Source organism: Paenibacillus sp. VTT E-133280, assembly GCF_002264385.1.
Lineage (GTDB): Bacteria > Bacillota > Bacilli > Paenibacillales > Paenibacillaceae > Paenibacillus_AQ > Paenibacillus_AQ nitricinens.
In genome coordinates, this window is the sequence record NZ_NFUX01000058.1 from 1 (window position 1) to 50,273 (window position 50,273).

At 43.3% G+C, this 50,273-nt stretch carries 43 protein-coding genes and 1 pseudogene; 32 read left to right on the plus strand and 12 right to left on the minus strand.

Going from position 1 to position 50,273, the window contains the following annotated elements:
* The 6 genes from CA600_RS22175 to CA600_RS22200 form a co-directional block, all read left to right on the plus strand.
* Positions 1-1,200: S-layer homology domain-containing protein (locus CA600_RS22175; protein WP_143812182.1), on the plus strand; the 1,200-nt coding region annotated here is incomplete at its 5' end.
* An 87-nt stretch (positions 1,201-1,287) separates the two neighbouring features.
* Positions 1,288-2,703 (plus strand): alpha-L-fucosidase, encoded by a 1,416-nt coding sequence (locus CA600_RS22180; protein ID WP_094872989.1) that lies wholly within the window; start codon positions 1,288-1,290, stop codon positions 2,701-2,703.
* Between the two features lie 399 nt (positions 2,704-3,102).
* Entirely contained in the window at positions 3,103-3,780 is a 678-nt protein-coding gene (gene pnuC / locus CA600_RS22185; protein WP_256989966.1) for a nicotinamide riboside transporter PnuC, read from the plus strand.
* Positions 3,777-4,787, plus strand: a complete 1,011-nt coding sequence (locus tag CA600_RS22190) for an AAA family ATPase (RefSeq protein ID WP_094872992.1) — start codon at positions 3,777-3,779, stop codon at positions 4,785-4,787. The genes pnuC and CA600_RS22190 overlap by 4 nt, the downstream gene beginning before the upstream one ends.
* Before the next feature lie 27 nt (positions 4,788-4,814).
* Positions 4,815-5,708, plus strand: coding sequence for an NUDIX hydrolase (locus CA600_RS22195; RefSeq protein ID WP_094872993.1), 894 nt, complete (start codon positions 4,815-4,817; stop codon positions 5,706-5,708).
* Positions 5,705-6,256 carry an NADAR family protein gene (locus CA600_RS22200; RefSeq protein WP_094872995.1) on the plus strand — a complete coding sequence of 184 codons (552 nt, stop codon included), beginning with the start codon at positions 5,705-5,707 and terminating at the stop codon, positions 6,254-6,256. The genes CA600_RS22195 and CA600_RS22200 overlap by 4 nt, the downstream gene beginning before the upstream one ends.
* A 61-nt stretch (positions 6,257-6,317) precedes the next feature.
* On the opposite strand, the gene CA600_RS22205 is transcribed toward CA600_RS22200, so the two are convergent.
* Positions 6,318-7,193, minus strand: a complete 876-nt coding sequence (locus tag CA600_RS22205) for an AraC family transcriptional regulator (protein WP_306440408.1) — start codon at positions 7,191-7,193, stop codon at positions 6,318-6,320.
* Positions 7,194-7,379: 186 nt separating this feature from the next.
* On the opposite strand from CA600_RS22205, the gene CA600_RS22210 reads away from it, so the two are divergent.
* Positions 7,380-9,455, plus strand: coding sequence for a beta-galactosidase (locus tag CA600_RS22210; protein WP_094872998.1), 2,076 nt, complete (start codon positions 7,380-7,382; stop codon positions 9,453-9,455).
* Positions 9,456-9,499: 44 nt separating this feature from the next.
* Here CA600_RS22210 and CA600_RS22215 read toward each other — a convergent pair whose 3' ends face one another.
* Complete coding sequence (locus CA600_RS22215; RefSeq protein WP_094872999.1) at positions 9,500-10,045, minus strand: GNAT family N-acetyltransferase; 546 nt, start codon at positions 10,043-10,045, stop codon at positions 9,500-9,502.
* Positions 10,042-10,692: an NUDIX hydrolase gene (locus tag CA600_RS22220; protein WP_094873001.1), complete on the minus strand. Its 651-nt coding sequence runs from the start codon at positions 10,690-10,692 to the stop codon at positions 10,042-10,044. The genes CA600_RS22215 and CA600_RS22220 overlap by 4 nt, the downstream gene beginning before the upstream one ends.
* A gap of 141 nt (positions 10,693-10,833) precedes the next feature.
* Between CA600_RS22220 and CA600_RS22225 the strand changes: the two genes are divergently transcribed.
* Together CA600_RS22225 and CA600_RS22230 are read left to right on the plus strand one after the other, a co-directional pair.
* Positions 10,834-11,355, plus strand: a complete 522-nt coding sequence (locus CA600_RS22225) for a hypothetical protein (protein WP_094873003.1) — start codon at positions 10,834-10,836, stop codon at positions 11,353-11,355.
* Between the two features lie 5 nt (positions 11,356-11,360).
* Positions 11,361-11,795 carry a DUF5301 domain-containing protein gene (locus tag CA600_RS22230; RefSeq protein ID WP_094873004.1) on the plus strand — a complete coding sequence of 145 codons (435 nt, stop codon included), beginning with the start codon at positions 11,361-11,363 and terminating at the stop codon, positions 11,793-11,795.
* Positions 11,796-11,840: 45 nt separating this feature from the next.
* Here CA600_RS22230 and kduD read toward each other — a convergent pair whose 3' ends face one another.
* The 3 genes from kduD to kduI all read right to left on the minus strand — a co-directional run bounded on the left by kduD (position 11,841) and on the right by kduI (position 14,363).
* The gene (gene kduD / locus CA600_RS22235) at positions 11,841-12,599 is read right to left on the minus strand and encodes a 2-dehydro-3-deoxy-D-gluconate 5-dehydrogenase KduD (RefSeq protein WP_094873006.1); all 759 of its coding nucleotides are present in this window, start codon (positions 12,597-12,599) and stop codon (positions 11,841-11,843) included.
* Positions 12,600-12,642: 43 nt separating this feature from the next.
* Positions 12,643-13,398 (minus strand): DeoR/GlpR family DNA-binding transcription regulator, encoded by a 756-nt coding sequence (locus CA600_RS22240; RefSeq protein WP_094873008.1) that lies wholly within the window; start codon positions 13,396-13,398, stop codon positions 12,643-12,645.
* A gap of 131 nt (positions 13,399-13,529) precedes the next feature.
* Positions 13,530-14,363 carry a 5-dehydro-4-deoxy-D-glucuronate isomerase gene (gene kduI, locus CA600_RS22245; RefSeq protein ID WP_094873009.1) on the minus strand — a complete coding sequence of 278 codons (834 nt, stop codon included), beginning with the start codon at positions 14,361-14,363 and terminating at the stop codon, positions 13,530-13,532.
* 235 nt (positions 14,364-14,598) lie between these two features.
* Here kduI and CA600_RS22250 point away from each other — a divergent pair, with 235 nt between their 5' ends.
* Both CA600_RS22250 and aspA read left to right on the plus strand, forming a co-directional pair.
* Positions 14,599-16,275: a hypothetical protein gene (locus CA600_RS22250; RefSeq protein ID WP_094873011.1), complete on the plus strand. Its 1,677-nt coding sequence runs from the start codon at positions 14,599-14,601 to the stop codon at positions 16,273-16,275.
* 394 nt (positions 16,276-16,669) lie between these two features.
* A complete protein-coding gene (gene aspA / locus CA600_RS22255; protein WP_094873012.1) occupies positions 16,670-18,094 on the plus strand; it encodes an aspartate ammonia-lyase in 1,425 nt (474 codons plus the stop codon).
* Between the two features lie 106 nt (positions 18,095-18,200).
* Here aspA and CA600_RS22260 read toward each other — a convergent pair whose 3' ends face one another.
* On the minus strand, positions 18,201-18,740 hold the full coding sequence (locus CA600_RS22260) for a MerR family transcriptional regulator (protein ID WP_094873014.1): 540 nt from the start codon (positions 18,738-18,740) through the stop codon (positions 18,201-18,203).
* 170 nt (positions 18,741-18,910) lie between these two features.
* Between CA600_RS22260 and CA600_RS22265 the strand changes: the two genes are divergently transcribed.
* The 5 genes from CA600_RS22265 (at position 18,911) to ybaK (ending at position 21,819) form a co-directional block, all read left to right on the plus strand.
* Positions 18,911-19,573 carry a bifunctional transcriptional activator/DNA repair enzyme AdaA gene (locus CA600_RS22265; RefSeq protein ID WP_094873015.1) on the plus strand — a complete coding sequence of 221 codons (663 nt, stop codon included), beginning with the start codon at positions 18,911-18,913 and terminating at the stop codon, positions 19,571-19,573.
* Positions 19,563-20,096 carry a methylated-DNA--[protein]-cysteine S-methyltransferase gene (locus CA600_RS22270; RefSeq protein WP_094873016.1) on the plus strand — a complete coding sequence of 178 codons (534 nt, stop codon included), beginning with the start codon at positions 19,563-19,565 and terminating at the stop codon, positions 20,094-20,096. The genes CA600_RS22265 and CA600_RS22270 overlap by 11 nt, the downstream gene beginning before the upstream one ends.
* Positions 20,093-20,911: an SPL family radical SAM protein gene (locus CA600_RS22275; RefSeq protein WP_094873017.1), complete on the plus strand. Its 819-nt coding sequence runs from the start codon at positions 20,093-20,095 to the stop codon at positions 20,909-20,911. Before CA600_RS22270 ends, CA600_RS22275 begins: the two co-directional genes overlap by 4 nt.
* Before the next feature lie 86 nt (positions 20,912-20,997).
* Complete coding sequence (locus tag CA600_RS22280; RefSeq protein WP_094873018.1) at positions 20,998-21,249, plus strand: YolD-like family protein; 252 nt, start codon at positions 20,998-21,000, stop codon at positions 21,247-21,249.
* 96 nt (positions 21,250-21,345) lie between these two features.
* Positions 21,346-21,819 (plus strand): Cys-tRNA(Pro) deacylase, encoded by a 474-nt coding sequence (ybaK, locus tag CA600_RS22285; RefSeq protein WP_094873019.1) that lies wholly within the window; start codon positions 21,346-21,348, stop codon positions 21,817-21,819.
* Here ybaK and CA600_RS22290 read toward each other — a convergent pair.
* Both CA600_RS22290 and CA600_RS22295 read right to left on the minus strand, forming a co-directional pair.
* Positions 21,808-22,560, minus strand: coding sequence for a YdcF family protein (locus CA600_RS22290; RefSeq protein WP_094873020.1), 753 nt, complete (start codon positions 22,558-22,560; stop codon positions 21,808-21,810). The two genes, ybaK and CA600_RS22290, sit on opposite strands and share 12 nt — an antisense overlap.
* A 602-nt stretch (positions 22,561-23,162) precedes the next feature.
* Positions 23,163-24,227 (minus strand): GntR family transcriptional regulator, encoded by a 1,065-nt coding sequence (locus tag CA600_RS22295; RefSeq protein ID WP_094873021.1) that lies wholly within the window; start codon positions 24,225-24,227, stop codon positions 23,163-23,165.
* Between the two features lie 263 nt (positions 24,228-24,490).
* Here CA600_RS22295 and CA600_RS22300 point away from each other — a divergent pair, with 263 nt between their 5' ends.
* From CA600_RS22300 to CA600_RS22345, 10 genes and pseudogenes are all read left to right on the plus strand, one after another.
* Complete coding sequence (locus CA600_RS22300) at positions 24,491-25,828, plus strand: ABC transporter substrate-binding protein (protein ID WP_094873022.1); 1,338 nt, start codon at positions 24,491-24,493, stop codon at positions 25,826-25,828.
* 85 nt (positions 25,829-25,913) lie between these two features.
* Positions 25,914-26,810, plus strand: coding sequence for a carbohydrate ABC transporter permease (locus CA600_RS22305; protein ID WP_042185833.1), 897 nt, complete (start codon positions 25,914-25,916; stop codon positions 26,808-26,810).
* 16 nt (positions 26,811-26,826) lie between these two features.
* Positions 26,827-27,660, plus strand: coding sequence for a carbohydrate ABC transporter permease (locus tag CA600_RS22310; RefSeq protein ID WP_094873044.1), 834 nt, complete (start codon positions 26,827-26,829; stop codon positions 27,658-27,660).
* Positions 27,661-27,689: 29 nt separating this feature from the next.
* Positions 27,690-28,679, plus strand: a complete 990-nt coding sequence (locus CA600_RS22315) for a glycoside hydrolase family 43 protein (protein WP_094873023.1) — start codon at positions 27,690-27,692, stop codon at positions 28,677-28,679.
* Positions 28,680-29,088: 409 nt separating this feature from the next.
* Positions 29,089-30,654 (plus strand): histidine kinase N-terminal 7TM domain-containing diguanylate cyclase, encoded by a 1,566-nt coding sequence (locus CA600_RS22320; RefSeq protein ID WP_094873024.1) that lies wholly within the window; start codon positions 29,089-29,091, stop codon positions 30,652-30,654.
* A 304-nt stretch (positions 30,655-30,958) separates the two neighbouring features.
* Positions 30,959-31,831, plus strand: a complete 873-nt coding sequence (locus CA600_RS22325) for an AraC family transcriptional regulator (RefSeq protein WP_094873025.1) — start codon at positions 30,959-30,961, stop codon at positions 31,829-31,831.
* 262 nt (positions 31,832-32,093) lie between these two features.
* The gene (locus CA600_RS22330) at positions 32,094-35,168 is read left to right on the plus strand and encodes a BTAD domain-containing putative transcriptional regulator (RefSeq protein WP_179281702.1); all 3,075 of its coding nucleotides are present in this window, start codon (positions 32,094-32,096) and stop codon (positions 35,166-35,168) included.
* A 171-nt stretch (positions 35,169-35,339) separates the two neighbouring features.
* The gene (locus tag CA600_RS22335; RefSeq protein WP_179281703.1) at positions 35,340-40,595 is read left to right on the plus strand and encodes an InlB B-repeat-containing protein; all 5,256 of its coding nucleotides are present in this window, start codon (positions 35,340-35,342) and stop codon (positions 40,593-40,595) included.
* Between the two features lie 249 nt (positions 40,596-40,844).
* A complete protein-coding gene (locus CA600_RS22340) occupies positions 40,845-41,201 on the plus strand; it encodes an NIPSNAP family protein (RefSeq protein WP_094873028.1) in 357 nt (118 codons plus the stop codon).
* 249 nt (positions 41,202-41,450) lie between these two features.
* A pseudogene (locus tag CA600_RS22345) lies at positions 41,451-41,824 on the plus strand (peptide-methionine (S)-S-oxide reductase).
* Positions 41,825-41,909: 85 nt separating this feature from the next.
* Here the strand turns inward: CA600_RS22345 and CA600_RS22350 are convergent.
* A complete protein-coding gene (locus CA600_RS22350) occupies positions 41,910-42,233 on the minus strand; it encodes a DUF3238 domain-containing protein (RefSeq protein ID WP_094873029.1) in 324 nt (107 codons plus the stop codon).
* Positions 42,234-42,560: 327 nt separating this feature from the next.
* Between CA600_RS22350 and CA600_RS22355 the strand changes: the two genes are divergently transcribed.
* The 6 genes from CA600_RS22355 to CA600_RS22380 all read left to right on the plus strand — a co-directional run bounded on the left by CA600_RS22355 (position 42,561) and on the right by CA600_RS22380 (position 46,933).
* The gene (locus CA600_RS22355) at positions 42,561-43,058 is read left to right on the plus strand and encodes a hypothetical protein (RefSeq protein ID WP_179281704.1); all 498 of its coding nucleotides are present in this window, start codon (positions 42,561-42,563) and stop codon (positions 43,056-43,058) included.
* 238 nt (positions 43,059-43,296) lie between these two features.
* On the plus strand, positions 43,297-43,752 hold the full coding sequence (locus CA600_RS22360) for a GNAT family N-acetyltransferase (protein WP_094873032.1): 456 nt from the start codon (positions 43,297-43,299) through the stop codon (positions 43,750-43,752).
* A gap of 249 nt (positions 43,753-44,001) precedes the next feature.
* Complete coding sequence (locus tag CA600_RS22365; protein WP_094873033.1) at positions 44,002-44,451, plus strand: DUF1569 domain-containing protein; 450 nt, start codon at positions 44,002-44,004, stop codon at positions 44,449-44,451.
* A gap of 232 nt (positions 44,452-44,683) precedes the next feature.
* A complete protein-coding gene (locus tag CA600_RS22370) occupies positions 44,684-45,079 on the plus strand; it encodes a phosphotransferase-like protein (RefSeq protein ID WP_094873035.1) in 396 nt (131 codons plus the stop codon).
* Between the two features lie 124 nt (positions 45,080-45,203).
* Positions 45,204-46,061 carry a GNAT family N-acetyltransferase gene (locus tag CA600_RS22375; protein WP_094873036.1) on the plus strand — a complete coding sequence of 286 codons (858 nt, stop codon included), beginning with the start codon at positions 45,204-45,206 and terminating at the stop codon, positions 46,059-46,061.
* 71 nt (positions 46,062-46,132) lie between these two features.
* Entirely contained in the window at positions 46,133-46,933 is an 801-nt protein-coding gene (locus CA600_RS22380) for an aminoglycoside 6-adenylyltransferase (protein WP_094873038.1), read from the plus strand.
* Positions 46,934-47,612: 679 nt separating this feature from the next.
* Here CA600_RS22380 and CA600_RS22390 read toward each other — a convergent pair.
* Positions 47,613-48,629: an aminoglycoside phosphotransferase family protein gene (locus tag CA600_RS22390; protein ID WP_094873041.1), complete on the minus strand. Its 1,017-nt coding sequence runs from the start codon at positions 48,627-48,629 to the stop codon at positions 47,613-47,615.
* Complete coding sequence (gene rsgA / locus CA600_RS22395) at positions 48,626-49,699, minus strand: ribosome small subunit-dependent GTPase A (protein WP_094873043.1); 1,074 nt, start codon at positions 49,697-49,699, stop codon at positions 48,626-48,628. Before rsgA ends, CA600_RS22390 begins: the two co-directional genes overlap by 4 nt.
* Between the last annotated feature and the right edge of the window lie 574 nt (positions 49,700-50,273).

Consider the following 50,273-nt stretch of genomic DNA (forward strand, 5'->3'; position numbering starts at 1 on the left):
CAAAAGGAGACAGGTGGCGAGAACAGTAACCCACCGACGAGTGGTGGGAACAGTAGTATTCCATCTACCGGTGGTACAGTCAATGGAAATAACGATGCGCATATCCTTGTTGTGAAAACGGAAGATCTTATTTCTACAGCCTCCAATGGAGTCGTGACGATCGCAGCCAAGGATAAAGAGAAAATTGTACTTCCTGCCAATGCAGCCGAACTGCTCGGACATCATCAATTAGTCATTCAAGCGGGTCCATTTACGTTGGAAGTACCCGCTGAATTACTTAAACAGTTGACGGATAAATTGTCCGCAGAAGATAAACGAAACAGTACGATAGAGTTAATCATGACTCACTTATCTGAATCCGATGCTGATAACCTTCTAGCGATAAGGCAGTCTTCCATGCATGCAATAATTAAGATTTCCGGTAATGTGATTAATTTTAGCTTATCGATTGTCGGAAAAGATGGTAAAGTGACAAGCTTGAACAGCTTCGATAAACCGATGACGATTCGATTCAAAACGGATCCTTCTTTAAATCCTAAACGGTCTGGCATTTACTATTTGGCTGACAACGGTACGTTGGAATATGTGCGAAGCACGTTTATTAACGGAGAATGGGTGGCCGATATTCACCATTTCAGTAAATATGCAATGCTCGAATTCAAGAAATTATTTACCGATGTTAAGTCCACTCACTGGGCGGCTGATGCGATCGAACAGCTAGCGGCGAAGCAATTTATTGAAGGTACTAGTGCGGCTATGTTCGAGCCAGAGCGTTCTATCACACGGGCCGAATTTACGGCGATGCTTGTCAAAGCGTTGAACCTGACATCGGAAGGCGAATCGAAATTTACGGATGTATCGAAGGGTGCCTGGTACGAGGGAGCTGTTTCCATGGCGGTCAAAGCAGGCATTATTAAAGGAATTAGCACAACGTCTTTCAATCCCGATGCTAGAATCAAACGCGAAGAAATGGTCACTATGATGATGCGGGCGTATGTTATCTTGAAAGACGTCAAGTTGAACGGAAAAACGGCTTCTTCCTTTACTGACGAATCCGCTGTGGCAGCCTGGGCGCTTGAATCAGTAAGAGCGGCAGCGGCCCTTCATTTCATTAACGGCCGGGAAGCAAATAAATTTGTTCCGAGCGGGATCACTTCCCGTGCTGAAGCAGCGGCTTTGCTCAATAGAGCTATACAGTAGCCGGGTAAACCCCCGATTTCTAAGTTGGGGGTTTACAAGTAATGATTTTACTTTGATGTGACGCGGAGAAGCGAAGGGGGCAACCGGATGAATGATATGGATATCAAGGAACTTCAGCAAGCAGATGCGCCGGAACTGAAAGAAGGCGTCCACGGTTACAGCAGTGAGACAAATTGGGTGAAGCCGGAAAATCCAGTTACGCTGGAAAGGTTGGAATGGTTCAAGGATCAGAAATTGGCCCTAATGATGCATTGGGGACCTTATTCGCAGATCGAGGTCGAGTCCTGGATTCTCAGCGACGAAGACGGTGATTGGGCACGTAAAGATGTCGACTGGACGAGCGACTACGAAGAGATGAAGCGCGAATATTTCGGACTCAACCGCACGTTCAATCCTATCCGCTTTCAACCGGAATTATGGGCGGAAATCGCTGACGAAGGCGGGTTTAAATATTTGATTTTTACGACAAAGCATCACGACGGATATTGCATGTGGGACACACATACGACGAATTACCGAATTACTGGTTCTGAAACGCCATTTCATGCACATCGCTATGCCGACGTCTGCAAGCATGTGTTTGACGCTTTCCGCAGCAAGGGGCTTGCGATCGCCGCATATTTCTCGAAGGCGGATTGGCAATCGCCGTATTACTGGGCACCAGGAATGGAACGGGGCAGCAATACGTGGAGAGGGCCCTCGTACTCCCCCGGGGAATATCCGTGGCTTTGGGAGCAATTTGTCGATTTCACCCATGAGCAAATCATGGAGCTGATGAGCCTTTACGGCCGGATCGATATCTTGTGGCTGGATGCGGGCTGGGTTAAAGATAGCGACCAGGTAAAGCAGGACATTCGGTTGGGCGAGGTCGTCGAGCGCGCCCGTCAAAAACAGCCGTGGCTGCTATCCGCGGATCGAACAGTCGGAGGGCCCTACGAAAATTATGTGACGCCGGAGCAAACGATTCCGGAGCGTCCGCTGAACGTGCCGTGGGAAAGCTGCATAACGATCGGCACACAGTGGGCTTTCAAATACGATGACCAGTATAAATCGGGGAGAGAGCTCGTTCGCATTCTGATGGAAGTCGTATCCAAAGGCGGGAATTTGGCGCTTAACGTAGGCCCTCAGCCCGACGGACGATTGCCGGCTGGGGCGGTTAAGAGTATCAAGGAGTTGGGCGCATGGATGAAGGTTTACGGTGAAGCGGTATACGGCACACGTGTGTGCGGGCCGTATTTTACCGGTTCCTGCGCGTTCACCTCGAAAGGAACTACCGTTTACTGTACGTACTTGTATGAAAGCGCAGATGAAGCCGTAGCCAAGATCGTTCATATTCCTTATCAGGAGCCTGTTTCAGGCATCAAGCTTGTCGGAAGCGACGCTTTGCTGAAGGTTGAGCATACGCCGGAAGGAATCTCGATCACGCTCCCGGATGGCGAATTGAACGGGCAGGCTCCGATCGCCCATGTCTTCCGTATGCAGAAGGGCGAGGATGCAAAGTGAACGATAAGATTCTTGCTTTAAGTCTATTATACGATGAGGTCTGCGGGCAATAATACGAGCGCGGCGGCAGATAAAAAAAGTAGCCGGATGACAAATATATGTTTGAACGCCAACCCGCGTAAATCGCGGGTTTTTTCCTTTGTCAGCGTATATTCTTGTCAGAAATCATTGTCAAGAATATGTACCGTTAGCCGATTCACGAAATAGGCTTATGCTAGGAAGAGGATACTGACCATGGACTGGAACCAGATTTAAGTTGGAAATTATTTTCACCTTTTTATTGCATCTCCCTCACCTTTTTGCTATATTTGTTATTAACAAATTGTTATTATCAAAAAGTTACTAACAATAGACTGAATGGTGAAGATTAGGAAGTTTAATGAAAGGGAGCGGATGAAAGTGAATAAAACATGGGGTGGCTGGAATCTGTTTGAAATCGTCTGGCTAGTTTTGTTTACCTCTATTGCTGTTGCGTTTACGGTTATTTCTAAAGATTCCTTATTCGGATTTACGGTCTTTATCACCGGGGTGATGTGTGTGGTGCTCGCGGCGAAAGGAAACCTGATGAGTTATGTTTTCGGAATGTACAATACTGTCGGTTACGCGTACTTGGCTTATATAAATGGTCTATTTGGAGAGGTCATGCTGAATTTGTTATTCTTTGTTCCTATGAATATCGTTGGCTTCTATATGTGGAAAAACAATCGCCAAGACGGCAAACTATCCATGCGACAGATGGATCTTAAGGGGCTCTTCCTTGTTGGAGCGGTCTGCGTAATAGGCTGCCTGTTACTGGGAATCGGCCTATCGTTCATCCCAGGGCAGAACTCGCCTTATATAGATGCTATTACAACGGTATTATCCATTGTGGCTACCTTTTTAATGGTCAGAAGATTTAAGGAACAATGGCTGGTCTATATTGTTTTGAATATGTTTACGGTGCTGTTGTGGGTAATTCGGATGATGGAAGGCAGTGGCGAGGGGTTGCTGATGATCATCATGTGGAGTGCGTATCTGGTTAACGCGGCTTACGGCTATTACAATTGGAATAAAGGGGTTAAGGAGGTGTCGGCATGAAGAGGCTTGGATTAACGCTGGGGAAGTTTGCCCCGTTGCATAAAGGACATCAATTCATGATCGAGACGGCGTTGCAAGAGGTAGAAGAATTGATTGTGGTAATCTACGAAACGACGGTGACTCCGATTCCGCTTCATATCCGGGCGAACTGGATCCGCAAGCTCTATCCAATGGTCCGGGTAATCGAAGCTTGGGACGGCCCAGACGGATATTCGAACGATCGGGAGCATGAGATTCGAGAGGAGAAGTATATTCTGGGGCTGCTGAAGGGCGAGCAAGTGACGCATTTTTATTCTAGTGAGTTTTACGGTGAGCATATGAGTGTCGCATTAGGCGCGGTGGATCGGCGGGTGGATGAAGCCCGTGAGCAGGTGCCGATTTCGGCCACGATGGTACGTGCCGACCCTTATAAATACCGCAGATTTATAAGTGATGTAGTGTATAGGGGGTTAATCACGAAAGTGGTTTTTGTGGGAGCGATGTCCACTGGCAAATCTACAATCACTGAAGCGCTGGCGCGGCGGTATCGCACAACCTTTGCGAGTGAATATGGGCGTGATTACTGGACCGAGCATCAAGAAGATCGTAGAATCAGCCTAGAAGCGTTCGATGAGATCGCTTTAGGCCATATCGAACGTGAGGAGCAGGCGCTGCTGGAAGCTAACCGATATCTCTTTGTCGATACCAATGCAATTACCACATATATGTTTGCCTTGGATTACCACGGCCGGGCTCTTGAGTGCTTATCCCGGATCGCATTAGAAAACACGCAGCGCTACGATCTATTTTTCTTGTGTGACGATGATATTCCTTATGAGGATACATGGGACCGTAGCGGGGACCAGAAGCGGCATATTTTTCATAAGCAAACCATTGCGGATTTGAAAGAGCGGCGGATTCCCTATATCGTGTTGCGAGGAAACCTAGAGGAACGAATGCACAAAGTAAGTGAGGTCTTGACAAAGTTTGAGCCCTACCAGAACTATTTCGGAGAGTTACACGGCTAGGATAAAGAACAAAGGAGGCAAGGACACATGAATTTGTTGGATCGCGATGGACTTACGGAACATCAATTTCTCGAGCAGTACCGTGCCGGGGATTTCGAGCGGCCTTCGGTGGCAGCGGACATGGTCATTTTCACCGTTACGAACACGGAGGCTGACAGCTACCGTAAGCTTCCGGAAAAAGAGCTGCGAATTCTGCTCATTCGTCGGGGAGGTCACCCGTTCTTGGGCAATTGGGCACTTCCAGGCGGCTTCGTCCGGCCGGACGAGACCACGGAGCAAGCGGCGGTGAGGGAGCTGCATGAAGAAACCGGCGTGGATGACGTATATTTAGAGCAGTTATACACCTTCAGCGATGTTGGAAGGGACCCTCGTACCTGGGTAATGAGCTGCAGCTACATGGCCTTAATCAACAGTGATCAGGTACAGCTGAAAGCAGGAGATGACGCTGACCTAGCTGCCTGGTTCAAGGTAACCTATCGGCTTCTGCGCGAGCGGAAAGAGATTATTGAGGATGGGTATGTGAAAACGAAGGAATACGAGCTCAAGCTAAGCAGTGATGATGAAGAGTTTACGGCAGTTGTGGGTCGGACGATGACATCAAAGTCGGCCTCTACGTCAACCGCATACGCCATTGTATCAAATGACGGATTGGCTTTTGATCATGCAAAGATTATAGCTTGCGCTATTGAGAGACTGCGGGGAAAAGTGAATTATACCGATCTTGCGCTAAACTTGATGCCGGATCTCTTCACTTTGACGGATCTGCAGCAGGTTTACGAGGTGATCTTGGACAAAGAGCTGCTGAAAGCCGCATTCCGGCGTAAAGTAGCGGATCTCGTAGCGGAGACGGATCATTATACTGAAAATGCGGGACACCGTCCTTCCCGATTGTATCGGAGAAATATGGAGGAATATCAATGATTTACAATATCGAGCAGTTAAGAAAAGCTTATATCGCGGGCAAAACGTTCAAGTTTGTGTTCTTCTGGGGCCATACACCGCCAAAGCACGACGGTGTCGACAAAAGCTGCTTCAGCCAATGGTGGATGAGTCCTTTCTTGGTAGAGGGGATGGAGTATTCCTGTGTCGAGCAGTTTATGATGGCCGAGAAAGCAAGACTGTTTGGAGATGACGAAATGTTGGACGCGATCCTTAAAGCAAAGCATCCCAAGGAGATGAAAGCTTACGGACGTGCAGTAAGAAACTTCGAAAATGACACTTGGGATAAAGAATGCTATAACATTGTCAAAAGAGGAAATATAGCCAAATTTTCGCAGAATCCGAAGCTTGGGGAATATCTCAAGTCAACGAAAAACCGTATTCTCGTCGAAGCTAGCCCACAGGATCGCATCTGGGGAATAGGTATGAGCCAGTCCAATCCGGATGCGGAGAATCCCGTGAAATGGAGGGGGAGGAACTTACTTGGATTCGTGCTGACCGAAGTGAGGGACGAATTGCTGCGAGATTAACTTCTACCGGAATTATTTTTGATAAAAGAATGAAAAGATAACGAGATCCCTTTGGATTTCGTTATCTTTTTTGTTCACTCTCTAAAAGTCTCTCCTTCATCACCCCAGGCGTACAGCCATAAGTATTTCGGAAGATTCGGATAAAATAATTCGTCTCCATTCCCAGTTGAACCGCAATATCCTGAACGAGAATATCAGCATTCTCTGTCATTAACTGTATCGCACGTTCTAGTCGCAGATTCTGTAAATATTTATGTGGAGTTACGGCATATTCCTGTACGAATAGACGCTGGAAATGCTGGACGGAATACCCTACAGCAGCAGCTAGATTGGAGATAAGGAGTGGCTCAGTATAATGTTCGTTAATAAGCTCAACCGCCTTAGCCAACGCACCATTACGCACAGACTCAAGTTCAAAACGACTGCCTGAGGTGTGTTTGGATTCAGAACGTCGTAACATCAGAAGTAATCGATATAGGGTTATAGATAGATCCTCCATCCCATGCTCGTCTTGGCGACTAGCCGTCTGAGTGTTCGCCGTATGCCAGATCTTTCCGATCTCCTCCCAACATTGTTCAAAACGAGCAGGGTGATAGGGGGAAAAAGGGAGAAGGCCAATCCCCTCCAGCAAGCCTTGTGATTGAATGCCTTCGATCCCGATGAAGCCGACATGCCACGGTTCATGTGAGGTTGGATAATATTCATGTCCTCGATCTGGAGGGAAGGCGAAGACCATTCCAGGTTCTAGTGTGATCTCAGTGCCGCTCTCCAGATCTCGAAAGAGTCCAGTTCCGGTACGAATCAGAAAGATTTGGTGCACAGGAAATCCAGCAGGACGTACATGATGAAATTGGATATGACGACCTACAGAATAGGGATATAAAGGAAGTGTCTCCGCGTCGCGCGGTAATTCTATCAGAGAAAAAGGAAGCAGGATGGTTCACCTCATATTCATTTTGTGCTATCACTTCGAGATTATATTCCTACTGCTGAAGAGGACTTTTCTTTTATTATAAATAGTATAAATGATGATTCGTGATTTAGATAGCTAAGGCGTCTAACCAATCATCAGAGAATAGTCCCATTCATAACATGGGCAGAATTGAGAGGATGATCTTACACAATGAGTAAAAAACATTCCCCGATTAGCAGCAAAGCTCCAGTGATGCTGCACGGTGCTGATTATAATCCTGAGCAATGGCTGAAGTACCCGGAAATTTTGCGTGAGGATATTCGTTTGATGAAGCTTGCGAACTGTAATGTGATGTCTGTTGGGATTTTCTCTTGGGTATCCCTAGAGCCTGAAGAAGGTGTTTTCACTTTCGATTGGCTGGATGGTGTATTGGATTCTTTTGCAGAGAATGGGATTTACGCATTTCTCGCAACACCTAGTGGAGCGCGGCCCGCTTGGATGTCTGAGAAGTACCCTGAAGTTCTAAGAGTGGAACGTAATCGTGTTCACAATTTACATGGCTTCCGTCATAATCACTGCTTCACCTCCCCTGTGTACCGGGAAAAGACTGCAATTTTAAATGCGAAGCTAGCAGAACGTTATAGCCAGCATCCTGCGGTTATCGGTTGGCATATTTCGAATGAGTTTGGTGGCGAATGCCACTGTGATCTTTGTCAAAATGCTTTTAGAGATTGGTTGAAGGACAAATACAATAACAGTCTGGATGAGGTGAATCATGCTTGGTGGGCTACGTTTTGGAGTCATACCTATACTTCATGGACACAAATTGAATCCCCGGCTCCACACGGAGAGACGCAAGTGCACGGCTTGAATCTCGACTGGCGTCGGTTTGTCAGCGAACGGACGATTGATTTCTGTCAGCATGAGATCAATACTGTTCGCCCGTACAATCCAGCGTTGCCAATTACAACGAATATGCATATGATCGATGGCATTGATTACCGCGAACTGGCTAAAATTCTGGATGTTGTCTCATGGGATGCTTATCCAGAATGGCATTATACTGAAGACGGTGACGATGCTAGACTGGCCGCATGGACGGCGATGCACTACGATTTAATGCGTTCTTTTAAAAAGAAACCGTTCCTCCTCATGGAAAGCACGCCATCACTTACGAACTGGCAATCGGTCAGTAAGCTGAAGCGTCCTGGCATGCACAAGCTGTCTTCGCTTCAAGCGGTAGCGCATGGTTCGGATTCTGTACAATATTTTCAATGGCGTAAAAGCCGGGGCTCTAGTGAGAAGTTTCACGGTGCAGTGGTTGACCATAGCGGCCACTCCGAGACTCGTGTGTTTAAAGACGTTACAGAGGTAGGAAAGATGCTGGCTGGAATGACAGAAGTAGTAGGTACATCAACTCCAGTAAAAACAGCAATTATTTTCGATTGGGACAACCGCTGGGCGATCAAGGATGCGCAAGGCATTCGTAATTCTGGATTGCGTTATGAGGAGACTGTACTACAGCATTATCGTGCACTTTGGGAGTTAGGCATTCCGGTTGATATGATCGGATCAGGGGATGATCTGTCCGATTATAAGCTGGTAATTGCACCTATGTTATATCTGATCAGTGAAGAGAATGGAAAGCGTATCGAGAAGTTTGTTGAACAGGGCGGAACATTCCTGGCAACCTATTGGTCTGGTGTCGTTAATGAAACGGATTTATGTCATTTGGGTGGATTCCCAGGACCGCTACGTAGAACGCTCGGCATTTGGGCGGAAGAGACCGAAGGGCTGCATAGCCGTGATTTGAATGGTGTTGTAATGCAGGCGAGCAATGCACTTAATCTAAGTGGAGATTATGATGCGCATGAAATTGCTGAGCTGATCCACTTGGAAGGTGCAGAAGCATTAGGCACTTATCGCAGCGATTTCTATGCTGGCCGTCCTGCGCTTACGGTAAACCGTTTCGGTGAAGGGAATGCCTATCATCTCGCTACTCGTGTGAAAGACGCCTCTTTCTACGTTGAATTGTATGCTGCAATCACTTCTAAAGCAGGAATTACTCGTGCGCTTGATAGTGAGCTACCAACTGGTGTGACAGCGCAGCTTCGGACGGATGGAGAGAGCGATTATATCTTCGTGCAAAACTTCAGCGGAAGTCCGCAAACGGTACAATTAAATGGAGAAGAATACACAGATATAACTTCAGACACTGCTGTTCCGGCTGTGTTGAATCTAGCGGTAAATGATCTCGCAATGTTGAAGCGTAAATCGTTAGTATAAAAAGAAGGCAGGACCTGAGGAATTCAGGTTCTGCCTTTTTAAAATTAATCTATAAATCGTCCCATCATAATCGTGTTATAGAATTTTCCGTCTGCAAGAATCTTATCATTCTTTAATATTCCCTCGATCTCAAAGCCAAGCTTCTGATAAAGGGTAATAGCTTTGTCGTTTGTTTCGAGGACATTTAAAGTGATTTTTTGGATACCGTTAGCGTCGGCCCAAGCAATAGATTCTGCTAAAAGATTTTTTCCAATTCCATAACCCCAATAATCCTGCAGCACACATACTCCGAACTCGACTTTATGAGCCGATCTTGCTAATGAATGACCTTCGCATCTAGAGAACCCAACGATTTGATCATTAACTACCGCGATTAGAAATAAGTTACGTAGTTTCTCTGAATCAGATTGAATTAGCTGCTGAAACCCTATTTCGTCTATAAAAGCCTCCCCTGGTTCTCTGTCTAGATTCTCAGTCTCCCCATCGATTTGTACTCTTAATTTGGACAATGTCATTGCATCCGTAGTGTTTGCAGATCTAATGGTGTATTGGGTTCCTTTCACGGCAAATGTTCGTTGATTAATAATCATTTGTCCTCCGTTACTACTGCTGATTTTAGAAATATTGCCTCGATACCCTCGATAATACGAGTATAATAACTCACTTCATGGGGTACAAAATGGGTTTTGTCTACATCCTGCTCAATGGTAATTCTATGTCCATGCGCATCGATTTGAAAACCGTTGACTTGTAGACTATGTATTTCTCCCTGCCAAAATCTGCGGAAATCAGAGAACTTAGCTTTGACAATGCCAGCGACCTCTTCTTTTTGTAGCTGAAAATCTTTTAGACGATAGGGATTGTTATAAACAAAGACATGCGCTCGTTCATTATCGATAAGGTTTTCTTTTCTCATACTGTAAGGAATTGTCCCTAGCGGGATCAGGTCTTCAAAAGATAGCTCTAGTCCCAGCTCTTCATGAACCTCGCGTGTTCCATCTTCTACAGTTTCGTTTGCTAGCAAATGTCCTGCGGCCGTGATGTCCAGTAGTCCCGCATAATCTTGTTTCTGTTCACTGCGAAGTTGTAAGTAGATATAGGGTGTTTCCTGATCTTTGCTTATAAACCAGCAGTGGAAAGTCTCATGCCAATGTCCTAACCGATGTACCTCTTCACGTGGAGCTGTACCTGCTCGGTTGCCTCCTTCATCAAAAATGGTAAGTATCTCATTATGCATAGAAAAGCTCCTTTATGATGATTTCCTCTTCCTAAAGCCTATCATAAAAACGTTCGAATTACCCTGAATGTTAGGAGGTTCTTATTGACAACAGCTAGAATGAAATGTATATTTTTGGATGTTAATCAAAGGAGGAGTTAAATGAATTTAGTAACCATGAAGCAGAAGGATTTGGACACATTAATTGATGAAAGACTAGGATGGGCCTGTATGGAGCCTACCTTTCAGCAGATTCGCGCAAAATCACCATCGATCAAATCCGAAGTGATCTCAAAGCTCACAGATGGACAGAAAGCACTTTGTATGTTCAGAGTAATGCATGATCACAGCCGTAATTCCGAAGGGGAGTATTATGCTTGGATTTCTTACATGCAAGACCAGCCGGGGTATTGGACAGGAGTGATGGGAGGTATACGATTTTTTGGCGACGAACCAATGCAACTTTTGCTTCAGGAAACAAAGGCATTTCTCGAAGAAAGAAACAATCGACTTGGAATACAGTGGGTTGATGCTACCCTCACGGATCTCGATCGTGACCCTGAGTTGTTGAGAGAGATGATTGGTTTGTTTGAACGGTTTAAGAACATAGCCGAAAATAGCCACCGATTGATTGGCGAGTATATTCGGGCACATCCGGGAGAATTTGTGGAGATAGAAGGCTAATAATTATGAAAAAAAGTAAATTATTTTTATTATTTCTTATAGTAATAAATCTGCTTCTTTACGGAGTTCCCTTATATCACAGTTATAATTCATTTCAAAATCTTGTACTGGATCGAATCGATGCTACTCAAATCACCTCCATTAGAGTTCTTAAGAGTTCTAATGAACAAGATATTAAAGTGGATGACCCGAAAGAAATTGAAAAGATCATACATGAGTTTTCTGACGTGAAATTAAAAAGAAGTGGTGCATCCGAACGACCTGCGGAGACCTATTGGATAAGAATATATGTAAATAAAGATCAGCGCTTTGGAATGACACTCTATGGCACAGATTACTTGTATTTCAGCGATCGATCTAGTAATAGTAAGTATCACTCTGGAAATTTTAAGATTACTAGTAAATTTGATGGGGAATCCATTATAAGCTTGTTTAAGTAAAAATAACCCGCTGCCACAGGCAGCGGGTTAAATATTTTAGGTTATTTATCTAGCCATCCATCCGCCGTCAACATTTAGAATGTGGCCGTTCAAGTAGTCTGAGGCCGCGGAAGCTAAGAATACAGCAGGACCTTTAAGATCATCAGGTGTTCCCCAACGTGCAGCAGGGATACGATCTAAGATGGCATCCGAACGACTTTGGTCGGCACGGATTGGAGCTGTATTTTCAGTAGCCATGTAGCCTGGTGCAATCGCGTTGATGTTTAGACCGGAGCCTGCCCATTCATTGGCGAAAGCTTTAGTAAGACCTGCAACCCCATGCTTACTCGCGGTGTAGCCAGGGACATTGATTCCGCCTTGATAGGAGAGCATAGAGGCGATGTTAATGATTTTGCCGGATCCTCTTTCCAGGAAGTGGCGGCCAGCGATCTGAGACAGAAGGAACACGGTGTTCAAGTTCAGGTTAATAACATCGAACCAGTCTTTTTCACTGTGGTCTTTTGCCGGAGTACGGCGGATCATTCCTGCACAGTTCACGAGAATGTCAACATGACCAGTCAGTTCAAGTGCTTGGTCAAATGTGTTTTGCAGGTTGCTATGATCACTTAAGTCAGATTCGATGCTAACCGCTTTTACGCCAAAAGCTTTTGCAGCGTTTACGGTTTCTTGACTTGTATTAAGTGATACGGCTGCTATATCCGCACCTGCTTCTGCGAAGGCAAGGGCAATGCCTTGTCCAAGACCTTGAGCTGCACCGGTTACGAGTGCTGTTTTACCTGCCAAGCTGAATAATGATGATGACATTATAAATTACGCCCCTTTGATTAAATGGATTTAATTCCGGTTATTACTCACATTCAATGGCAACGCCTGCACCGCGGAACTGTTCTGCCGTTTCGGGAGAGAGTCCTTTATCTGTTAAGATAACGTCAACTTCCTGCAGAGAAGCGAATGTACGCAGCGCAGTTTGGCCGAATTTATGATGATCCACAACCGCGAACACTTTACGGGCAGTAGACACAAGGGCTTGCTTAAACTCAATTAAATCTCCTGTATAAATAGAAAGTCCATGTTCGATATGAATAGCTGTCGAGGACAGAAATGCTTTTTGAATATTAAGTTGTTGCACATAGGAGACGGCTTCAGGGCCGGCCAACATATTGCGGACACGGTACCCCCCGGGAACGACGAGACGAATATGATCTTTGAGAACCAGTTCGCTGATGATGTATACATCATTGGTGACTACCGTTATAGGCATATTGTCCAGGCGTCGGGCAATTTCAAGCGTTGTGCTCCCGCCGTCAAGAGCTATAATATCGTCCTTTTCAATATGGGCAAGCGCGCGCAAGGCGATCTCCGTTTTTTCGTCGGAATACTTATCCAGTGGATCCTTAGAGGGCAAAATACCAAACTGGTCGCTTTGTGCCAGCACAGCTCCGCCATGTACACGTACAATCAGTCCTTGCTCCTCCAGCTTGCTCAAATCCTCACGAATTGTTTTTCCCGTAACCTGTAGCTTATCGCTCAGTTCATTCACCGTTACATCTTTTTGGTTCAGCATAACTTCCATTATCATCTCATGTCGTCGTATCGGGTTCATCCGCTTGCCTCAGCTTTCCGTAATTGATTAAAAGTATAAGAAAGTTTAAGTTTCACGCTAGACTCTTCCTTATAATTCCCGCCAAACGCTTATCGTCCTTAAAAGGACGCCGAAGGCGTTTTAGCTTGTCTCTATTGTAGTTCTTTCATGGATACGGGGTCCATATCATCATATCTTTTATTATCGCCAGCCATACTCCAGATAAAAGTATAGTTATGAGTACCAACACCACTGTGGATGGACCAGCTTGGGGAAATAACCGCTTGTTCGTTTTGCATTACGATATGGCGAGTTTCATTAGGCTCTCCCATCAAGTGGAACACAACGGAATCGTCCGGTAGATCAAAATAGAAATAAGCTTCCATCCGGCGTGGATGTGTATGTGCCGGCATCGTATTCCACATGCTACCTGGCTTCAGTTGAGTCATACCCATAACTAGCTGAGCGCTTTGTACGCCGTTTGTATGAATGAACCGGTGAATGGTACGCTCGTTGGAGTTCTCCAAACCGCCCATCGCACCGGATTCGGATTCAGCCAGAGTGGTTTTAGTAGTTGGATAGAACTGGTGAGCAGGTGCAGAATTCAAATAAAATTTAGCGGGCTTGGAAGCGTCTGCACTTTTGAAGATAACATCTTTAGAACCCTGACCAACATACAGACATTCTTTGAAATCTACTTCATATTCTGTACCATCGACAATAACCGCCCCTTTACCGCCAACATTGATGATCCCTAGCTCACGGCGCTCCAAGAAGTAAGTAACCCCAAGTTCTTTAAGGTCAGTTGTAAGTGCAACTTCTTCCTTAACAGGATTAGCACCGCCAACGATCATACGATCCTCATGGGTAAGTACTAGTTTCAGTTCATCGGGTGCAAAAATGACAGGAATATGGAATTCCTTGCGGAGGCGCTCAGTGTCAAACTGCTTAACTTCATTAGGATGGGATGCAAAACGTCTTTCCATGGATTATTCAATCTCCTTCAAAAGCATATTTTCGTTCGTATAGGTACAATTTACTCCATTTATGTTCATTATACAAGTGTTTATTTTTATATATTGGTTCATTGTAGTTTATTTATAAGTTTTAATAATTGCAAAATGAACGAAAAGTGTGCACAATAGATCTAAAATGCTTAGTTCTCATTTATAGGATTGTTATCATACTATTGAAAATTGAGATGTGGGAGGTTGAACTTGAATGCTGGAGTCGAATGGGATTCAGAGTACTTATCAGGACCGTCAACAAGAAATCATTATAAGTATAGCGCTGGAAGCGCAGAGACGGCCTCTGCTTGAGAGTGGACTCTGGTTCCACGATGATGTGCGAAATAACTTTTATTATGCCTCATATCTTTTTGCAGCTGCAGTAGATGATTCTTTGTCGTTGCCTTTTGACCGGGAAGAAGCAAAGCAGAAGGCACAGGATGTGCTGCTAGAGACATTAATGCTACAGAATCGTCAACCTGGCACGGAGCTATACGGGCACTGGCCGCTTGGATTGAATCCGGTTCCACGTGAGGCTTCACCGCATGAGTTACCTGTGGAAATTATGGGCAGCTTGCTGGTTTACTTTTGCAAAAGATATGGTGGAGCACTAAACGCTCAACTTCGCATTGTCCTGAATACAGCATTTGGACACATTTATCGGAGTGGTTTCTACCGTAAGCCGGTAATCACTTTTGGACATCATGAAGCGAAATATACAGCAGCAAAGCTGATTTTTGGCACTCTGTTTGCAGATGATGTGCTCGTTGAAGATGGTCGGCAAAGTTTGAAGGACACATTGACGTACATCCGCTCTAAGGGGATGCCAGAATACGGCAGTCTCCCGTGGTTCTGGCATTGGATACAAGCGTTTACCTGCGCTTTGGAGCTTGTCCCAACAGAGGATACGGATTTAATAACTACTCTTAAAGAGATGCTTGATCATCTTTGGATGGTAAGAGCTGAGTTTTATTTACGCGGAGCTTGGGTGGGTGCACATTCTAGAGGTTGGCCACATGATGTACCAGGAGATGCTAATGTGCTTCATGACTATATTCAATTCGGGGACTTCAAGCTTTCAGTGGCAATGCCACGTACGGAATACGCTGGACTCCTGTTCTATAAAGCACCAAATGAGGCTTTAACAGCTGCAATGAATCGCCAGACGCCTGTGGAAACCACTAAGATTACACAGAAGGTAGTCCCAGCAGATCCTAACGCTCAACCGTTGCTTCATTCTTATGCCTATATTACAGAGGATTATGCAGCAGGCGGGATGTGGGAGCGAGTAGAAGAATTCGACAATGAACAGCTCCGGTGGGCTTTTTCCTTGCCTGTAAGTGGAGAGGGTGGGGGGAACCAGCTGTATTTCTTCCACCCAGGTCAATACTACAATTCGGGAGATCCTCGCCATCAGAGTCGTTATATGGAGGTCCTTTATCACAAAAATGTAGTTATTTCTTTATTTCCCATTCCTCAGGGGGAAAAAAATACGATTATCGGTGTTCTTCCTCACGGGGAGTGGATGCAAGGCCTGAACGCCTTGTTCGGTCACGTTGGCGATGTCTATTTCGCAATATATCTATCTCATCTATATCATCTGCAAAAACATAAGGGATACATTGAGGTAACAGCTACAGGGATGCCGGGTGGGGTGATCGTTGAGGCGATCGGTGTTAAGGAGTCTGCAGAGCGTGGAATCATCGGACTGGATGCATTTGTAATAGCTATGGCCCATAATGAACCCCGATTTGAGACGGAAGACGGATTGGCAGCTCATTATACGACCAGTAATGGCGATAGATTGCATTTGAGTATGAAGAGCGAGTCAGAGCCACCGCGAGCTTTGCTGAATGGTGAGAAGATCTCTTTGGAGAACTATACGGTTTAATAAGAACTCAACATATTTGTGAGTAAAGTTTGGATAGAGTCGACCTTAAGGTCGGCTTTTTTTATGTAATAATCCGATATGAACAGTTATGATTCGATTTCACTTTAGAGTCCGTGTGCAAAAAGCCCGATGAACTTCTAATGCATTTACTGCAATAGAATCTAATTAGTGTGCATACTTTGCTATAGCTTTATTTGGAAATTTACTCCTAATAAAAACCAGCTTTCCTTTAAGGGCAAGGCTTTCGTGATCTTATTTGAAATTAATTACATTAATCTCTAATTTTATGAGAGACATTTATCACAATAAAGGTTAATATCTAAGTGAGACATATGTATGAATGCGCTTTCTTAAATCCGATCAAACCTAACTCAAAGAATGCGAGGGATTTACTGTGACAGGAACTGAATTTCGTGTAGAAAATGATTTTCTAGGCAGCAAACAAGTAGATAAGAACGCATACTATGGGATTCAGACATTACGCGCAGTAGAGAATTTTCCAATTACGGGTTATAGAGTGCACAATGAATTAATCAAAGCGATGGGGATCGTAAAGAAAGCCGCTGCGCTTGCAAATATGGAAATTGGCAGGCTCTATCGTGGGCTTGGAGAAGTTGTTGTGAAAGCAGCAGATGAGATCATCGAAGGTCAATGGCACGAACAATTTATTGTAGACCCTATACAGGGTGGTGCAGGTACCTCGTTAAATATGAATGCCAATGAAGTCATTGCTAACCGAGCATTAGAGCTGCTTGGTCATGAAAAAGGAGACTATCGTCATTTAAGTCCCAACTCTCATGTGAATATGGCACAGTCTACAAATGATGCATTCCCTACGGCTATTCATATTGCGACGCTTTCTCTTCTGGAACAACTGCTTATTACTATGCGCAGAATGCATGAGGTATTTGCAGACAAAGCCAAGGAATTCGATCCGGTTATAAAAATGGGACGCACGCATCTACAAGATGCAGTGCCGATTCGTCTGGGCCAAGAGTTCGAGGCTTATCGCAGAGTACTTGAGAGAGATATCAAACGTATTGAACATACACGTCATCATTTGTATGAAGTGAATATGGGGGCAACGGCTGTAGGAACTGGATTAAATGCTGACCCTCGATATATCGAAGTGGTTGTAGAGCATTTGGCTGAAATAAGTGGATTGCCGCTAGTTACTGCAGATCATCTTGTGGATGCTACGCAAAATACAGATGCATACACAGAAGTATCTGCTGCCCTAAAAGTCTGTATGATGAACATGTCCAAGATTGCTAATGATCTTCGGCTCATGGCTTCTGGTCCGCGGACAGGATTTAATGAAATTTCACTCCCTGCACGTCAGCCAGGTTCCTCCATTATGCCAGGTAAAGTCAATCCAGTAATGGCGGAGGTCATCAATCAGGTGGCTTTTCAAGTGATAGGAAATGACCATACAATCTGTCTGGCTTCCCAAGCGGGTCAACTGGAACTGAATGTTATGGAGCCAGTTCTAGTGTTTAATCTCATTCAGTCCATCAGCATCATGAACAACTCCTTCCAAGTCTTCACAGATTTCTGTCTGGCTGGTATTGAAGCCAATAAAGAGAAGCTAGAGCGGGATGTGGAGCGGAGTGTCGGAATCATTACCGCAGTTAACCCACATTTGGGCTACGAAGTGGTTTCTCGTATTGCTCGTGAGGCGATTTTGACAGGAGAATCTGTTCGTGATTTGTGCCTTAAGTATAATGTGCTATCCGAGGAAGAGCTCAATCTGATTCTGGACCCATACGAAATGACGCATCCAGGAATCGCAGGCTCAGCTTTATTGCAGAAGCAATAGGGGATTACCTAACCGTTAATCGCTGACTTTGTCATCCATATGCTACGATATTTAATAAGAACCTACTTCAACGTTAGTTAGAAGTAGGTTCTTTTGTGTTTCAGGCTTACAGGAAAAAGAATGAACGTAATAGCCCGCGCTTCCTCGGTGGAGAGGGTATTCTTGTACTAGTAACGGGATGGGAAGCTTCATTTGACGTGAAGACGTTGACTTTTGTAGCTTGCATGGGTTCTAGGGTTGCCGCTAATTGTTTGATCATTATCCGCAGATCCTCAAGCTCCTCACGCTGCTGAAGTAACTGTATCATGACTACTTCGTCGGCTTTTTGATCAAGGGTGCGTTCAATATAATGAATCCGGGACAATATATCTTGCATAGGCTCAGTGTCTGTGGAATGTAGTGGATCTTGCGGTGACTTGGATATTTGATTTTCATTCGAGACAGGTAATTGAATACCTTCCAGTGGTTCTCCGTGATTAATACATTCTTTAATATGTGTGAGCAAGCTGATTTGCTGCTCTGAAAAAGTATAGTGGCCAAATCGGTCCTTTGGAAAAAAATCAGGGAACATAGCAGCCCAACGTTTGATCGTTGTTTGGCTAACAGACAACAGCTCTGCGGCATCCTTTGTTTTCAAAAATTCCATTTTGATTCCTCCAGTTCAGGTAGTCATGTTATGAGTAATTCGTTGTTCAATTGCTGCTCCCTGCACGGTTGACAAAGGAAGTGCGGATTCGATAAACAAAGTGTAATTACGAGCAATCTCACCATTCTTGGATTTCACTATCTTGCTTTTACATTCTAGAATGAGTACAGATGACCCTGAAGCGGGGTATACTTGGTTTAGAGGTGAAGCGTATGGATAAGAGTGGAGAAGTGGAAAAGATGACTGAGGAGCAATGGCAGGCTATTTTGCAAAATGATGCAGCTTATAACGAAAAATTCTTTTATGCTGTGAAGACTACGGGAATCTTTTGCCGACCTTCCTGCAAGTCCAAAGCACCTAAGCGGGAGAATGCACGTATCTTTCAAAATGCAGAACAAGCATTAGAATCTGGATTTCGTCCCTGTAAAAGATGCAAACCGACGGGTGAGCGGCTGCCGGATAAGGAGTGGGTGGCTGTAATGACTGAATATATCGACAAACATTATCATGAACCTCTTACTCTTGAAACGCTGGCAGAAGTCTGTCATGGAAGCCCTTATCATCTGCATCGAACCTTCAAGAAAGTAACGGGAATCACGCCAGTGGATTATATACAGCAAAAGAGAATCGTTCAGGCATCTGAATATTTGGTTACCACGGATCGGGATATAGCTGATATTGGATTACATGTGGGTCTGCCAAATACGTCGTATTTTATTACCTTATTTAAGAAAAAGACGGGGCTTACCCCAACGAAGTATCGACAGCTTAACAAATTAGAATTAACGAATCATTCTGAATTATTCTTGGGGGTACAGAAAAATGGAGAGTAGACCAAGTGCAATCATATACTGGACATTGCTAACTTATAAGGAATGGAGTTTCTATATCGCAGCGTCGGAGAAAGGATTAAGTTATGTGGGGTCGCAGCAGAAGCCATTCGAAGAGATGAGTGACTGGATCAGCCGTAGATTTCCTGAAAGTGAACTGGTGCAGGACGATGAGAAAATGGTTCCATTTGTACAGGAACTGATCGAATATTTGCAAGGGGTACGGCAGGCATTCAGCATTCCTTTTGACTATCGTGGGACTCCATTTCAACTCGCGGTGTGGAAAGCGTTATGTGAAATTCCATATGGACAAACGTGGTCTTATTCGGACATCGCCACATATATTCAAAAGCCTGCTGCAGTACGCGCGGTAGGGACGGCCATAGGTGCAAATCCGATACTAATTACGGTGCCCTGCCACCGAGTGATTGGTAAGAATGGAACATTAACTGGTTACCGCGGGGGATTAGAGATGAAGACGAGGCTGCTTCATTTGGAAAGTGGAAAGACTGCTCAAACATTATGAACAATGAGATCCAGTACAAGACCCCAAAGACCTTACTTAATAAAGGGACGGGTTATCTGAACGGATACAGTCATTCTTTAAATCCATATACCGGCTGTACTTATGGCTGTTCTTATTGTTATGTGCGTCAAATGCCCGTTTCACTGTTTCGTCAAGAGGAATGGGGAACGTGGGTAGATGTCAAACAAGAAGCCGCAGCTATTTTGCGCAAAGAACTCCAGAAAGCAAAATCTAAAGGACCGGTCTCCATTTTTATGTCCTCTAGCACAGATCCTTACCAACCGATAGAGCATAAGGAGCAGGTAACCAGAGCTTTGCTGGAGGTTATGGTGGAGACCCCGCCCGATTTTCTGTTCGTGCAGACGCGCAGTCCGCTCGTACGCAGAGATATAGATTTATTATTACGCTTAGAAGATAAGGTTCGCGTGAGTATGACTGTAGAGACGGATCGTGAAGATATTCGCAAAAAATTCACACCAAGTGCTCCGCCCATATCTGCAAGATTAAAGACACTGCAATTACTGCTTGAAGCGGGCGTTCCTGTTCAAGCTACCATCGCTCCGGTATTGCCGAGCAGTACGTCTTTTCCAGAGATCCTAAGGAGCTTGGTGAATAGAGTCTGTATCGACGATTATTTTATGGGAGATGGCAGTGGGGGCAAACGGACACGGAGATTAGGTATTTATTCCCTTTATGAAGAGCTGCAATTGGAAGAATGGTACGATCCGGCGGCTTATCGCAGAGTGTACGATGGACTCCGGAGTGTTTTTAATGAAGATGAGCTTTTCTTGAGCCAGAAGGGGTTCGAGCCTTAAACTGAAACATGATATAATAAACGAGAGCATTCATACTTAGTATTTTAAAATACTTAATACCTGTAATCGCTTATTGGAGGAGTAGAGTGGCAAAAGTAAAAGTGGCCAAGCGGCCCACAAGAGATGAATTTGTACTTGAAGAGCTAGGTAATCAGTTAGTTGAAGCCAAGCAAGAAGGTTCTGAGATCTTATTAACCGTATGGGGAAAAGAAGATCAGGTGCGTGGAACAATTGTTGAAATGGATTCACGGACTGGAAAAGTACACATCAGTAAAAACGAAGGTATCGAAAAAGTTCCGTTTATGGATATTATGCAAGTTAATTATCCCAGAGATTAATGGGAACGCAGCAATAAGAGGTCCTGTGAGCCATGTTGGCTTTGGGGCCTCTTTGACCATATAGTATCGAATAGATTAAAGAGAGGTAGATCAGATATGACAGTAACTAAAACCAACGCGATGCGAATGCTAGATGCGAAGAAAATTGGATATGAAGTGTTTGAGTATGACAATGAGGATGGACTAATCCATGGTACGGCAGTTGCGGAGAAGATTGGAAAGGCGGTAGAGACGGTTTTTAAAACTTTGGTCGCTCATAGCGGAGCGAATCTTTATGTATTTGTTATACCAGTTGCTGAGGAGCTTGATCTCAAAAAGGCGGCCAAGGCCGCCGTAGAGAAAAAGATTGAGATGCTGCCAGTGAAAGACTTACAGAAGTGGACGGGTTATATCCGTGGTGGATGTTCACCAGTCGGTATGAAAAAGCTATATCCAACGTTCATTGATAGCAGCGCAGAAAGTCAGGAAACGATAGCCGTTAGCGCCGGGAAAATTGGTCAACAAATGGATGTATCACCGCAGCTTCTTGCAGGGGTAACCAATGCAAAATTCACAGATCTAATTAAATAGATGAGCAACAAGAAGACCTAAATACTCCTTCAAGGCTGTGCCTGTAGTGGAGATGGCTCCTGGCGAAGGAGTGAACTTTGAGGGTTGCAACGAAAATTCAGCGCTGGCGATATAATCTGTAGGAAAAGCTTGCGCTGTTAGCCCTGCATTCTTGAAATGCTGCATCGAGCGGGGCATATGAAACCCTGATGTGACTAGTACAGGACGCTTAAGTCCCTTCTCTTGTAGGATTGCGGCGGTATTTACAGCATTCTGCTCCGTATTAAGAGATTGATTGTCGGTCAGGATATCCTCTTCGGGGACACCGAGTCCAAGGAGTTGTCTTTTGGCGATATCCGCTTCATTGCCGCTGTCGGAGAAGACTTGTCCACCAGAGAATAGGATGGGTAAATCACTCGCATGATGTAGTCGTACAGCTGTAATTAGCCGATTTGCTGCTGATCCATATAAGTTGCCCTCGCCATCCATATCCGGTGTCCCGGAGCTTGCACCTCCACCAAGCACAACGATAACATCTCCTTGCAATGTATCCGGTTGAGGATATTTTCGTTCTAAACCTCCGATTAACGCATCGCTGACTAAGGAAGTCATGGAGAAATACATAAGCAGTGTAACGCCAAGCAGGACAAGCGCAGGACGACGGTTCTTTTTCCATAACCAAATGACAAGACCGAGCAGAAGTAGGATGAAAAGTCCTGGAGGAAGCACAAAGCTGTATACAAATTTGATGATGTAAATCAACAGTATCAACCGCCTTCGTAAAGTATGAGTTCAGGTTGTATTGTAACATGAGTTGGGGTGTTCGAAGTTGCACAAAAGACCGAAATGGTCTTTTTTTATTTGATGAGAAGCCTAATCAACGCCTTCGAAAGAAGGCTTTTTTTGTTAGTCGATACCTTTCAATAAAATAGTTAAATATCGTGAATAAAAGATGGTCTCAAATCAGTATGAATATCTTACAATCTACTATGGTGGGGGCTCGGTCGATGTACAAGTCGGTACACTCGGCATGTCATCCCTACTCGATCTTACTCCATCCAGCGCCTAGAAAATTATTTGCTCATATAAACATTTTCATATTTATTTCCTCATTGAGTTCCTGGAGACATTTGAATATTCCTTCATGATCGTCATGCTCTGAGATTCCTTGACACTCACTCCCCGACCCGAAGATCGGTTTCATCCGTATGAATCAGCGGTTTTCGTAACAAAGTGGAGCGAATCTCCCATTTTGGCCGCTAGCACCTTTATGATATATTGTTATACTCTATGCGCTGGAACGCAAAAGAAGACAACTTCTACTGAAGGTGCTCCTAGAGTGTCGATAAAGTCCAATGAAATAGTTAGGGGAAGATGAGCTGCACGGGAATGACGGCGTTCTTAGGTGAATAAATATTCTCTATCTGTTCAAGTAACAGCTTTACGGCTGTTCGTGCCATTTCCTGTTCATCCTGCTGTACATAAGCTACGAATGAAAGATTTGGATTATCGAAAGATAGCAAATCGATATTTGAGTGATTGTTCAGACGGCTGATAGCAGCCGATGTAAGGCGTGCGGTTTCTTCGGTTAAGGAGAAAGCTGCCGAAATTCCACTATGCCCCTGCAAGAAGTCGCTTACATACTCCAATGCTTGCTTACCGCGTAGAATGTCGAGAGGGATGTGACACCACAAGCTCTTGTCGATTGATATACCTCGATCTGTGTACGCCTTCTCGAAGCCGAGCGTGCGATCCTCGATGGCTGTATTGGCATTCTCAGGTGAGATGAGCGCAATTTGATGATGACCCTTGGATAGCAAATGAGAGACAGCCTTATATGCACCGCCGTAATTGTCTGATGTAATCGTGTATGTCTCAATGTTGCGCAGGTAGCGGTCGATGAACACACATGGGAATTTATCGAGCGACAGACGCAGTAGTGATTCGTTGTACTTCTCATCTTCTGTTGGAAAAACGATCAGTCCCTTCACACCGAGCCCCGTTAGTGTACGAATGGCGTTCGATTCGATAGAGGAGGACTCTCGCGTGATGCTTAGTACCATGCTGAGGCCAGCTTCAGACAGGAATTGTTCCGTGTAGTCGACGAGCTTCTGAATGACACGGGTTACCATCGTCGGAATAATGAAGCCGATGAGCGGCAAGGACGACGCGCTGTGTGGAGATAATGGAGAATCAATGCTAGAAACATCAAGACTAGAAGAGACGAATGTGCCTTTGCCTTGTACGCGTATAATTAATCCTTCATCAGCTAGCTGGGTTAAGGCGTTTTTGACGGTTATTTTACTTACTTTGAATTCGTCCATTAATTCTTGTTCAGAAGGGACGCGGTCCGTTGGCCGAAGCTGCCCAGATTTAATTTTCTGTACAATATCTTCTTGAATTTGCTTGTAGAGCACCAGCTTTTTCAAATAAGTACATCTCCCTTAAAATTTAATGATTTTTATAATCAATTGGTTATATAAAATATATTACGTATATATTATAATGCATTTTATAAAGCGCTTACAATACAGAATTAGGAAATTTTTTACGAAGGGGTCTTTTCATTGAAAGGTTAGAATCATGTTAAGAAGGTTGGTAACGAGACGTATTGAAACCGCTTAAATTAACAGAAGTGACCAGTCACCCAGCATCTCAAATGAGTAACAAAAAAAGAGAGGATGACGAACAAATGAAAAAACGCATTACATTACTCTCCATCGTTACAATCCTTATGATGTCACTAGTTTTGTCGGCATGTAGTAAGTCTTCCAGTTCATCAACGGAAACACAGCAGTTAGGCGCTGATGCCGGTGAGAATGCAACAGAAATGTCATTTTGGACATTCGTAGATTTGCATGGCAAGCATTTGGATAAAATGCTGGGGTTATGGAACCAACAGAATCCAGACAAACAGATTAAGTTGAATGTAACGGTTATGCCTTACGATGATATGCACAACAAGCTCTTATTGGCAGTTACAAGCGGAAAAGGTGCTCCTGATATTGCGGATATCGAGCTTGGTCAGTTCCCTAAATTCTTGGAAGGGGACAACGTTCCACTGGAATCTTTGAATGATGTATTTGCACCATACAAAGACGTTGTCGTTCCCTCACGTGTCGATATTTACACCAAAGCTGACCAGGTTTATGGCTTTGATTATCACGTAGGTGCTACGCTTGCTTTCTACAACACGGAAATTCTCGAACAAGCAGGTGTTGACTACAAGACAATCAAAACTTGGGAAGATTACAAACAAGCAGGTATCAAGGTTTATGAAAAGACTGGTAAGTACTTAGGTACTGCTGATACATCCGCTACGTGGCAAGCCTCGCTGTTACTTGCTCAGCAAAACGCTGATTTTACAGATGAAAATGGCAATCCAAAAGTTAACTCACCTGAGATGATTAAAGCGTTTGAAATGTTAGTCGACCTGCAGAAGAATAATGTTATTCATACGATCCCAGGCGGACAACCCGACACAGAAGAAGCAAAAGGCGAATACAACAAAGGCAACTACGCAAGCGCATTGATGCCTGAGTGGTACATGTCCCGCTTTGTAAACGAAATGAAGGACCTTAAAGGTAAGTATGCAATTGCTCCATTGCCTGTATTCGAAGAAGGTAATCCTCGTTCCGTTGGCTTAGGCGGTACTGGCACAGTTGTTACTAAGACTGGTAAAGACGTTCAGTTGGCAAAAGAGTTTGTAGCTTTTGCTAAGCTTTCGAAAGAAGCTACTACTGAAATCTGGAATACACTTGGATTTGACCCGATCAATATGGAAGTATGGAAAGATGAGGCTGTAACGAAAAACCCAGATAACGAATACGTCCAGTATTTTAAAACAAATGCATTTGATACTTTGAATGAAATCAAAGACGAAATTAGAGCTATCAAATCCGTAAAAGCTTCACCGACGATCGGCAATGTGCTCAATACGGTTACTCTGAATGCGATCTTTGAAGATGGCCAAGACGTGAAGGAAGCTCTCGATGAAGCACAGGCAGCAATTGAACAAGAATTGAAATAAAAATAATAAGTAAATGGTTATGATTAAGCCTGTCGGCAAGAATGGTGCTCGGCAGGTTTAGTCATAGTCAAGGGAGAGTGGGATTATGATAAAGAAATTTGTATACTCTCAAAAGGTTGCACCTTATGTATTTGTGTTGCCATTCATAATCATATTCTTGATATTCTGGTCTTATCCACTTGTAAATTCATTTGTAATGAGTTTTCAGGATAGGATGTTGGGACAGGATCCAAAATGGGTTGGTGAAGCGAATTATTCGAAGTTATTCACAGATAAAGTGTTTTTGACGGCTATTAAAAATAGCGTTGTATACATGCTAGGAACCTTAGTGCTGTTAATCCCTTTCCCAATGTTATTTGCAGTTATGATAAACAGTAAGTTAATGCTGGGGAGGGAGTTTTTTAAATCTTCGTTCTTTCTTCCTGCATTGACATCTGTCGCAGTGGCGGGTACTATTTTTCGCCTAACATTCGGCGAAATGGATGGTTCATTAATGAACAGTTTTCTAGGTCTATTTGGTGTAGAGCCTACTAAATTCTTGAAAGATGCAGAATGGAGTATGGCTGCACTATTAATTCTTGCATGTTGGCGATGGACAGGTGTTAATATGCTGTACTATCTATCTGGTTTGAAAAACATTGACAATGATTATTATGAGGCTGCTTCAATTGACGGGGCATCTGCTTGGCAGAAGTTCAGATCGATTACAATGCCATTATTGAAGCCGACCACGATATATGTTACGACAATTAGTGTTTATGCAGGTTTGGCAATGTTTACCGAGAGCTTAATGATGTTTAACGGTAACAATTCACCGAAAAATATTGGCCTAACTATAGTGGGATATTTGTATAGACAAGGAATTGAGAAGAATAAGCTCGGTTACGCTGCAGCAGTTGGTATCGTTCTATTAGTCATTGCTATGATTATCAATTTAACGCAGTTGAAATTTAGTGGAATGTTCAAAAAGGAGGAGGATTAAAATGGACACTAGTCAGATGAAGAACAACTTAATTGCTAGAATAGTCATAATTAGTATCTTTATTATACTATTCGTTATAATTATGGTTCCATTCTATGCAGTGGCCCTCTCTTCCTTTAAACCAGGTGAAGCTTTAATAAGATATGGTCTTAACTTAAGTTTGAATTTTGAAATAATGAGTTTTGATAATTTTATCTATTTATTTACTGGACAACATGATTATTTTGTATGGTTTTGGAACAGTATGACGTTAACAATCATTCAGGTTGCTTTAACACTGTTTGTAAGCGCTTTTGTTGCATTTGGTTTTGCAGCGTATGATTTCAAAGGTAAGAACTTCCTCTTTATATGTGTGTTGCTCATTATGATGGTGCCATTTGAAATATTGCTGGTTCCTTTGTACAGCTTAATAAATGATTTGCAAATGGTGAATAGCTATTCGGCAATCATTCTGCCGGGTATAGCTAATGCCGGGACGATATTCTTCTTTAGGCAATATCTCAGAAGCATACCCAAAGAAATTATTCAATCTGGGCGAGTTGATGGAGCAAACGAATATGCGATATATTTCAGAGTGATTATGCCGATTATGAAGCCTTCCTTTGCGGCAATGGCCATTCTGAATGGTATGAATAGCTGGAATAATCTATTGTGGCCATTCATGGTGTTGGGAGATCAAAATAAATATACACTGCCAATCGGGTTAAAAACATTGTTAACTCCTTATGGGAATAACTATGACCTTCTGATCGTGGGCTCCTTCTTCTCCATCATTCCAATCTTCATATTGTTTATCGCTTTCCAGAAATATTTCATTGATGGTATGACTGCGGGTGCTGTTAAAGGTTAGTATCTATTACTTATGAAATAGGTGATAAGATGGGAGTCCAACAAGAGGAGTTACGCGTCATTAAACCATTGATCGAGCAACGAGCTGATCCTTTTATATGCCGACATTCAGATGGTTATTATTATTTCGTGGCCTCGGTTCCAGAGTATAATCGGATTGAAATCCGTAGGGCACAGGACCTTGAAGGGCTTATTACATCAGCTCCTATAGTGATCTGGAGAAAGAGAGAGACTGGCATTCTTAGCGCCAATATTTGGGCGCCAGAGCTGCATTTTATTGATGGAAAATGGTACGTATATTTCGCTGCCGCGCATACGTCGGAAACGACAGAAGGCTTGTTCGACCATCGGATGTATGTACTGGAGAATGAAAATACAAATCCGCTCGAAGGCAGCTGGACGGAAAGAGGACAGGTTCGTACCGCGTGGGAAAGCTTCTCCCTCGATGCCACTACCTTTGAGCACAATGGTAGCCTCTATTACGTATGGGCACAAAAGGATCCGGAAATCGAAGGCAACTCTAATCTCTACATATCTAAAATGAGCAATCCGTGGACGTTGATTGGGGCGCAAACGATGATTACGATGCCCGAATATGACTGGGAGATCATCGGGTATAAAGTGAACGAAGGCGCGGCATTTGTTCGCAAAGATAATCGGGTATTCCTTACTTACTCTGCTAGCGCTACTGATTTCAATTATTGCATGGGCTTGCTTGAAGCCGATGCGGACTCGGATTTGCTCGATGCTGCCTCATGGCGCAAGTCGAAAGTACCGGTTCTCACGACTGATGAGAGCATCTCGATGTATGGTCCTGGTCATAATAGTTTTACGGTGTCAGAGACTGGTGAGAAGACGCTGTTTGTGTTCCACGCAAGAACGTATAAGCATATTGTAGGAGATCCGCTATACGATCCGAATCGCCATACATTTGTAGCGGAGCTGTTGTGGACGGATGACGGCAGACCTGATTTTCGCGGCTCTGTTGCGGCACTTGCACGTTCTGTACAATACGAATAGATCTGCAAGCGCCTTACAAAATTCTAAATGGATTTAGTTGACTTATGTCGTACATGGGGAAGCCTTTATAATTAGAAATAAAAACAAGTACCCATCCAATCGATGGGTACTTGTTTGCAATGCAATAGAAGTGATGAATTACGTAATGTTGTACAAACTATTTGGTGATCGGTATAGACGAAATAGTAATCATAGCATTACTGATTGGCTAAATGTGTTGCTACTGTCATGAGTGTCATGCTAAGTTAAAAACAATCTATTTCATGAAGCAATAATCAATACGATGTGGGTAGTACAGACATAATAGTGATGTGGACGGAATCCTGTAAATGGTTCAAGGCACAAATCAACATCTTATATTAATCGTGTTAACGTAAATATATGTATTGTATGAAAGTGGGTATACCTATTGGATTCGAAGCTAGCAGCATATATAACATTAGTTTGTACTTCGGCTGTTCTGAATTTGTCTATACTTGTCTTTACTTATTGGAGGAGACATTATTATACAAATATCGCTAATTTGTTCATGTGGAATACATTAACTTCAATGATTTATTGCTTTGGTTATGCCTTTAGCTTAACATCGACTTCGTTAGAACAGCTTAGATTTTGGAATATTGTACAGTATGCAGGGATGCCATTTTTCCCTCCGTTAGGATTAATGTTTGTCATGCAATATTTGGGTTATAAAATAACGAGAAAAAGAATAATCGCTCTACTTACAATGCCTTGTATTACTTTTCTCATCAATGTAACTAATGAATCCCATCATTTTTACTATAGAATATATGATATCCATTCGGTGCTTGGGGCTCCATATAGTGAGATTGAGTATGGGGCATGGTTTGCCGTACATAATATTTACATTTTCTGTTGTATGTTAGCTGCGCTCTTATTGCTGCTTTCACGCTGGAAGGAAACCGTTAGTGTATATCGATCTCAATTATTTGCCCTCATCTGCGGTCAATTGCTTCCAATAATGACTGCATTTTTATTATTCATAGGAGTGACACCCGATGGTATCGATCCTGTACCCATGGTTATTTGGTTTTCTTCTGTTTTGTACCTTTGGTCTATTACCTCCTCTCGAATGTTATCAATAATGCCAATTGCGAAGGAAACGATCTTTAATAGTATGAACGATGGTGTCATTGTGCTTAATGATACCTATCAATTAATCGAATATAATCAAGCTTGTAAAAGTATGTTTAGTGAATTGGATCGATCAACGTTAGGGCAGCCATTTGATCAAGTTTGGTATATGCTAACGGATCAATCATTCCCTGTTCAATTAGATACGATCTCAGATAAATTGAATGTTACGATTCATCAAGGTAATTATATATATCAGCTACGTATTTCTATGCTTCAACAATCTAATAATAACTCTGGCTTACTAATTATATTTACGGATATAACAGAGCTACATACATTACAACAAAAGTTAGAGCATCAAGCCTATTTTGATGATCTTACACAAATATACAATCGTCGTGCCTTTTTCCAGAAAAGTGAGCAAAGCTTAATGAAAGCAAAGGGTGAATTATCATCCTTTGTGATTATTCTATTTGATATTGATTTTTTCAAAAAAGTGAACGACACTTATGGGCATCAAACCGGAGATCAAATGCTAGTACATGTGGCTCAAATATGTAAGGCTGAGATGGGAGAACATATACTATTTGCTAGATATGGTGGTGAAGAATTTGTACTCGCTTTACCTGGTTATACACTAGCGGAAGGGGAAAACTTCGCTAATTACCTTAGATTTTGCATTGAACAGAAGCCTCTAGTTGAAAATGAAAAATTGGTAACGATTACCTCAAGTTTTGGGGTATCCGTAACGACAGGAGCTGTGGAGGAAACAATCCATCAACTTCTTCTTAAAGCTGATGAAGCACTTTATGCTGCCAAAAGAGCTGGTCGAAATCAAGTGCGGGTTTTTATTGAAAAGTACGAATATGTGGAATAGTACAGCAAATTAAAATAGAGGCGTACATCGGAGCCGTGCTTAGTTTAGTAACTTGGTGGATTGAGAGCAAAATGCCTATCAATCAAGAAGAAATATACTTATGAGTGACTGTTTCAACAGGATATAACAGTCAGTTATTCTGATATTGAAGGATCATATGCTAGTGATGCTATTAGGCAATTTACAGAAAGAGGAATTGTAAACGGTATAGGTATGAGAAGGGTAACCCAACAAAACTGTGCATGAGATGTCGGATGGGTACTTCCGAATCTTGTTATTCTGTACCTGAAGGGAGGTCATTTGAATGGATTGGCTTGCAAATCTGAATAGAGCTTTACACTATATTGAAGAGAATCTTGATGAAGACATAGATCTGAAGGAAGCAGCGAGGCTGGCTTGTTGTTCGGACTATCATTTTTCAAGAATGTTCTCCTTCCTTGCAGGCATTACGCTATCGGAGTACATCCGCCGGAGACGCCTGACCCTTGCGGCATTCGAGCTTCAAGCCGGTGATTTAAGAATTGTGGACGTGGCAGTGAAATACGGTTATAGCTCGGCAGATGCCTTTTCTAGGGCCTTCCAAGTCTTGCATGGGGTTCCGCCCTCTTCGGTTAGGTCTCATGCCCCATCTTTAAAAGCCTATCCTCGAATGACCTTCCAATTAACTATTCAGGGAGGATGCGAAATGAATTATCGTATCGTTGAGAAAGAATCGTTCCGTATTGTAGGTATTACGAAAAAGGTGCCTATCCAATTTAATGGCGTGAGTTCAGAAATTGCATCGATGTGGAAAGGCTTAACCAGCCTAGACATCGACCAATTGAAAAAGCTCTCTAATGTTGAACCACAGGGGTTGATTTCAGCATCGACAAATTTTTCTGAAGGGCGAATGGAGGAGAAGGGAGAGCTTGACCATTATATAGGTGCAGCTACATCCGAGGAGTGTCCTGAAAATTTTGCGAAATTAGAGGTTCCCGCATTGACCTGGGCCGTTTTCGAAGCTGTCGGACCGTTTCCCGATACTTTACAAAATGTCTGGGGGCGCATCTATTCGGAATGGTTCCCTTCCGCAAGTTATGAGGTAGCAAGGGGACCGGAAATATTATGGAATGAAGGCAAGGATGTATCTTCCCCCAATTTCAGGAGCGAGATTTGGATACCGGTTACGAAAAAATAGTATAGAGACTATGTTCATAAAATTAAGGACATACCGCAAAGGATGGCCTTAAAACTTGCCGTTACAGACAGAGCGGTGAACCGTATCACAAGTAGGGCGAATTATAACGGTCATTAATAACGAGTCAACCTTCTTCCCAATTGTCATCCCACGCAAATTCGGCTATGGGGCATGTGTTGTACAGCCGAAAGCACAGGAATTTACGACTTGAATGTCGAAGTTACTCCTAATTACTCATTTTTTGTCTTATGGAGGGCTTTCGATGATTACCGCAACTAAAATGCACATCCCTTATGTACGGCACACCTTGGTTGCTCGTACGGATCTGCTTCGTCTGCTTGATGAGGGTATGGACGCGAAGCTTACGCTCTTATTCGCTCCATCTGGTTATGGGAAAACGACGGCGCTAAGCGAATGGGCCAAACAAAGCGGCAAGCTTGTTGCATGGGTGTCACTGAGCAAGCAGGACGATGATTGGAGTACCTTCTGGAACATGGTCATCGTTTCGATCCAGAATCATATCGAGGACTTTGGCCTGACCACTTTGCCTTTGCTGGTGGAGGGATCCTCTGCATCTTCCACATCGATGGAGTCGGCGATGAACATGCTACTAAACGAGTTGAATCAACTGCCGGGTGAGCTGGTCGTCATGGTTGACGATTATCATCTGGCGACGATGCCAGCAATCCAGAATTCGATGAGCTATTTGCTTGAACACCTTCCAAACCACATTCATTTATATATCGCAAGTCGCAACGACCTCCCATTTCCGACAGCAAGATTATTTGCAAAAGGCGAGATGCGGCGGATTACGATCGAGCAATTGAGGTTCCGACCAGAAGAAGTAAACGATTTCTTCCGAGAGACGACGGAGTTGAAGCTGTCGACTGAGCAGCTCAATATGCTGTATGACCAAACCGAGGGTTGGATTTGCGGCTTGCGACTTGCGGCCATCTCACTGAAACGAAGCGGCAATGTGACTGAATCGATCCGTCAATTCAGCGGCCATCAGCAGCACATATCCGATTACTTGCTCGAGGAAGTCATTCGCGATCTGCCAGAGGCGATGCGCGATTTTTTGTTGCAAACTTCCGTGTTAAGCCAAATGAATTATGCATTGTGCGAGGCGGTGACCGGTCAAGCGAGGGGTCAGCAGCAGTTGGAACAACTGGAACAGCTTCAGCTATTCATCATTCCTATGGACGATCAACGCAACTGGTATCGCTATCACCATCTGCTGTCTGATTTCCTGCAGTCGATGCTTGCTCGAACATGGCCTGAGCTATGGATTCAGGCGAATGCGCGTGCCGCGCAATGGCACGAACATAACGGGTTTATTGTAGAAGCGGCGGAACATTATTTGGCGGGACGGCAGTATGAAGATGTAGCTCGCCTGATTGAAGCGCATCTGTACGAACTTCTTGGAGGCAAGAACACCGTCGTTGCTCGTTGGGTGATGCAAGTGCCTGAGCAATATGTAGCGAGCCGACCGCTTGTTGAACTTTTTTATTTGCTCGTGATGGTCGGCGTTCGGCAGTTTCATAACATTCCGGATCGAGCGGAACGGCTTCGTGTTCGTTACCAAGCTTTGAAGGATCATATAGATGCTGACGTATGGCGCATGACCATGGGGGACATCTATTATCTCTGCGGTACTGCTGCCTATGTGAAGAAAGACCTTCTGAGCACTGCTGACTATTTTATCCGTGGAGATACGTTTGCACTCGAACAAAGCTTATTTATTCAAGGAGGCAACAATAAGCATTATTCGGTCGAAGAGTTTGAAGACCATCTGGGCTACATTAACGATTACCATGGTGCAGCACAATTTTTCATTCGGATGATAGAGTATTGGAGAGATCGTGTTAACCATCCGTATGCGACACCGATGTATGCTTCCTATGCCAAGGTATTGTACGAGTGGAATCGGCTGGAGGAAGCAGAGGACTGGCTAAACCGCATTATGCATGTAGACGGATTCGCGCCGGTGTCTCGCAATCGGTATCAGCTCTTTGTGGCAGCTTCTAGAATTCAGCAAGCAAAGGGGAACTCACTAGAAGCAGCGACACTGCTAGAACAACTTAAGCTGATGATCGATTCACCCGATTATGAGATATTCATACGCAAAATCGAAGCGGAACAGGTGAGCTTAGCGGTGCGTCAAGGCGACATTGCGTCTGCTCAGCGATGGTTGGAGCACTGCGGGATGTCGCACTCGGACGAAGCAACGCTGGACCAAGTTTCCGAACAATTGGTGCTCGTTCGCGTGCTGGCCGCATGCGGACAATTCGAATCAGCGCTATCTCTCGCAGCAAGATTGTATCATCTGTTGACGAAGGAAGACCGTCTGCGGGACCGCATTCACATTCTGAATTTACAAAGCATGATGTTATATGGCGACAATCAAATGGAGCCAGCACTTGCGAAGCTGGCTGAAGCTTTGCGTCTCGCCAAACCTCAAGGGTTTATTCGCAGTTTCGTGGACGAAGGCTCGGCGATGGCAGAGCTGTTGTCTATTTATGTGCAGTCGAATGGAGACAAAGGTGCGGGATCGAAGGACGCATTAAGTTATGCGCGTCTCGTGCTGCAAGCGTTCCATGTTTATGACGCACATCCACGAGTTAATATCCGATGTTTCGGACGGTTGCGCGTAGAGACAGAGAATGGCTCTGTGGTCAAATGGCGGACTTCCAAAACTGAGGAATTGATGGCATTCCTCATTTACCATCGCGGCGAGGCAGTAAGTAGAGATCAAATTCTCGATCGTTTGTGGGGAGAGGTGGAGGTAGACCGGGCAGGGGCCCAGTTTAATACAACGACTCACTATTTGCGAAAAGCTTTAAGTCAAATCGGAATTGACGGTATCGTCCAGCATGTGGAAGGCGGTTATCGAATCGATATAAGCCAGTTGTACTGTGATCTCGATGAGTGGGATCGTTTGCTGGCCGCACAGGCGCAAATCGACGACTTAAAGCTGCGTGACTATGCCGGTGAGCTTGTCCAATTATACGGAGAGGGCTTTATGGCTGGCACTTCGTACGAATGGGCAGAGCCGACGCGAGTTCGCCTGGAAAGCGAGTACGTCGCAACCTTGCTTCGCCTTCATGAACGTGAGGAGAAGAAGGGGCAATATGATGCGGCTGCGGAACTGCTGCGGAAGGCGCTTGTACATGATCCGCTAAATGAGTCCATTCATGAACGGCTCATTCGCGTGCTGGTTATGGCGGATGACCGCATCTCGGCGATCAAGCAGTACGAGGTATTAAGAATGCTGCTTCTGACGGAGTTCGGGATTAAGCCGAAGGAAACGGTCAGGAGATTGCTGGATATAAATTGACGCATATTCCTCCATAAAGGGAGTGTCCCAAGGTTATGAAAAATAACGGAGGGATGCTCCCTTTTCACTAGCATTTGTTTAGGATTTGTTTAGACTGACTGTGATATGGTGAAGCAGAAATCGACATTATTCTGCGGAAAGTTTAGACAAATTGCGGGAGGGGAAACACGCTTGTATAAACGTATTATAAATTTATCGCTTTTGATTTGTATGCTCGTATCTTTAGTATCACCAGGGTTCGCGGCCGCTGAACGGAGTACTGACGCACCTGCAGCAGTACAAGAGCAAGGATCTCTAAACTCATCGAGTGCTCCGATAAATTCATTTCAAGATGTTAAAACGACGGACTGGTTCTATAATGCTGTGACGTATGTGAAACAAAACGGAATATTCGGCGGTACGGATAATGACAGCTTCTCGCCCAAAGGCACAATGACTCGTGCCATGTATGTAACTGCACTTGGGCGAATGGCAGGAGTGGACATCAGCCAATATTCAATTTCCTCCTTCTCAGATGTACAAGCAGGCACTTGGTATGCACCTTATGTGCAATGGGCAATTGAAAAAGGCATTACAAGCGGTATAGGTGACCATAATTTTTCGCCGAACGCTGCTATATCAAGAGAACAGATGGCAACGCTGACTTTGAGGTATTTTGAAAGCTATAAAATACCTTATCAGACGAACGCCAGCCTGACCTCTAAACCTAACGACACAGCCGATATTTCGCCTTGGGCGGTGGATGCGGTCGTAAAGCTTTGGCGGGCAGGCTTGCTTCATGGAGATGCAAGCGGTAATTCCAATCCAAAGTCAAATGCATCTCGCGCGGAAGCGGCTGTTTTCTTCATGCGAAACAATGAAGTTGTGAAGACATGGACTACCCAGAATCGAGTAGTTCCAACACCAACACCATCAACACCAACACCAACATCAACACCATCAACATCAACATCAACATCAACATCAACATCAACACCCGACTCTGGCAGCGGTAATGGCGCTAACCCAGGCGACACGAACGCAGGTCCATATATTATTACTTTTGAAACAAACGGCGGTTCGGCCATTAACAGCCTTTCTCTCAAGCAAGGAGCGACGCTGAATAATCTTCCGGATCCAATGAAGTCAGGCTCTATTTTCGTTGGCTGGTATAAAGATAGCGCTTTGTCGGAGCCAGTATATACAGATGCTATCGTCAACAGAAATATGACGTTATACGCAAGATATGAAGAACCATTCGAAACTCAAACTATTCCTAGTGTAACCATGTTGGATCAGGACAAAAGCTTTACGATTGAAGTAATCGATGGTACAGGAAGCATGACAGCAGATAGAGTTAAAGCTGAAATGACCTTTGAAGCGCTAACTCATCCTGATTTTGCAACTCATGTGGGTATTCGAGTAAAGGGCTCCAATGGCGAATTTACAGTAGGTGCAAATGGTGGTGCATTTGAAGAAGGCAGCACCTATCAGCTCAAGCTGAATAACGCCAATCTTTCTTTTACAGGCCAAGATAAATCCACTAGAACATACGTATTTACCATTGCTAAACAAGAAGTACAGCATGTGACTCTGAATCCTGACTTGATTTATATTCCTTCTTCGGAAGTCACGAATATGACCCAGAATGGTAAGGCTGTTACCCCTGGTGCGATTCCTGTTATAGACTTGAATACCGGCGATGACGGAGCCGTTCAATCGGTGGGTAACGCTACAGAGTGTACATTCCAATATAATGGGAAACAGAAAATACAAGTCGGCAATACCGTTGCTATTTATAACGGAGTTGCACCGAATCAGCGTAATCTGGCAACAAGCGTCGACGATGACGGTGAAGTGGTTTATGTAACGATTCGGGCGATCGACGGCAGCACATATACATACGAAACGGCAGACGCCAAAAAAGTTCTCTTTACGCCAGACGTCTTGCCGGTCAGCGATACAGCAGATATGGATGGGGATTTAAGCAATCACTCCATCACGGTAAGCGAGAATACGATGAACTATAGCGACAGCAAATATGCACAATTGGGTCTTACTGCAAGCACCGTTGTACAAGCAGGTGACTTCATCGCCTTCTACACAGGTGTATTCGGTGATGCTTCGTCCCAGCTTGCCGGCTATGCTCAAATTACCGGAGTCAGTTCTTCGGGAACTAACGAAGTCATTACTTATACAGATGTAACGCTAGAGCAAATAACGGCTTCGATGGATTACTATACACAGCAAAATATAGAAGGAAATCAGTTGCTGCAGAACACCGATGTAGCGGATATGGAAGCTCAAATCGAGGAGCAAGCTCTGGAAAGCGGATTTGTGAATAAAGCTACGCAGTATTTAGCAGCTTTGGCAATCGATACGGATAGCTTCAAAGAACTAGATAGCGAATTCGATATGAAAAATTACTCTATTACGTATGCCAATGGCTCATCTGTCTCCGATCACAATGTTATGCGGTTGAACGGAAATAGAGTGCAAGTAGAAAATGTGAGTGTTAAAGCCGATATAGGTACAGAACTGCAACATTTTGTTGATATGTCCGGTTTAAGCGCTTCTCTTCAAGTGAGTTGCGATATTGTAGTTGATGCAGGCGGCCAGCGCAACATTGTGATTCATTTGACCGGCACCTTCGAGCAAGAAGTACGAGTTTCGCTTTCTGCCGATGCCAATACCGATTGGGGACTATTTCTGGGGTTCATCCCTTATTTGAGAGAATACGAGGTTTCCCCAACCGTAGATGCCTATACCTATACAGCGATTAATTTCGACGCTGAAATCGGCACATTTGAGAAGGATGAAGAATGGAATTGGAATGATAAAAGCAAAGTACAGAACATCGCCAAACAAATAAAAGCTCTAATGGACGCAAAGGATGCTTTGGATGAAACTCTCAGTGGCGTAGATTCATTAGACAGCTCATTGCCGGCCTTATATCAGAATATGCTGAGTAACGAGACGGACTGGGTTGACCTCTTTGATGTAAATCTTGTTGATATCAAAATGCGTCTTTTGATGGGTGTCATTCAAGTAGAGTTTAAAGGGGATTTTGTTGTAAGCGCAAATGCGAATCTCTCTATCGGTAGTACGTTCAGTTATGAGAATGGGAAGAGATATATATTCAATGTGAAACTTTTTGCTAGAGAAGCGACGAACAAGACCGTAAGTCTGCTAGATGAGAAGTATCAATTTACATTCTACATCATGGGCACTTTGGGCTTACGGGCAGGTCTTCGGCTGGAGTTGGCAGTAGGTCTATTCTCTACTGAGGCGAATAGCGTAGGTGTGCAAGCGGACGTTGGCGCTTACGCGAAGTTGTGGGGCTACTTCTATTACCAGCTGACCTATCTATCTTCTCAGGGCAAGACCTCCCATTATGCCGGAGCCATAGATCTGGAATTCGGCGTGTACACGGAAGTCAAATTCAAGGCACAGCTGTTTAAGGGTACCTTCTCGTACGAGCCAACCCTGTATGAGGATGAATGGCCACTCTATACGGTAGGTTCCCGGCAGAACATTCTTGATTTTGCCTATTCACAGGGTGATGCGCCTAGAGTTAATCTGCACGGTCAGTCAACAAAATCGGCCATTTTACCGTATAGCATCTTTGATATGAGCACGATGGATCTGCAGACAGGCGAGGTTACGGAACAATCTTATGACAGATCCAAGGATTTCACGGTAAGCATATCCAACAAAAATTTCATATACGATGCTAAGACCAACCAAGTGCTCTTACAGAACTATAATTACGATCCGACTGGCATGGATGCCACCATGACGATCACTTGGAGAAGGGCACCTTTAACTTTCGGTTCTGCTCCGATTGCGCGTACGATTCCATTACACTGGGACGATCTCAAGGATAGTTATAGTCTCTACTTGTACTCGCATGAAACGAATGATGGAAAGCTTACGCTATTAAAGACAATTAGCGGGAAGTACAATGATCCGATTCCGGTAGAGCCCGTTCCTACAAGAAAAGGATATAAATTCGATAATTGGTATAAGAATGATTCCGATGCTGGGCCAACTGTCCTACCGGGTAGAATGCCGTCTTACGACAGCATGTGGGTTGCAAGATGGACTCCGAAGACGGACACCCCTTATAAGGTGGAAGTTTACTTGCAAAATGTCTCCAATGATTCCTACACGCTTAGCGGCGAATTCACCTATAAGGGCACAACAGATTGGCCTGCAACCGCGCGGCCCCCTGCCTATGCAGGTTTTGCTACACCTGCCGAACAGTTCACTGCGGTTAAAGGCGACGGGAGCACTGTCGTAAAGTATTATTACGCTCGCAATGTGTACAATCTGACCTTTGATCCAGGCCATGGCAGAACGCCAATCACATCTTCGCTTAAGTTTGGTGCCCCTATTACCGCACCTATCGTGAACATGCCGGGCTATGTGTTTACTTCTTGGCGCGACACGAATCTGAGCGAGAACGTTCCTGCGTCAGCCAATGTTGTTGCGCCTACGATGCCGGCTATCGACACGACTTATAAAGGGAAATATAGCTTAGATTCACATGTGCCTATTACAGTGGAGTATTATCTTGGCGATACCACAGGTTCTAATTTCCAGCTAATGGAGGCAAAAACCAAGTATGGAACTGCATTTTTAGGATTCGATAGTAGAGATATAGGGACAATGGATGCGAGATGGATGTCACCCTACTCGAAACTCACAACAACGGTACCTTCGCCTTTATCGATTTACGTAGACCCAACCCTGGATCTTCGTATCAAGTTGTACTTCGTTCCTTATTTGTTTAACCTGACATTCGATGCCAATGGAGGCGTGGGCGGCACGGTATCACAGCTTGCATATGGGTCGCCGATAATTCCGCCTACGGTGACAAAGCCAGGCTATACGTTTGAAGGTTGGTCACAGTCCGTTCCAAGTACAATGCCCGGTAACGATCTGACCTTCACGGCCGTTTGGCAGGCCACGGGCTATCAGGTATTGTATTATCAGCAGAATCTGGACGATGACGGCTACACAGAAGTGGAAGCCGTTGCCGGCAGCGGTGGAATTGGATCAGCAGCTACGGCAACTCCGAAGGATTATACCGGCTTTACCTATGACAGCAGCAATCCTAACAACGTTACCTCGGGTACGGTAACCGCTGACGGAACGCTCACCCTTAAGCTATATTACACACGTAACAGCTACACGTTATCATTCATTGATTCAGTGACGAGTACTAACTATTCGACAGCTCAAGTCAAGTATGGGGCAACGATCGTACCGCCTGCTGATGTAACACCTTCAGACTTTTATCCCCCAGGCTTTGTACTAATAACTTGGGACCCGTTGGAAAATGATACGCCGTCGTTGGAGACGCCAGAAGGAGCAACCATGCCGGCACACGACGCGAGCTATAACGCAAGGTTTGGATTTCCGGGCGGTCAGATCGGACTATAGTTTTGGCGAGTTTCGGTCATTTTTACAAGCAGATCGAAATGAAACAGTGATAAGGATTATTGAAGGGCACCCGTTTAGGGTGCCTTTTGAATTCGCACTATAGATGTTATTGTCAAAAGATAATAAAGTATTAGACTGGTAACGTCCCATTACGCTAACGGGCAGGATAACGGAAAAAGATGGAATTTATGGATTGCTATTATTATAATAGAAGCTTAATAATACTTGATTATTGGAGATGATGGATGCGTGATTTATCGTAGAAAGACATACAAAATTGACCCTCAGATAGTACATGATTTTAATGAACATTTTAATCAAACACTCTTACCTGCACAGTTAAAATATGGTTCAAGATTAGTTGGCAGATGGTCAACCAAGGAAATAGACGGTGTGGTGGAGGTATTTGCTATTTGGGAATATGACAGTTACGAAGATTATGAGAAGATTGAATCACTAGTGAAAAGTGATGAAGAACACGTAAAGCGAGTGCAGGCTTGGTTCGATAAAATCGGGCGTGAGAACATAAGGAGATTTATAAAGGACAAGATAAAAGAGGAATTTATAGAAACGACAGTACCGAGAGAAAAAACTATTCTTACATAATGAATTACGTTGAGCTAACGGGAAACGTTAGTGGAATAGCGGTTGCTTCGGCAGCCGTTTTTTATTTGTTCAACTAACGGGCAGGTTAGTTAAACAGTGTTGTTTAATTTGTGTTCATCAATCGGTACATAATGTGGAATAAGAAAATTTGTCATTATTTTAATGTGTAGTAGACTTAGTAACTACAGTTTTTTCTTCCTATTTAGTTGGAATGAATTTTTTGTTTTTTAAACGAAGAGGAGAATCAATATGGAAGTAGTATATTTTGCAGGTGGATGTTTATGGGAAGTACAAGCTTTTATAAAAACTTTACCTGGAGTTAAGTTTACAGAAGCAGGAAGAGCTAATGGAACAAGTCATACACTTGAGGGTGATTATGATGGGTACGCCGAATCTGTAAAAACAGGATTTGATCCGACAGTTGTAACGATCAGGGAATTAATGGGGTATTTATTTGAAATCATTGATCCATACAGTTTGAATAAACAAGGACAGGACGTTGGCGAGAAATATAGAACAGGAGTATATAGTGAAAAGCTTGAACACTTAAAAGAGGCGAAGGCGTTTCTTAGCCGAATGATTATTGTCATATTCCAGAAGAAATATTAAGTAGGTATAAGTAAGGGAGAATATTAAGCTAACGAGACACGTTAGTGGAATAGCGATTGCTTCGGCAGCGTTTTTTTATTTGTTCAACTAACGGGCAGCTTAGTTCAAAGTTCGCGTGACAGTCAAACCTGCATCAGAAGCTTTTGCAGTGTGAGTCGTTGTGGTTAAAGTCGTATTATTAAAGTGATATGCAGTAGTTGTTCCGATATTCTTAAAGGAGGTCCAGCTTCCACCAGTATTCGTAAATTGTACATTTATCTGCTGTGCGGTACGAAAGTTTTCGGTGTTTGCAGTATTCTTGTCAAAACCTCGATTATCTCCTTTAAATGATACAACGTAGGCGGGTAAACCATACTGTACTGGAGAATCTACTTTGTCATGAGGGATAAATGTTACCAATCGAATGTTAAAGTTAACTGCCATATTAATAAACTCCTTTTCTAAAATAAATTATTAGGCAAGGGGGTAAAATGAGAAGATCTGAGTACCCCTAATCAAACCTTCTATTCTTGCCTTCACTAAAATAAGAGTTTTAAAGGGTTAGAATACAACCGAGAAAATTTAATTTTTAAGCAAAGCACTCAACGCTCTTAGTCGTTTATATAGAACTAGATTGGGAACGGCATTAAGCTAAAGAGCAGGATAGTGCAACTTAGTTAGTAGGATTACGTTTATTAAAGGAAGATACTGGGGAGATAAAGGAGGTGTGTAAAGAAGCGGAAAATTGCTATTTTACTTATGATGATTTCAATGTTCGTAAGTATCTTTTCTATTGGGTACTTCACACCTAAGCGGTACTCAGAGACAGTAAATGGTGTTTATTATCAACTAGGGACGGAAGGCATAATCGAGCGCATAAAAGTACATCTTGATGGGAAATTGCAAAATCATATAAATGGCAAAAAAACCTTTACAGGCGTTATTAATTTTGAAGGAAGTAAGGTTCCTCAAATTCCTAAAGATAGAACAGAATTAAAATTGCATTACGATGGTCATAATTTCACAACCATTTTCTCCGGTTTTCGAATCATAGATGATAAAGGTAGAATAGAGCCTAATATTTTCACTTACGGTTGGGTATATACTGATGATGAATTTTCTGGATTTACAATTAAAGTTATGGATGATAATGACCAGTGGTCCCCATCAAACGGACATATGATTACAGCACCAGCAAATGATAGGCAAGAAGCAATGAAAAGGTCTCAAGAGTTAATCAAGGAGTTTGAAGAAGAAAGTAGAAATTGATTGAACTAACGGGATACGATAGTTGAAGAATGCACAATTTATTTTAAGAAGGAATTTAATAGAGAAAATGGTATAATTAAAAAGTCTAAAATTCATTGATATAATTTTAGGCAATAGTTGTTAGAGGAGGCGTTCATTATGAAAGATAAAAGAATTTATATTATTAATGACTTCAAGGGGATAACAACTAATTAACAAAGTTGTTTAGTGTTTCCCCGAATTTTGAAAGGGGAAAATTATGGTTAAAGAAAATGTAAAAATCGTAGAATTAAATGCAGAAAACTGGTACGACTGTTGTAAATTAGAGGTATCAACAGAACAAAAAGAATACATGGAACCTAATGCCATATCAATAGCTCAGTCAAAGTTTGAGCCTACTTTAAAGCCATACGCTATTTATTTTAAAGACATAGTGGTTGGTTTTTTAATGTACAATTCTGTTCAAGAAGAACTTGATGGTTATTGGGTTTATAGAATAATGGTGGATAAGAAATTCCAAGGCAAGGGTATAGGTAAAGCTGCAACTAAGTTAATGATCTCAGAGATGGTTAAATTATCGAATTCAAAAAAAATTGTTGTTGGTTATCATCCTGAAAATTTGGGAGCACATAATTTATACTCGAGTTTGGGATTTATTGATAATGGTGACAGGTTCGGTAAGGAAATGGCAGTTATTAAAAATATAACCGAGTGAAAGATGGATAGTATTTCAAAAGGACCATTCTTTGGTCCTTTCTTATTGTGTATAGGAACACATTAGTAGAATAGCGGTTTATTATTTGTTCAAGTAATGGGCAGGATAGTGAGCAAAGGATAGATTGATGGAAAATGGTAAGTATTAGATTGACAGCATATTGTCGAGTTATGCGGATGCAATCATGAATATAATAGACAAGCTAGAAGATTCTAGATTATGAAGGATTAAATTTAATGGAGCGTGCCTATGAAAAATATATATAATGAATTGCATACAGCGGAAATACTGAACCGTATCGAGAATTTGAGTCCAAATTCAAAACCACAATGGGGAACAATGAACGTTGCTCAAATGTTGGCTCACTGCTCAGCATTTCAAGACATCGCATTAGGAAATTCCTTTCCCCCTAGATATTGGCTAGGAAGGCTAATAGGAAGGTTTGTGAATTCTATTTTCTATAATGACAAGCCGGTACCACACAATATGTCAACAATTCCGACCATACTTATTGTAGATGAAAGAGACTTTATGACAGAAAAAGAAAAACTGAAACAAAAGATTTTAACTTTCCAAAGTAACGGTCCAGAGAAATGTTCGTCCCATCCTCATCCTTTTTTTGGAAAGTTCACTCCTGAGCAATGGGGTAAAGGGATTTATAAACATCTAGACCATCATTTAAGACAATTTGGTGCTTAGTATTTTTTTGAAATGAATAATAATTGTTCAGTTTAGTGCAGTAACTCTGTTTCGTTGTGCTAACAGGACTCGATAGAGGAATAGCGGTTGCTTCGGCAGCCGTTTTTTATTTGTTCACTAACGGTAGTATAGTTCAATTATAGTTGTTTTTTATTTCCATATTTGAAGTTTGAATATTAAAATGGAACTAATTGAATTGATAAGGGGTATTAACAGGATGATTTACAGTTAAATGATAGGTGAACGTTATCTTCGTGAAGATTATTGGAAGTATTTAAGTGAAGCAATTATCATGATGTATCATACAGCCAAATTATTTTCTGACCTTGGTAAAAATGTGCTTATTGATGGCATTATGGTAGATAGAGCTGAGTTGAAACCACATTATGAAAAAGTGAACAATATATTTTCCGGGTACCCATTATACATTGTTGATGTGTTTTGCCCTTTAGACATTTGCCGTCAAAGAAATATTGCACGAGAAAATAGAACCGAGGACCAGTCTGAATGGCAACACAAAATCATGGCAAAAGATATCCGGTATAATTGTAAAGTCAACACACATTTAAACACTTCCGAAGAATGCGCAGATTTGATTTTAAAAAGTATATTTGAAGATGAAGTTTGAATTACTATGCCCGAGGTGACACATTCCGGTAACGGGGAAGGTTAGTATGATAGCGGTTGCTTCGGCAGCCGTTTTTATTTGTTCAACTGTGTTCAGGTTAATTTAACAAGGAGCTTATTTAAAGATGAAATTTGAAGGGAGAGATGAAATGATAGAATTATCTAAAGAAAACTACGCTCACGTTCTGCCACTGTTGAAAAATCTAGCATATGAACCTGTGTTTGCATATTCCGTAATTGAGCGAAATCAATCTGGAAAAGTGTTCGTTGATCATAACGAAAATCCTACCTGCAGTCTTATTATCAATTCATATGGACAATATCTTTTGGTTAAGAGGGGCGACAATGAATGCTTCATGAGTGATGTAGTTGAATTTTTGCGGAATGATCAAAATCATTCAAAATACTACGATCTTTATGCTTCAACACCGGAACTACTGTTTCAAATTAGCGAATGTTTAGCGGGAAAGACTGTATTATTGCACCGTTCTTCTTTTACATTCGATCTATCCAAATTCCAACATCTAAAAAAACCTAACGCATTGCAAGAACAATTTGTTATGAAACAGATGGACAAGGCGCTATTCGATAAATACAAAAATGAAATGGACGCTTCTTATGATTCGCTATGGAGTTCGGCACAACAATTTGCGGATCGAGGATTTGGTTACTGTCTTATGGTGAATGATGATTTTGCAAGTGTTTGTAATTCTTATTTTGTAGGTGGAGGGTATGCAGATATCGATATCGTAACCGTGGATGAATACCAGAATAAAGGGCTAGCAACACTCACGAGTGTAGCATTTATCGAACATTGCCTGAACCATAATCTAGTGCCGAATTATAATTGTGACGCTGGCAATGAACGATCGATACAGCTAGCGAAAAAGTTAGGGTTTGCAAAAAAATATGATTTTCCAATGTTATGGTGGCATCAGGATCAGAGTATAATTAGTGATTATTTGAAAAGATTCAATTATTAAACTTTCCAAAATGACAGAAGTGAACCCGTGATAAAACTATTATTAGATGAAAATACAGGGGAGGTTTAGCTATGACGATTAACCGTGAGACCATTCTAAACGCAATTGTATCAGACCTTGGAATTGAAGAATATATTTTAGCTATTTGGCTAGAGGGTTCAGATGGTACTAAAACTTTGGACGAGTATTCTGATATCGATTTGGTGTGCTATGCGAAAGAAGGCTACATAGATGCTGCATTCACCCGATTGGATGCCTGCATGCGTCAATTAGGAGAAGTAGATATTGCTTATGAAGAAACCGGTCGACCCACAAATAACCGCTACAAGGTTTACCACCTACAGGAGTCAGCAGATAGTCTCTTAGTTGACGTGACGATCCAAAGTGAGAGTGTCCCTGTTTTATTCATTAACGAAGACAAAACCGTCGTACCAGTTATATTGATAGATAAGACAGGTATCGTGAAGTATCAAAACGTTGATCATACGACTCACCATTCACAACTTCAATCACAATTGTTACATGCTCAGGGTATTTACAGTCAAAGGAACCGAGCTGTTAAATATACAAAACGCGGGCTTTTTCTAGAGTCGTTGATTTACTATCATAAGTATGTTGTGAATCCACTTGTAGATGTACTTCGGATAATCTATACACCATTCCAAGCTGACAGCTTCTTGGTTCATGCATCTCGGGATTTTCCTGTCGAAGTGGTACTAACCTTGGAAAAGCTATATGGTGTAAAAACCGTAGAAGATATAGTGGATCGCATCGAATTGACAGACAAGTTGTTTCGTAATGCCTTAGCAGAGGCTCATGTCATGCTATTACAATCTAAAGAAGGCGAAAGTTTAGCGGATACCAACCCATAAGCATTTCATGGGCTATTGTGAGTGATCGCAGATATATAAGTACGGAAACGCTAGTATTATACTGATAGCTATAGGATTGCATTTATGTAGTATTATAGTTTCGGCCATACACATCGAACTTTTAAACAAACAAAGATCTAATTATAGATCATCCCTTCTTAGAAGATCCGTCGATAGACAAATCCCCAACCTCTATACCGATATGCTTGAAGGTGCCTTTCTTACGATTAATATGTTGAATGGTGAAAAGGGCAGTGGCTTATGGTGGGAACAAAGCGCGAATCCGTCTGGACGGAAAATCAATTAGACCTGTTCACCCTGTACACGATCAAGGAGCAGTGTATCTTGTTGTATGGTGAGTCCCATCTAGACAATATTCCATCGTACTCGAAGGAAGAGTTCATTAGTTTTTTTAGGAATATGCCAAGTGCATGCGGAAGTTTGGCAAGGGGAATAGTCTACATTCCGTCGACTGGCTCCTATTAGCTTCTAAATTTATAGCTTGGTGGCAGGAAGGTGTCATCTTGTCTAAAAGCCATGCAGCAGATTGGGGGCTTTTACATCTTAATAGCGGATGGAAAGAGACTGTTTTTCCATTGTCGATTCACCGAATGAGAGTAATGAAAGAAACTCCGAAAACCCATTATATATAAGGGGTTTCGGAGTTCTTTTTTTAGAGTCAACCCTGCGTAGGGCTGGTCTTCATTTCATGGATTTTTTGGAGTGTATGAAGACACTTTGTTTTCTCGTCATCGTCCTCTGTGTGGAGATACCACTCTACAAGCCTGTACCCGAATATGAGAAGGATCATTTCGAAGACGCAATTATCGGCGATAGGGGATGCATCTGCATACTCCGAAAAACCTTTGTAATACGCAGGGATACATCGTTGGTAGTATTCGACCATGTGTTCGATATCCGCTTCATCCGCAATCAAGCTTGCGAGATCCTCACCCAGGTAGCCCCATCCGCATGTATCCCAGTCGATGAGCGCGATTTTCCCGTCGGCATAGATCAGGTTGGTCACCCAGAAGTCCCGGTGGCATAGCACTAGGGGCAACTGCTCGATGCGGGCGAGTATCTCATCTGCGTGCTCATCGATGTCGATGAGCACTTGCCGCATGTGCTGCGGGAATTCACAGTCCTCCGAGCGTATATAATCGTAGACGACTGGCCACGACCGGTAATGCAAATACGTATTCTTCATGAGATCCGCATGGCTCAGGTTTGTCAGGCTCTGCAGCACAGCGGGCTTCTCCGCATACAGCTTGCCTTGATAACGGCCTAACTCCAGCGCAGCCTGTTCATACATGTCACCGGTTAAGTCTAAACCGGTTACGCCATCGATATATTCCACCCACAGCTGAAATTCATTTTCTTCGGCATTCATCTCCGCATGGTAACATGTTGGCCAGCGGAAGGTATCCGAGAACGTCGTTCCCAAGTCAGACATATAGAGATCATATTCCCGGCGCCAGGAATTCGGATCGTTGTAACGTTCCCATTTCTTTTGAATTTTCAGCACGATATGGTACGGCATTTTTTCACCATCCGCTGTTTCGGCGATCCCGTTTACCAGGTGCACATTTCCTACAGTTCCACCCTGTAACGACATGGTTTGGAAGTCAGCCGAGATAATATCCTTCTTGAACTGTTGGCTTAAGGCATAGATCAGCGTTTCAAATTTAATATTCATTTTTTCCATCCTCCATTTTTCTTCGTTTGCTTGCTTGACATAGCTATCGTTTTATTTCGAGCCCTCTTGTCGATGAGGTAGCTTGTTTTATCCTGGACATACTTGTGCTCATGCTGCTGGGCAACATAATACTCCCACCGTTCAAGCGGCAATGAGCCGTCGGCAAGCGCTGCGAGAACGGCACAGCCCGGCTCGCTCTGATGGCGGCAATCTGCGAACCGGCATTGCGGGAACCATTCCTCCACATCGGTAAAGCTTGCGCGTATGCCTTCGCCGGCATCAAAAAGCCCGAGCTCACGCATTCCCGGCGTATCGATGACCATCGTACCGGAGGGGAGCATGAATAGCTGACGGTGCGTTGTCGTATGCCGCCCCCGGCTATCAACCTCCCGGATCTCCTGAACTCTCATTACGTCCTGTTCTATCAATGCATTAAGCAGAGACGATTTACCGACGCCGGACATGCCGAGAAAGACGACTGTTTTACCAGGCATCAAGTAGTTAGCGAGTTCGTTCAGCCCCAGGCCGGTATGACTACTGATCGCATGGACTGGCACATCAGGGATACTTTGTGTAACTTCTGCGAGCGGGAGATTATAATCTTCAACGAGATCAGCCTTGGTCAGAATGACGACTGGCTGACTGCCGCTCTGCCTGACTTGTGTCAGGTACCGCATGATGCGGGTAACCTTGAAATCCGAATTCAGAGAAGAAAGAATGAACACATAGTCAAAGTTGGTTGCAACGACCTGTTCCCGTACGGTTTTGGCGTAACCTACGGCATGCCCTGAGTAATCTGCGCGTGAGAACTTGGAACGGCGGGGCAGTACAGTAACGATGAGCGAATCTCCGCTCTCGTTGTAGTGCAGCAAGACGAAATCACCGACGCACGGAAAATCTACGCGTGTTTCCACGTTGCGATAGAATGCTCCTTTGAGCACCGCCGTTACTTCGCCGCGCTCGGTCATGAGTGTGAAGCGCTCGCGCCGAAGCTCTGTCACCCTGCCGGGCAATAATCCGTCGGGAATTGCTTCTATTTCTGTATAGCCATAGGTTTTCAGATTCATCATAGTTTTTTTGTTAGCTCCTTTAATGTTGTTTTTGGACGCAAAAATGCCACGGACAAGCAGCCTCTAAAGAAGCTGCTGTCACGCGGCATCAGGACGCAAAAAAGACACGACCTTCATCGTATCCTGCAAACAGCAATATTCACGAAAGGTTACTTCGGATGGCATACCAAATAATAGGGGGCGTTTCCCCGCTTTTTCCGCGTATGCCTACTATTCAGTTTTAAGACCAAACCACCATATAAGTAGTTGCCATTAAAACACATCTCCCTTCGTGTCAGGAACTTGCTTATCGCTAAGCTTTCTATAAAATAACCTATTATGGAAAAAAAATCAATGCCTTACAGCCCAGTTTGTCGGCCTGCTTCATCGAGTCTGCCGTTCATCAAGAACCCGCGAACATTAATAGTCAGTGTGAACGCTTCCTCAAGCTGTTTGAAGGAAAGGGCGATGGTATATCAAAGATCAGCGAAATTGCAGAAATCGACAAGATACTCATTGAATACTAATAATTCATCATTCAGCTATACCAGCTAATAGCTTGTCGAGATTACCAGTAAAATGAACTTAAGTCATG

Bases quoted from the DNA above. Each gene is read 5' to 3' on its own strand.
- CA600_RS22180 (WP_094872989.1), top strand. From the start codon at position 1,288: ATGAATGATATGGATATCAAGGAACTTCAGCAAGCAGATGCGCCGGAA.
- CA600_RS22190 (WP_094872992.1), top strand. From the start codon at position 3,777: ATGAAGAGGCTTGGATTAACGCTGGGGAAGTTTGCCCCGTTGCATAAA.
- CA600_RS22195 (WP_094872993.1), top strand. From the start codon at position 4,815: ATGAATTTGTTGGATCGCGATGGACTTACGGAACATCAATTTCTCGAG.
- CA600_RS22200 (WP_094872995.1), top strand. From the start codon at position 5,705: ATGATTTACAATATCGAGCAGTTAAGAAAAGCTTATATCGCGGGCAAA.
- CA600_RS22210 (WP_094872998.1), top strand. From the start codon at position 7,380: ATGAGTAAAAAACATTCCCCGATTAGCAGCAAAGCTCCAGTGATGCTG.
- CA600_RS22215 (WP_094872999.1), bottom strand. From the start codon at position 10,045: ATGATTATTAATCAACGAACATTTGCCGTGAAAGGAACCCAATACACC.
- CA600_RS22220 (WP_094873001.1), bottom strand. From the start codon at position 10,692: ATGCATAATGAGATACTTACCATTTTTGATGAAGGAGGCAACCGAGCA.
- CA600_RS22225 (WP_094873003.1), top strand. From the start codon at position 10,834: ATGAATTTAGTAACCATGAAGCAGAAGGATTTGGACACATTAATTGAT.
- CA600_RS22230 (WP_094873004.1), top strand. From the start codon at position 11,361: ATGAAAAAAAGTAAATTATTTTTATTATTTCTTATAGTAATAAATCTG.
- kduD (WP_094873006.1), bottom strand. From the start codon at position 12,599: ATGTCATCATCATTATTCAGCTTGGCAGGTAAAACAGCACTCGTAACC.
- CA600_RS22240 (WP_094873008.1), bottom strand. From the start codon at position 13,398: ATGAACCCGATACGACGACATGAGATGATAATGGAAGTTATGCTGAAC.
- kduI (WP_094873009.1), bottom strand. From the start codon at position 14,363: ATGGAAAGACGTTTTGCATCCCATCCTAATGAAGTTAAGCAGTTTGAC.
- CA600_RS22250 (WP_094873011.1), top strand. From the start codon at position 14,599: ATGCTGGAGTCGAATGGGATTCAGAGTACTTATCAGGACCGTCAACAA.
- CA600_RS22260 (WP_094873014.1), bottom strand. From the start codon at position 18,740: ATGGAATTTTTGAAAACAAAGGATGCCGCAGAGCTGTTGTCTGTTAGC.
- CA600_RS22265 (WP_094873015.1), top strand. From the start codon at position 18,911: ATGACCCTGAAGCGGGGTATACTTGGTTTAGAGGTGAAGCGTATGGAT.
- CA600_RS22270 (WP_094873016.1), top strand. From the start codon at position 19,563: ATGGAGAGTAGACCAAGTGCAATCATATACTGGACATTGCTAACTTAT.
- CA600_RS22275 (WP_094873017.1), top strand. From the start codon at position 20,093: ATGAACAATGAGATCCAGTACAAGACCCCAAAGACCTTACTTAATAAA.
- ybaK (WP_094873019.1), top strand. From the start codon at position 21,346: ATGACAGTAACTAAAACCAACGCGATGCGAATGCTAGATGCGAAGAAA.
- CA600_RS22300 (WP_094873022.1), top strand. From the start codon at position 24,491: ATGAAAAAACGCATTACATTACTCTCCATCGTTACAATCCTTATGATG.
- CA600_RS22305 (WP_042185833.1), top strand. From the start codon at position 25,914: ATGATAAAGAAATTTGTATACTCTCAAAAGGTTGCACCTTATGTATTT.
- CA600_RS22310 (WP_094873044.1), top strand. From the start codon at position 26,827: ATGAAGAACAACTTAATTGCTAGAATAGTCATAATTAGTATCTTTATT.
- CA600_RS22315 (WP_094873023.1), top strand. From the start codon at position 27,690: ATGGGAGTCCAACAAGAGGAGTTACGCGTCATTAAACCATTGATCGAG.
- CA600_RS22325 (WP_094873025.1), top strand. From the start codon at position 30,959: ATGGATTGGCTTGCAAATCTGAATAGAGCTTTACACTATATTGAAGAG.
- CA600_RS22330 (WP_179281702.1), top strand. From the start codon at position 32,094: ATGATTACCGCAACTAAAATGCACATCCCTTATGTACGGCACACCTTG.
- CA600_RS22350 (WP_094873029.1), bottom strand. From the start codon at position 42,233: ATGGCAGTTAACTTTAACATTCGATTGGTAACATTTATCCCTCATGAC.
- CA600_RS22355 (WP_179281704.1), top strand. From the start codon at position 42,561: ATGTTCGTAAGTATCTTTTCTATTGGGTACTTCACACCTAAGCGGTAC.
- CA600_RS22360 (WP_094873032.1), top strand. From the start codon at position 43,297: ATGGTTAAAGAAAATGTAAAAATCGTAGAATTAAATGCAGAAAACTGG.
- CA600_RS22365 (WP_094873033.1), top strand. From the start codon at position 44,002: ATGAAAAATATATATAATGAATTGCATACAGCGGAAATACTGAACCGT.
- CA600_RS22370 (WP_094873035.1), top strand. From the start codon at position 44,684: ATGATAGGTGAACGTTATCTTCGTGAAGATTATTGGAAGTATTTAAGT.
- CA600_RS22375 (WP_094873036.1), top strand. From the start codon at position 45,204: ATGAAATTTGAAGGGAGAGATGAAATGATAGAATTATCTAAAGAAAAC.
- CA600_RS22380 (WP_094873038.1), top strand. From the start codon at position 46,133: ATGACGATTAACCGTGAGACCATTCTAAACGCAATTGTATCAGACCTT.
- CA600_RS22390 (WP_094873041.1), bottom strand. From the start codon at position 48,629: ATGAATATTAAATTTGAAACGCTGATCTATGCCTTAAGCCAACAGTTC.
- rsgA (WP_094873043.1), bottom strand. From the start codon at position 49,699: ATGATGAATCTGAAAACCTATGGCTATACAGAAATAGAAGCAATTCCC.